The sequence below is a fragment of the Burkholderia sp. JP2-270 genome (assembly GCF_003233675.1).
GTDB classification, from domain to species: Bacteria; Pseudomonadota; Gammaproteobacteria; order Burkholderiales; family Burkholderiaceae; genus Burkholderia; species Burkholderia pyrrocinia_C.
On the sequence record NZ_CP029824.1, the window covers coordinates 3480028 to 3536305 of the forward strand.

General features: G+C 67.3%; 53 protein-coding genes, 5 tRNA genes, 2 pseudogenes and 1 riboswitch (2 of these 61 running past the window's edge). Of the genes and pseudogenes, 37 read left to right on the forward strand and 23 right to left on the reverse strand.

Annotation, left to right across the window (positions count from 1 at the left end; translation table 11 throughout):
* The 3 genes from DM992_RS16435 to DM992_RS16445 form a co-directional block, all read right to left on the reverse strand.
* A protein-coding gene (locus DM992_RS16435; RefSeq protein WP_111017580.1) for a DUF4148 domain-containing protein crosses the window boundary here: on the reverse strand, positions 1–131 show its 5' portion. 223 nt of this gene lie to the left of the window's left edge; only the first 131 of its 354 coding nucleotides appear in the window; its start codon is at positions 129–131; its stop codon lies off the left edge, out of view.
* A 377-nt stretch (positions 132–508) separates the two neighbouring features.
* Entirely contained in the window at positions 509–778 is a 270-nt protein-coding gene (locus DM992_RS16440; protein ID WP_072436064.1) for a hypothetical protein, read from the reverse strand.
* A gap of 101 nt (positions 779–879) precedes the next feature.
* The gene (locus tag DM992_RS16445) at positions 880–1986 is read right to left on the reverse strand and encodes a substrate-binding domain-containing protein (protein ID WP_111017581.1); all 1107 of its coding nucleotides are present in this window, start codon (positions 1984–1986) and stop codon (positions 880–882) included.
* A 131-nt stretch (positions 1987–2117) separates the two neighbouring features.
* On the opposite strand from DM992_RS16445, the gene DM992_RS16450 reads away from it, so the two are divergent.
* Genes DM992_RS16450 through DM992_RS16465 form a run of 4 tightly spaced genes read left to right on the forward strand, consistent with a single transcriptional unit; the run spans position 2118 to position 7420 of the window.
* A complete protein-coding gene (locus DM992_RS16450) occupies positions 2118–2618 on the forward strand; it encodes an NAD(P)H-dependent oxidoreductase subunit E (protein WP_111017582.1) in 501 nt (166 codons plus the stop codon).
* The gene (locus tag DM992_RS16455) at positions 2615–4192 is read left to right on the forward strand and encodes a formate dehydrogenase beta subunit (protein ID WP_111017583.1); all 1578 of its coding nucleotides are present in this window, start codon (positions 2615–2617) and stop codon (positions 4190–4192) included. Before DM992_RS16450 ends, DM992_RS16455 begins: the two co-directional genes overlap by 4 nt.
* A 17-nt stretch (positions 4193–4209) precedes the next feature.
* Positions 4210–7161: a formate dehydrogenase subunit alpha gene (gene fdhF, locus DM992_RS16460; RefSeq protein WP_111017584.1), complete on the forward strand. Its 2952-nt coding sequence runs from the start codon at positions 4210–4212 to the stop codon at positions 7159–7161.
* 7 nt (positions 7162–7168) lie between these two features.
* On the forward strand, positions 7169–7420 hold the full coding sequence (locus DM992_RS16465; protein ID WP_111017585.1) for a formate dehydrogenase subunit delta: 252 nt from the start codon (positions 7169–7171) through the stop codon (positions 7418–7420).
* An 8-nt stretch (positions 7421–7428) separates the two neighbouring features.
* On the opposite strand, the gene DM992_RS16470 is transcribed toward DM992_RS16465, so the two are convergent.
* The gene (locus DM992_RS16470; protein ID WP_111017586.1) at positions 7429–9075 is read right to left on the reverse strand and encodes an FAD-dependent monooxygenase; all 1647 of its coding nucleotides are present in this window, start codon (positions 9073–9075) and stop codon (positions 7429–7431) included.
* Positions 9076–9133: 58 nt separating this feature from the next.
* On the opposite strand from DM992_RS16470, the gene DM992_RS16475 reads away from it, so the two are divergent.
* Positions 9134–11044, forward strand: coding sequence for a tetratricopeptide repeat protein (locus tag DM992_RS16475; RefSeq protein WP_111017587.1), 1911 nt, complete (start codon positions 9134–9136; stop codon positions 11042–11044).
* Between the two features lie 90 nt (positions 11045–11134).
* Here DM992_RS16475 and DM992_RS16480 read toward each other — a convergent pair whose 3' ends face one another.
* Positions 11135–12430 (reverse strand): MFS transporter, encoded by a 1296-nt coding sequence (locus DM992_RS16480; RefSeq protein ID WP_111017588.1) that lies wholly within the window; start codon positions 12428–12430, stop codon positions 11135–11137.
* A 329-nt stretch (positions 12431–12759) separates the two neighbouring features.
* Here DM992_RS16480 and DM992_RS16485 point away from each other — a divergent pair, with 329 nt between their 5' ends.
* The gene (locus DM992_RS16485) at positions 12760–13713 is read left to right on the forward strand and encodes a hypothetical protein (protein ID WP_204356092.1); all 954 of its coding nucleotides are present in this window, start codon (positions 12760–12762) and stop codon (positions 13711–13713) included.
* Positions 13714–13792: 79 nt separating this feature from the next.
* On the opposite strand, the gene DM992_RS16490 is transcribed toward DM992_RS16485, so the two are convergent.
* Positions 13793–14482, reverse strand: a complete 690-nt coding sequence (locus DM992_RS16490; RefSeq protein WP_111017590.1) for a DUF2968 domain-containing protein — start codon at positions 14480–14482, stop codon at positions 13793–13795.
* Between the two features lie 116 nt (positions 14483–14598).
* Entirely contained in the window at positions 14599–15774 is a 1176-nt protein-coding gene (locus DM992_RS16495) for a type 1 glutamine amidotransferase (protein ID WP_111017591.1), read from the reverse strand.
* Between the two features lie 276 nt (positions 15775–16050).
* On the opposite strand from DM992_RS16495, the gene DM992_RS16505 reads away from it, so the two are divergent.
* The 8 genes from DM992_RS16505 (at position 16051) to DM992_RS16545 (ending at position 24092) form a co-directional block, all read left to right on the forward strand.
* On the forward strand, positions 16051–16731 hold the full coding sequence (locus DM992_RS16505; protein ID WP_111017592.1) for a GntR family transcriptional regulator: 681 nt from the start codon (positions 16051–16053) through the stop codon (positions 16729–16731).
* Positions 16732–16738: 7 nt separating this feature from the next.
* Positions 16739–18115, forward strand: a complete 1377-nt coding sequence (locus DM992_RS16510) for an amidase (RefSeq protein ID WP_111017593.1) — start codon at positions 16739–16741, stop codon at positions 18113–18115.
* A 138-nt stretch (positions 18116–18253) separates the two neighbouring features.
* On the forward strand, positions 18254–18766 hold the full coding sequence (locus tag DM992_RS16515) for a disulfide bond formation protein B (RefSeq protein ID WP_111017594.1): 513 nt from the start codon (positions 18254–18256) through the stop codon (positions 18764–18766).
* Between the two features lie 628 nt (positions 18767–19394).
* Complete coding sequence (gene xdhC / locus DM992_RS16520; RefSeq protein ID WP_111017595.1) at positions 19395–20399, forward strand: xanthine dehydrogenase accessory protein XdhC; 1005 nt, start codon at positions 19395–19397, stop codon at positions 20397–20399.
* An 18-nt stretch (positions 20400–20417) separates the two neighbouring features.
* The gene (locus DM992_RS16525) at positions 20418–21443 is read left to right on the forward strand and encodes an adenosine deaminase (protein WP_111017596.1); all 1026 of its coding nucleotides are present in this window, start codon (positions 20418–20420) and stop codon (positions 21441–21443) included.
* Between the two features lie 27 nt (positions 21444–21470).
* Entirely contained in the window at positions 21471–21818 is a 348-nt protein-coding gene (locus DM992_RS16530) for a hypothetical protein (protein WP_239511295.1), read from the forward strand.
* Between the two features lie 16 nt (positions 21819–21834).
* Positions 21835–23154: a guanine deaminase gene (gene guaD, locus DM992_RS16535; protein ID WP_111017597.1), complete on the forward strand. Its 1320-nt coding sequence runs from the start codon at positions 21835–21837 to the stop codon at positions 23152–23154.
* A 149-nt stretch (positions 23155–23303) separates the two neighbouring features.
* Positions 23304–23441, forward strand: a riboswitch (yybP-ykoY riboswitch).
* 78 nt (positions 23442–23519) lie between these two features.
* On the forward strand, positions 23520–24092 hold the full coding sequence (locus tag DM992_RS16545; RefSeq protein ID WP_021163944.1) for a TMEM165/GDT1 family protein: 573 nt from the start codon (positions 23520–23522) through the stop codon (positions 24090–24092).
* A gap of 52 nt (positions 24093–24144) precedes the next feature.
* Here the strand turns inward: DM992_RS16545 and DM992_RS16550 are convergent, their stop codons facing one another.
* The gene (locus DM992_RS16550; RefSeq protein WP_111017598.1) at positions 24145–24846 is read right to left on the reverse strand and encodes a DUF4136 domain-containing protein; all 702 of its coding nucleotides are present in this window, start codon (positions 24844–24846) and stop codon (positions 24145–24147) included.
* A 186-nt stretch (positions 24847–25032) separates the two neighbouring features.
* Here DM992_RS16550 and pepN point away from each other — a divergent pair, with 186 nt between their 5' ends.
* From pepN to DM992_RS16585, 6 genes and pseudogenes are all read left to right on the forward strand, one after another.
* Complete coding sequence (pepN, locus tag DM992_RS16560; protein ID WP_111017600.1) at positions 25033–27726, forward strand: aminopeptidase N; 2694 nt, start codon at positions 25033–25035, stop codon at positions 27724–27726.
* 281 nt (positions 27727–28007) lie between these two features.
* Positions 28008–29021, forward strand: coding sequence for a class 1 fructose-bisphosphatase (locus tag DM992_RS16565; protein ID WP_111017601.1), 1014 nt, complete (start codon positions 28008–28010; stop codon positions 29019–29021).
* A 209-nt stretch (positions 29022–29230) separates the two neighbouring features.
* Positions 29231–29306, forward strand: a tRNA-Thr gene (locus tag DM992_RS16570).
* Between the two features lie 232 nt (positions 29307–29538).
* Positions 29539–29823, forward strand: a complete 285-nt coding sequence (locus DM992_RS16575) for a hypothetical protein (RefSeq protein WP_239511296.1) — start codon at positions 29539–29541, stop codon at positions 29821–29823.
* 8 nt (positions 29824–29831) lie between these two features.
* Positions 29832–30032: pseudogene (locus DM992_RS42725) on the forward strand (hypothetical protein).
* Positions 30033–30285: 253 nt separating this feature from the next.
* Positions 30286–30540: a GlsB/YeaQ/YmgE family stress response membrane protein gene (locus DM992_RS16585; RefSeq protein ID WP_111017602.1), complete on the forward strand. Its 255-nt coding sequence runs from the start codon at positions 30286–30288 to the stop codon at positions 30538–30540.
* Positions 30541–30603: 63 nt separating this feature from the next.
* Here the strand turns inward: DM992_RS16585 and DM992_RS42730 are convergent.
* From DM992_RS42730 to DM992_RS16600, 3 genes and pseudogenes are all read right to left on the reverse strand, one after another.
* Positions 30604–30736, reverse strand: a pseudogene (locus tag DM992_RS42730) (TlpA family protein disulfide reductase); the annotation flags it as partial.
* Between the two features lie 32 nt (positions 30737–30768).
* Complete coding sequence (locus DM992_RS16595; protein ID WP_111017603.1) at positions 30769–33129, reverse strand: TonB-dependent receptor; 2361 nt, start codon at positions 33127–33129, stop codon at positions 30769–30771.
* 128 nt (positions 33130–33257) lie between these two features.
* Positions 33258–33647: a DUF2946 domain-containing protein gene (locus DM992_RS16600; RefSeq protein ID WP_111017604.1), complete on the reverse strand. Its 390-nt coding sequence runs from the start codon at positions 33645–33647 to the stop codon at positions 33258–33260.
* A 186-nt stretch (positions 33648–33833) separates the two neighbouring features.
* On the opposite strand from DM992_RS16600, the gene DM992_RS42315 reads away from it, so the two are divergent.
* Positions 33834–33980 carry a hypothetical protein gene (locus DM992_RS42315; RefSeq protein ID WP_009690993.1) on the forward strand — a complete coding sequence of 49 codons (147 nt, stop codon included), beginning with the start codon at positions 33834–33836 and terminating at the stop codon, positions 33978–33980.
* Between the two features lie 223 nt (positions 33981–34203).
* A complete protein-coding gene (locus tag DM992_RS16605; RefSeq protein ID WP_111017605.1) occupies positions 34204–34797 on the forward strand; it encodes a chorismate mutase in 594 nt (197 codons plus the stop codon).
* A gap of 38 nt (positions 34798–34835) precedes the next feature.
* On the opposite strand, the gene DM992_RS16610 is transcribed toward DM992_RS16605, so the two are convergent.
* A complete protein-coding gene (locus DM992_RS16610) occupies positions 34836–35963 on the reverse strand; it encodes an exonuclease domain-containing protein (RefSeq protein WP_111017606.1) in 1128 nt (375 codons plus the stop codon).
* A gap of 141 nt (positions 35964–36104) precedes the next feature.
* Complete coding sequence (locus DM992_RS16615; RefSeq protein WP_006476615.1) at positions 36105–36308, reverse strand: cold-shock protein; 204 nt, start codon at positions 36306–36308, stop codon at positions 36105–36107.
* Positions 36309–36700: 392 nt separating this feature from the next.
* On the opposite strand from DM992_RS16615, the gene DM992_RS16620 reads away from it, so the two are divergent.
* Both DM992_RS16620 and DM992_RS16625 read left to right on the forward strand, forming a co-directional pair.
* Positions 36701–36970, forward strand: coding sequence for a hypothetical protein (locus DM992_RS16620; protein ID WP_111017607.1), 270 nt, complete (start codon positions 36701–36703; stop codon positions 36968–36970).
* A 500-nt stretch (positions 36971–37470) separates the two neighbouring features.
* On the forward strand, positions 37471–38613 hold the full coding sequence (locus DM992_RS16625; protein ID WP_111017608.1) for a porin: 1143 nt from the start codon (positions 37471–37473) through the stop codon (positions 38611–38613).
* Between the two features lie 83 nt (positions 38614–38696).
* Here the strand turns inward: DM992_RS16625 and greB are convergent, their stop codons facing one another.
* Complete coding sequence (gene greB, locus DM992_RS16630) at positions 38697–39257, reverse strand: transcription elongation factor GreB (protein WP_072436094.1); 561 nt, start codon at positions 39255–39257, stop codon at positions 38697–38699.
* A 131-nt stretch (positions 39258–39388) separates the two neighbouring features.
* Between greB and DM992_RS16635 the strand changes: the two genes are divergently transcribed.
* The 3 genes from DM992_RS16635 to DM992_RS16645 all read left to right on the forward strand — a co-directional run bounded on the left by DM992_RS16635 (position 39389) and on the right by DM992_RS16645 (position 39741).
* Positions 39389–39465 (forward strand) — tRNA-Arg (locus DM992_RS16635).
* A gap of 61 nt (positions 39466–39526) precedes the next feature.
* Positions 39527–39603: transfer RNA gene (locus tag DM992_RS16640), tRNA-Arg, on the forward strand.
* A gap of 61 nt (positions 39604–39664) precedes the next feature.
* Positions 39665–39741 (forward strand) — tRNA-Arg (locus DM992_RS16645).
* 188 nt (positions 39742–39929) lie between these two features.
* On the opposite strand, the gene DM992_RS16650 is transcribed toward DM992_RS16645, so the two are convergent.
* The 4 genes from DM992_RS16650 to DM992_RS16665 all read right to left on the reverse strand — a co-directional run bounded on the left by DM992_RS16650 (position 39930) and on the right by DM992_RS16665 (position 44235).
* Positions 39930–42296 carry a bifunctional (p)ppGpp synthetase/guanosine-3',5'-bis(diphosphate) 3'-pyrophosphohydrolase gene (locus DM992_RS16650; RefSeq protein WP_111017609.1) on the reverse strand — a complete coding sequence of 789 codons (2367 nt, stop codon included), beginning with the start codon at positions 42294–42296 and terminating at the stop codon, positions 39930–39932.
* Positions 42297–42359: 63 nt separating this feature from the next.
* Positions 42360–42563 carry a DNA-directed RNA polymerase subunit omega gene (gene rpoZ / locus DM992_RS16655; RefSeq protein ID WP_006025620.1) on the reverse strand — a complete coding sequence of 68 codons (204 nt, stop codon included), beginning with the start codon at positions 42561–42563 and terminating at the stop codon, positions 42360–42362.
* Between the two features lie 58 nt (positions 42564–42621).
* Positions 42622–43305 carry a guanylate kinase gene (gene gmk, locus DM992_RS16660; protein ID WP_111017610.1) on the reverse strand — a complete coding sequence of 228 codons (684 nt, stop codon included), beginning with the start codon at positions 43303–43305 and terminating at the stop codon, positions 42622–42624.
* A gap of 6 nt (positions 43306–43311) precedes the next feature.
* Positions 43312–44235 (reverse strand): YicC/YloC family endoribonuclease, encoded by a 924-nt coding sequence (locus DM992_RS16665; RefSeq protein ID WP_111017611.1) that lies wholly within the window; start codon positions 44233–44235, stop codon positions 43312–43314.
* 174 nt (positions 44236–44409) lie between these two features.
* Between DM992_RS16665 and rph the strand changes: the two genes are divergently transcribed.
* The 9 genes from rph (at position 44410) to DM992_RS16715 (ending at position 50984) form a co-directional block, all read left to right on the forward strand.
* On the forward strand, positions 44410–45150 hold the full coding sequence (gene rph / locus DM992_RS16670; RefSeq protein ID WP_072436097.1) for a ribonuclease PH: 741 nt from the start codon (positions 44410–44412) through the stop codon (positions 45148–45150).
* Positions 45143–45769 carry an RdgB/HAM1 family non-canonical purine NTP pyrophosphatase gene (gene rdgB, locus DM992_RS16675; protein ID WP_111017612.1) on the forward strand — a complete coding sequence of 209 codons (627 nt, stop codon included), beginning with the start codon at positions 45143–45145 and terminating at the stop codon, positions 45767–45769. Before rph ends, rdgB begins: the two co-directional genes overlap by 8 nt.
* A gap of 34 nt (positions 45770–45803) precedes the next feature.
* Positions 45804–47018, forward strand: a complete 1215-nt coding sequence (hemW, locus tag DM992_RS16680) for a radical SAM family heme chaperone HemW (RefSeq protein ID WP_111017613.1) — start codon at positions 45804–45806, stop codon at positions 47016–47018.
* A gap of 106 nt (positions 47019–47124) precedes the next feature.
* Positions 47125–47212: transfer RNA gene (locus tag DM992_RS16685), tRNA-Ser, on the forward strand.
* A gap of 139 nt (positions 47213–47351) precedes the next feature.
* Entirely contained in the window at positions 47352–47747 is a 396-nt protein-coding gene (locus tag DM992_RS16690; RefSeq protein ID WP_111017614.1) for a hypothetical protein, read from the forward strand.
* Positions 47748–47960: 213 nt separating this feature from the next.
* The gene (locus DM992_RS16695) at positions 47961–48254 is read left to right on the forward strand and encodes a hypothetical protein (RefSeq protein WP_072436100.1); all 294 of its coding nucleotides are present in this window, start codon (positions 47961–47963) and stop codon (positions 48252–48254) included.
* Between the two features lie 349 nt (positions 48255–48603).
* Positions 48604–49095, forward strand: coding sequence for an energy transducer TonB (locus tag DM992_RS16700; protein WP_204356093.1), 492 nt, complete (start codon positions 48604–48606; stop codon positions 49093–49095).
* Positions 49096–49389: 294 nt separating this feature from the next.
* Positions 49390–50700, forward strand: a complete 1311-nt coding sequence (locus tag DM992_RS16710) for an MFS transporter (RefSeq protein WP_111017616.1) — start codon at positions 49390–49392, stop codon at positions 50698–50700.
* Positions 50701–50804: 104 nt separating this feature from the next.
* Complete coding sequence (locus DM992_RS16715; protein ID WP_034182977.1) at positions 50805–50984, forward strand: hypothetical protein; 180 nt, start codon at positions 50805–50807, stop codon at positions 50982–50984.
* Between the two features lie 18 nt (positions 50985–51002).
* Here the strand turns inward: DM992_RS16715 and waaC are convergent, their stop codons facing one another.
* Positions 51003–52001: a lipopolysaccharide heptosyltransferase I gene (waaC, locus tag DM992_RS16720; protein ID WP_111017617.1), complete on the reverse strand. Its 999-nt coding sequence runs from the start codon at positions 51999–52001 to the stop codon at positions 51003–51005.
* Between the two features lie 170 nt (positions 52002–52171).
* Between waaC and DM992_RS16725 the strand changes: the two genes are divergently transcribed.
* Positions 52172–53731, forward strand: coding sequence for a chloride channel protein (locus DM992_RS16725; RefSeq protein WP_111017618.1), 1560 nt, complete (start codon positions 52172–52174; stop codon positions 53729–53731).
* Between the two features lie 116 nt (positions 53732–53847).
* On the opposite strand, the gene DM992_RS43405 is transcribed toward DM992_RS16725, so the two are convergent.
* The 4 genes from DM992_RS43405 to minC all read right to left on the reverse strand — a co-directional run.
* Positions 53848–54249: a YXWGXW repeat-containing protein gene (locus DM992_RS43405; protein ID WP_111017960.1), complete on the reverse strand. Its 402-nt coding sequence runs from the start codon at positions 54247–54249 to the stop codon at positions 53848–53850.
* Positions 54250–54405: 156 nt separating this feature from the next.
* Complete coding sequence (gene minE / locus DM992_RS16735) at positions 54406–54660, reverse strand: cell division topological specificity factor MinE (RefSeq protein WP_006476634.1); 255 nt, start codon at positions 54658–54660, stop codon at positions 54406–54408.
* A 12-nt stretch (positions 54661–54672) separates the two neighbouring features.
* Positions 54673–55488 carry a septum site-determining protein MinD gene (minD, locus tag DM992_RS16740; RefSeq protein ID WP_034182973.1) on the reverse strand — a complete coding sequence of 272 codons (816 nt, stop codon included), beginning with the start codon at positions 55486–55488 and terminating at the stop codon, positions 54673–54675.
* 59 nt (positions 55489–55547) lie between these two features.
* Positions 55548–56278, reverse strand: partial view of a septum site-determining protein MinC gene (gene minC, locus DM992_RS16745; RefSeq protein WP_111017619.1) — the 3' portion only. 49 nt of this gene lie beyond the right edge of the window; the window shows 731 of its 780 coding nt (coding positions 50–780); its start codon lies off the right edge, out of view; its stop codon occupies positions 55548–55550.

Below are 56278 nucleotides of genomic sequence, written 5' to 3' on the forward strand. Positions count from 1 at the left end.
CCGGCTTGCTGGAGCTGGACCAGCTCGGCACGGACCTGCGCGCGGGTGATCGTCGAACCCGACTGGGCAAACGACACGACCGGGGCAACGAGAGCGGCAGCAACGACAACAGCTTGAACGAGCGACTTCATGATGACCTACCTCCAGATTTGTCTGTTTTCCGCGGTGAACACCTTGTTCAGCGCCGACAAACCGAAGTTTATGTAGGCGGATGCTTAAGAATAAGGCAGATTTCTGGAAGACATCCTTACTGATTTACGGGTTAACCCTAGATCACCTGCCGGGCCGGCGATTCGCGAACGCTGCTTCATCCGGCATCGCGTCGCATGACGACTCGCCTGAAAGCACGAGCCCCGCGAAGCAACAACGCTTCGCGGGGCTCGAATGGTATTGCACGGGATTCGGGCATTCGCGCCGGTCAGACGATCAAGCCGATATGCGCGTGCACATCCACCCGCCTGCCGAATCGACACCGCACGACGACGGCGCAAACACGCCTGTCCGCGCGTTACTGGCTATCCATCGGGCATTTCAGGTTGCAGCCGTTCGGGTCACCCAGGTCGCCCTTGCGACGCAATGCCGACTTCTTGCTGCCCTGGTATTTCTGCGACGGCGCCGACGCCGCGAACGGCATCTGCGGATGCTCGTTCAGGCGAAACTGTTCGCTCAGGATGCCTCCCGGCACGCCAGGAGAATTCTGCGCAAGTGCAAACGGCGAAGCCGCGACCAGAAGCCCCGCGGTCAACGCTGCCGCGGCGAGGGAAACGGAAAATTTCATGGCGGGATGACGCCTGAACGGCGTGCTTGTTGGAACGTTGATCAAGCGCCAAGCGTAGCGCAAATCCCTCGCTGCTGCAGCGCGGTCCGACCGCGTGCCTGTCACCGGGAATGGCCGTCCGGCGCGCTCGTGCCGTCGCTGCCGGCCAGCCCCGTCGCGATGCTCGTCAGCGTCCCGCATGCGGCCGGATCGTAGCCGTCGAGATGTGCGACGCGCTCGACGAAGCGCGCGTCGCACAGCAGCGCCAGCACGCCGGCGAGCGGCCGCGCGTCGAGCCGCGCGCGTTCGCACGCGAAGTAATAGTCCTCGTCGACAACCGGAATGAAATCGAGCCCGAAATGACGGGCGGCCGGCTCGACGCCGAAGCCGAGATCGGCCATCCCGCTCGCGACGAACGCGGCGATCGCCGAATGCGTGAGTTCGGCCGACGCATAACCGTCGATGCGCTCGGGATCGATGCCGATCGCGCGCAGCGCGAGATCCAGCAGCATGCGCGTACCCGACCCCGGCTGCCGGTTGACGAAGCGGATGTCGCTGCGCGCGAGGTCTGCGAGCCCGCAGACCTGCTTCGGGTTGCCGCGAGACACGAACAGCCCCTGCTGGCGGCGCGTCAGGTGAATCAGCGCGTGGCGCGTGTCGTCGAGCCACGGCCGGTAGATCTGCGCGCACTGCGCGCGAAACGCGCCGCGCGGCAAATGGAAGCCGGCCAGGTCGCATTCGCCGCGCGCGAGCGCCTGCACGGCCTCGACGCTCTCGCGATACTTGATGTCGACGGCTGCCTGCGCATCGACGAGCGCGGACACGAGCGTCGCGACCGCGTAACCGTGCGACGCGTGGATACGCACGACGCCGTCGTGCTGCGCAAGCCGCCGGTTCAGGTCGCTGGCCACCTCGGCTGCCAGCGTGCGCAGGTTCCCGTCGAGCCGGCTGCGCGCGAGGCGCTGCGCGTCGACGACTGCCCGCCCAAGCTCCGACAGCGTCGACCCCTTGCCCCGCGCGGTTTCGATCAACTCCCCGCCGATGCACGCTTCCAGCGCGCGCAGCATGCCCCACGCGTGCCGGTACGACAGCCCCTTTGCGTGGGCAGCCTGCGCAATGCTGCCCGTATCGGCCACGAGTTCCAGCAAGGGCGCGACGTCCGACAGGCTGGCCGTGCGACCTTCCGTGTCGCGTACGGTCAGATACGCGTCGCATTCGATTCGAACCACTTATGTACTCCGATTTCCTATTGCGACTGCGAAATCTTCCGCTTATCGTTGACGAAAATCAATCTTAACGAAGTCGCGATGCACGCTATATGAATAGTGAGCGCATATGAGACTTTGGAGGAGCATAACCGATGTCCCCGAATTCCCATGCGCCCGACGCGCTCGTCGAGCGCCATGCGCGCGCCGGCCGGTCGCTGGTCGCGATCCTGCATGCGATCCAGGACGACGCGGGCTACGTGCCGCCGGGCTGCGTCGCGCCGCTCGCCAGGGCGCTGAACCTGTCGCGCGCAGAAGTGCACGGCGTACTGACCTACTATCACCACTTCCGTACCACGCCGCCCGCGCGCGTGACGATCCAGATGTGCCGCGCCGAAGCGTGCCGCAGCATGGGCTGCGAAACGCTCGCCGCGCACGCTGAAGCCCGCACGGGCTGCCGGTTCGACGCAGCGCATGGCGATGCCGCGGATGCGCACGCGCCGGACGCCGTCGCGCTCGAATCGGTCTACTGTCTCGGACTGTGCGCGCAGTCGCCGTCGCTGACGGTCAACGGCGTGCTGCATGCGAAGGTCACGCCGGAGAAATTCGACGCACTGCTCGCCGATGCTCTCGCCCACACGCCGGAGGCCGCATGACGGCCCGCATCTACGTCCCCCGCGATTCGTCCGCGCTGGCCCTCGGCGCCGACGCGCTCGCCGCCGCGATCGTCACGGAAGCCGAACGCCGCGGCATCGCGATCGAACTGATCCGCAACGGCTCGCGCGGGCTGCTGTGGCTCGAGCCGCTCGTCGAGGTCGGCACGGCCGCCGGGCGCGTCGGCTATGCGAACCTGTCGGCCGCCGACGTGCCGGCCCTGTTCGACGCAAACTGGCTCGAAGGCGGTGCGCATCCGAGCGGCGTCGGCCTCGTCGACGCGCACCCCTATCTCGCGCGCCAGCAGCGCCTCACGTTCGCGCGCATCGGCCTGACCGATCCGCTGTCGATCGACGACTACCTGCAGCATGAAGGTCTGGCCGGCCTGAAGAACGCACTCGCGCTCGACGGCGATGCCGCGTGCGAAACGCTGATCGAATCGGGGCTGCGCGGCCGCGGCGGCGCGGCGTTCCCGGCCGGCATCAAGTGGCGCACGGTCCGGCACGCGAGCGCCACGCAGAAGTACATCGTCTGCAATGCGGACGAAGGCGATTCGGGCACGTTCTCCGACCGCCTGATGATGGAATGCGATCCGTACTGCCTGATCGAAGGGATGATCATTGCGGGCATCGCGACAGGCGCGACGGTCGGCTACATCTACGTGCGCAGCGAATACCCGCATGCGATCGCCACGCTCGAAGCCGCGATTGTCCGCGCACGCGACGCCGGCTGGCTCGGCGCACGCGTGCTCGGCTCCGCGCATGCATTCGAGCTGCACGTCGCGAAAGGCGCGGGCTCGTACGTGTGCGGCGAGGAAACGGCGCTGCTCGAATCGCTCGAGGGCAAGCGCGGCGTCGTGCGCGCGAAGCCGCCGCTGCCCGCGCTCGCCGGTCTGTTCGGCCAGCCGACCGTAATCAACAACGTGATCACGCTCGCGACGGCACCCGTGATCTTCGCGCGCGGCGCCGCGTTCTACCGCGATTTCGGCATGGGCCGCTCGCGCGGCACGCTGCCGTTCCAGCTGGCCGGCAACATCCGTCACGGCGGCCTCGTGGAACTCGCGTTCGGCGTCACGCTGCGCGAGCTGCTGTTCGACTTCGGCGGCGGCACGGCAAGCGGCCGGCCCGCACGCGCCGCGCAGGTCGGCGGCCCGCTCGGCACCTACCTGCCCGACCATCAGTGGGACGTGCCGCTCGACTACGAGGCGTACACGGCGATCGGCGCGGTGGTCGGCCACGGCGGCATCGTGCTGCACGACGACACGTCGAACCTCGCCGAGCTTGCCGAATATGCGATGAAGTTCTGTGCGATCGAATCGTGCGGCAAGTGCACGCCGTGCCGGATCGGTTCGACGCGCGGCGTCGAGACGATCGCGCGCATCCGCCGCGGCGACACGTCGGAGCGGCAGGTCACGCTGCTGCGCGACCTGTGCGACACGATGCTGGCCGGTTCGCTGTGCGCGATGGGCGGGATGACGCCCTACCCGGTGCTGTCCGCGCTCGACCATTTCCCCGAAGATTTCGGGCTCGCTGGCGGCAAGGATGCCGCGTCGAGCCCGGTCAAGGTTGCGGCCTGACCCAGAAGGAGCCCTGCATGTCCCTCGACACGAACAACGTCCGCCAAGGCGGCTGCGGCTCGGGCCAATGCGCGTGCAAGAGCGCCGCACAGGCGCGCGCCCGCGACCCGTTCGACGATACCGACTACGGCACGCCGCAACGCCATGCCGATACCGACGTCACGCTCGAAATCGACGGCCAGCCGGTGACGGTACCGGCCGGTACGTCGGTAATGCGCGCGGCGATCGAAGCCGGCGTCAACGTCCCGAAGCTCTGCGCGACCGATTCGCTCGAGCCGTTCGGCTCGTGCCGGCTGTGCCTCGTCGAGATCGAAGGCCGGCGCGGTTATCCGGCGTCGTGCACGACGCCGGCCGAAGCGGGCATGAAGGTGCGCACGCAGTCGGACCGGCTGCAGTCGCTGCGCCGCAACGTGATGGAGCTGTACATCTCCGACCATCCGCTCGACTGCCTCACCTGCCCCGCCAACGGCGACTGCGAGCTGCAGGACATGGCGGGCGTCGTCGGGCTGCGCGAAGTGCGCTACGGCTTCGATGGCGCGAATCACCTCGACGACCGCAAGGACGAATCGAACCCGTACTTCACGTACGACCCGTCGAAGTGCATCGTCTGCAACCGCTGCGTGCGCGCGTGCGAGGAAACGCAGGGCACGTTCGCGCTGACGATCGCCGCGCGCGGCTTCGAATCGCGCGTCGCTGCGGGCGAAAGCGAATCGTTCATGGCATCGGAATGCGTTTCGTGCGGCGCCTGTGTCGCCGCATGCCCGACGGCCACGCTGCAGGAGAAATCCGTCGTGCAGCTCGGGCAGGCCGAACACTCGGTCGTCACGACCTGCGCGTACTGCGGCGTCGGCTGCTCGTTCAAGGCGGAGATGAAGGGCACGCAGGTCGTGCGCATGACGCCGAACAAGAACGGCCTCGCGAACGAGGGGCACGCGTGCGTGAAGGGACGCTTCGCGTGGGGCTACGCGACCCACAAGGACCGCATCACGAAGCCGATGATCCGCGAGAAGATCACCGACCCGTGGCGCGAAGTGAGCTGGGACGAAGCGCTCACCTACGCGGCGACGCAATTCCGCAAGCTGCAGCAGAAGTACGGCCGCGATTCGATCGGCGGCATCACGTCGTCGCGCTGCACGAACGAGGAAACCTACCTCGTGCAGAAGCTCGTGCGTGCCGCGTTCGGCAACAACAACGTCGACACCTGCGCGCGCGTGTGCCATTCGCCGACCGGCTATGGCCTCAAGACGACGCTCGGCGAATCGGCCGGCACGCAGACGTTCGCATCGGTCGACCAGGCCGACGTGATCGTCGTAATGGGTGCGAACCCGACCGACGGCCACCCGGTGTTCGGCTCGCGGCTGAAGCGGCGCGTTCGCGAAGGCGCGAAGCTGATCGTGATCGACCCGCGCCGCATCGATGTCGTCGACGGCCCGCACGTGAAGGCCACGCATCACCTGCAACTGCGCCCCGGCACCAACGTCGCGATCGTCAACGCGCTCGCGCACGTGATCGTCACCGAAGGGCTTGTTGCCGACGCGTTCGTCGCCGAGCGCTGCGAGACGCGCGCGTTCGAGCAATGGCGAGACTTCGTGTCGCGCGCCGACAATTCACCCGAGGCAACCGCCGACGTGACGGGCGTGCCGGCCGAGCTGGTACGTGCCGCCGCGCGCCTCTACGCAACGGGCGGCAATGCCGCGATCTATTACGGGCTGGGCGTGACCGAACACGCGCAGGGCTCGACGACGGTGATGGGCATCGCGAACCTCGCGATGGCGACCGGCAACATCGGCCGCGAAGGCGTCGGCGTCAATCCGCTGCGCGGCCAGAACAACGTGCAGGGTTCGTGCGACATGGGCTCATTCCCGCACGAACTGCCCGGCTACCGGCACATCAGTGACGAGATCGTGCGCACGCAGTTCGAGCAGGCGTGGTCGGCCAAGCTGCAGCCGGAACCGGGGCTGCGCATCCCGAACATGTTCGACGCGGCGCTCGACGGCAGTTTCAAGGGGCTCTATTGCCAGGGCGAGGACATCGTCCAGTCGGACCCGAACACGCAGCACGTGTCGGCCGCGCTGTCGGCGATGGAGTGCATCGTCGTACAGGACATCTTCCTGAACGAGACCGCGAAATATGCGCACGTGCTGCTGCCGGGCTCGACGTTCCTCGAGAAGGACGGCACGTTCACGAACGCGGAGCGCCGCATCTCGCGCGTGCGCAAGGTGATGCCGCCGCTCGCGGGCTACGCGGACTGGGAAGTGACGCTGCAGCTGTCGCAGGCGCTCGGTTACGACATGCACTACACGCATCCGTCGGAAATCATGGACGAGATCGCGCGGCTCACGCCGACCTTCTCCGGCGTATCGTACGAGAAGCTCGACGCGCTCGGCAGCATCCAGTGGCCGTGCAACGAGCACGCGCCGGAAGGTACGCCGACGATGCACATAGACGAGTTCGTGCGCGGCAAGGGCCGGTTCGTGATCACCAAGTTCATTCCGACGCCGGAAAAGGTCACGCAGCGCTATCCGCTGATCCTGACGACGGGCCGCATCCTGTCGCAATACAACGTCGGCGCGCAGACGCGCCGGACCGAAAACGTCCGGTGGCATGAAGAGGATCGCCTTGAGATCCATCCGCACGACGCGCAGGATCGCGGCATCCGGACCGGCGACTGGGTCGGCATCGAATCGCGTGCCGGGCAGACGGTGCTGCGCGCGCTCGTGACGGAACGCATGCAGCCGGGCGTCGTGTACACGACGTTCCACTTCCCCGAATCGGGCGCGAACGTGATTACGACGGAAAGCTCCGACTGGGCGACGAACTGCCCTGAATACAAGGTGACGGCCGTGCAGGTGCTGCCGGTTGCGCAGCCGTCCGAATGGCAGCGCTCGTACGCGCGCTTCAATGCGGAGCAGATCGACCTGCTCGAGCGCCGCGCAAGCACGCCCGACACCGTGACGACAGGCAAGTGAGGCTGCGATGGACAACGACCACCTGATCGACATGGCCAACCAGATCGGCGCATTCTTCGAATCGATGCCCGATCGCGACGAAGCGCTGACCGGTATCGCCGAGCATATCCGGCGCTTCTGGGAGCCGCGGATGCGCCGCGCGTTGCTCGCTGCGCTCGACGATCCGTCGGGCGAAGCCGCGCAACGCGCGGCGCCGATCGTGCGCGATGCGATCGCCGCGCACCGCGCGTCGCTCGTTCCTGCTCCCGCGACCGCCTGAGCGCACTGCTACCCGGACACCGACATGCCCGCGAACCAGTTTTCGCAATGGCGCAGCAGCCCGTTCGCGTCGGTCGCCGTGCGCCCGCGCGCGGCGACATACCCGTCGGGCCGCAGCAGGTAGAACGACGGCCGCGAGCGGCCGTACTCCTGTGCCAGCCCGGCGGCACCGTCGCCTTCGATATCGGTGATCCGCCACACGCGCACAGCGCCCGGCATGATCCGTTCGAGCCCCTGCACGAGCGCCTGCGCATCGGCCGCCATCGGCGGCGCAGCGCCGGTGTCGGCATTCACCGGCTCCTCGAGCAGCAGCAGCGTGAAGCTCGCCGGATCGTGCAGATCGTATAGCCGCGCCGTTCCGGGCGCCTGACCGAGCGGGCCGTCGAGCACGCGCACGAGTGCGTCGGGTGCCCGCTCGCCCGCGCGCGGACCGCCGTCGAGCACACGCTCCAGCGTGAGCGGACTCTTCCGGTACTGCACGCCGAGTTCGCTGACCGTGCGCCGCACCGCGTCGCGCATCGGCCCGAACGACACCAGCAGCGGCACGACATGATCGCGCAGCAGCTTCATCGCGCCGCGATCCGCCTCGACGATCTGCGTAATGAAACCGGTCTGCCGCAACACGTCGCGCTCGATCGGATGGCGCTCGGCGTGATACGTGTCGAGCAGCCGTTCTGGCGTGCCCGCACCGAGCACGCGCGCAAGCTTCCAGCCGAGATTGAACGCTTCCTGGATGCCGGTATTCATGCCCTGCGCGCCGGCCGGGCTGTGGACGTGCGCGGCGTCGCCCGCGAAGAATACGCGGCCGTGACGCAGTCGGTCGACCATCCGGCTATGCAGGTGGAAATAGGACGACCACGTGAGATCGCTCGGCGAGATCGACGCGCCCACGCGTGCGCGCACGATCGCCTCGCATTCCGCGAGCGACGGGGTTGGCGCATCGGGCGACGCATCGCTGCCGGGCGGCCGGTCGGCAACGAGCCGGTAACGGCCGCCGCCCATCGGAAACAGGCCCGCCATGCCTTCGGGCGTCGTGAACAGGTGGATCTCGTCGTCCGGCCAGTCGGGTATCGCCGCGAAATCGGCGAGCAGGAAAGTCTGTTCGAACGCCTGCCCGGCGAAGCCCAGGCCGAGCAGATGCCTGACCGTGCTGTGCGCACCGTCGGCAGCGATCAGGTACGACGGCGCGAACGATTCGTCGCGGCCGTCGGCACAGCGGATCGTCACGTCGAGCGACGTGCCGCCTGCATCGCACGCGGTCAGCGTCGCGCCGCGCTCGACCGTCACGCCGAACCCGGCCAGGTGCTCGGCGAGCAGCCGCTCGGTAATGCTCTGGTCGAGAAACAGCAGATACGGGTAGCGCGTTTGCAGCGGATCGAAATCGAGCCGCGCGATCACGCGGCCGTCGGCATGCAGCGCGGCCGCATGCGCGCGATGGCCGAGCGCGAGAAACGGCTCGACCGCGCGATGCTGCTCCAAAAGTTCGAGCGTGCGCGCCTGGATGCCGATCGCGCGCGAATACGGCGCGGGCGCGGCGAGGCGGTCGATGATGCGCACCGGCACGCGGGCCCGCGCGAGGCTCATCGCCGCGGCAAGGCCGGTCGGCCCCGCGCCGACGATCAGCACGGGCGGGATATCGGGCAGTGTGTCAGCCATGAGAACCTCGATGACACGCGACCCTGCAAGTCTACGCCGCTCCGCGTGACGGGGCCATATGCCGACCGGTCGACGCGCGGCACCCGTGCACGGTGTGGGAAAATACGCGCTTTCCGTCAGTTTTCGCGTCATGGATTCCGCATTCGACCGAGCGTATGCAGCACACCGCGCGGGCCGCCTCGCCGAGGCTGAGCACGGCTATCGCGCCGCGCTCGCCACCAACCCCGCCGACGCAGACGCGCTGCATCTGTTCGGCGTGCTGCGGCACCAGCAGGGCCAGCACGCCGAGGCGGCCGATCTCGTCGGCCGCGCCGTCGCGCTGCGTCCGGACGATGCCGCGCTGCAGCTCAATCTCGGCAACGCGCTGAAAGCGCTCGGCCGGCTCGACGAAGCGATCGACCGCTTTCGCAACGCGCTGACGCTCGCGCCCGAATTTCCGCTCGCGCACTACAACCTCGGCAACGCGTATGCGGCGCTGCAGCGCCACGAGGATGCGATCGACGCATTCGGCCGCGCGCTCCGGCTCACGCCCGACGACGCATCGATCCACAACAATCTCGGCAACGCGCTGAACGCGCTCGGCCGCCACGACGACGCGCTCGCCGCGTTCCGGCGCGCGCTCGAACTGCGGCCCGGGCATGCGGGCGCGCACAACAACCTCGCGATGGCGCTGAACGCGATGGGCCGCGCCGACGACGCGATCGCGCACTTCCAGGCCGCGATCGCCGCGCAGCCGCGCTTCGTCGCCGCACATTTCAATCTCGGCAACACGTTCGATGCGGTCGGCCGGCATGCCGAGGCGGCCGCCGCGTTCGAAGCCGCGCTCGCGCTGCATCCGCCGTTTCCGCTCGCGCTGTTCGGGCTCGCGAACGCACTGTGCGCGCAGGCACGCCACCGCGACGCACTGCCCTACTACGAGCGCGCCGTCGGTCTCGATCCGTCGTTCGGCCTGGCGTGGCTGAACCTCGGCAACGCGCATCACGCGCTCTGCGCGCACGAGATGGCGCTGCGCGCATTCGACCAGGCGTTGCGCGTCGAACCCGATCTCACGCTTGCGCGGCTGCACCGCGCAGTCACGCTGCTGACGCTCGGCGACTTCACGCGCGGGCTGCCCGCGTACGAAGCGCGCCACGAGACGCCGGGCGCGACACCGCTCGGCACGCTGCCGCGCTGGCAGGGCGAGCCGATTGCGTCGCGCACGCTGCTGATCCGCGCGGAACAGGGGTTCGGCGACACGCTGCAGTTCGTCCGCTTCGTGCCGCTTGCCCGCGCACGCTGCGCGCGCGTCGTGCTCGAAGTCCAGCCGGAACTCGTGCCGCTGCTGGCGCCCGCCGCATCGCGCTGGCGCGTGACGCTCGTCGCGCAGGGCGCCGCGAAGCCGCCTGCGGCGGACGTCGCCTGCACGCTGATGAGCCTGCCGTTCCTGCTCGGGCTTCAACCGGCGGACATCGTCGGCGGCTCGCGCTACCTCGACGCGCCCGACGGCGCTCGCCGGCGCTTTCGCGGCTCGCTCGGCGGGCAGTCGAAACGCAAGTTCGGCCTCGCGTGGTCGGGGCGCCGGCAGGCACAGGAAAACCGTTCGATGCCGTTCGACGCGCTCGCGCCGCTGCTCGCGCTGCCGGACATCGACTGGATCGTGCTGCAGCCCGCACTCGACGACGACGAACGTGCGCGCGTCGACGCGCATCCGCGCGTGCATCGCCTCGACGGCCGGCTGAACGACTTCGCCGATACGGCCGCGCTGATCGAGCGGCTCGACGGCGTCGTCACGATCGATACGGCAGTCGCGCACCTCGCGGGCGCGCTCGGCAAGCCGCTGTGGGTCATGTTGCCGTTCGCGCCCGACTGGCGCTGGTTCACCGGCGACGACTGTCCGTGGTATCCGCAGGCCAGGATCGCCCGCCAGCCCGCGCCGGGAGCGTGGCTCGACGTGGCGGCCATGGTCGCCGACAGGCTGCGCGACGCCTGAACGCAGACAAAAAAAGGAGCGCGCTGCGCTCCTTTTTTTGATGCAACGCATGCGGCCGGCGCCGTGCGATGTGCAATGTACGAGCGCCTGTCAGGCCGTCTTGTACTGGTTGCGCGCGTCGGGCGTGCGATACAGCACGAGCGTCGCGATCAGCCCGCAAATCGCGGCCACGCTCAGCCACAGCCCCGGCGCCGCCTTGTTGCCCGTCTGGTGGATCAGCAGCGTCGAGATCGCCGGCGTGAAGCCGCCGATCGTCGTCGCCAGGCTGTACGCGAGCGAGAATCCGGCCGTGCGCACGTCGGCCGGCATCACTTCGGTCAGCGCGACGACCATCGCCCCGTTGTACGACGCGTACAGGAACGACAGCCACAGCTCGACCGCGAGCAGCCGCAGGAACGACGGATCGCCGACGAGCCACAGCACGGCCGGGTAAGCCGACAGCAGCGTCAGCACCGTGAACGCGATCAGCACCGGGCGGCGGCCGATGCGATCGGACAGCGCGCCGGACAGCGGCAACCACACGAGGTTGGAAATGCCGACGCAGACGGTCACGACGAGCGCATCGAGCGACGACAGGTGCAGCACTTCCTTGCCGAACGTCGGCGTGTACGCGGTGATCATGTAGAACGACACCGTCGTCATGATCACCATTCCCATGCCGGCAACCACGATGCCCCAGTTGTCGAGCATCGAGCGCATGATCTCGCCCATCGACGGGCGGTGGCGCTTCGCGAGGAACTCGTCCGTTTCCTTCAGCGAACGACGGATCAGGAACAGGAACGGCACGATCAGGCAGCCGATCAGGAACGGAATGCGCCAGCCCCACGCGGTCATCTCCTCGACCGGCAGCGCGCGGTTCAGCAGCACGCCGACGAACGCGGCGAACACGACGGCCACCTGCTGGCTGCCCGACTGCCACGACGTATAGAACCCCTTGTGGCCCTTCGTCGCGATCTCCGACAGGTAGACCGACACGCCGCCGAGTTCGACGCCCGCCGAGAAACCCTGCAGCAGCCGGCCAAGCAGCACGAGCACCGGCGCGAGCAGGCCGATCGTCGCGTAGCCGGGTATCGAGGCCACTGTGAGCGTGCCGAGCGCCATCAGCCCGAGCGTCAGGATCAGCCCCTTGCGGCGGCCGTGATGGTCGATGTACGCGCCGAGCACGATCGCACCGACCGGCCGCATCAGGAAGCCCGCGCCGAACACCGACAGCGACAACATCAGCGACGCGAATGCGTTGCCGCTCGGGAAGTAGGTTTTCGCGATGGCCGACGCGTAATACCCGTAGACCATGAAGTCGTACATTTCCAGGAAGTTGCCGCTGACGACCCGGAATACGGTGCGGAATTTCGATTCCTGCGCGATGGCGTGTGACGCTGTGGACATGTTTTTCTCGCTCAGATCGGAAGGCGCGAATCCGCGCCGCATGGATCAGACGACGCCCGCGGCGCCGGGCCGGCACCCACGGGCATCGCCGGCCGCCGGCGGCGCGCCACGCGACGACGCGCGCACCGGCATGGTCCGCGAATGATGCCACGCCAAGCCGATATTTGCGTTGTGTCGCCCCTGCCGCCGCCGTCGCAACCTTCGACTCGCGAAAATCAGATTGATCTGATCGACCGGCTCTCGCCGGCCGACCACAATGTCACGATTTGCGACGAGATTTCCGCGCTGCGGCCGGCACGGTTGCCTGTGTCGCACGGCGCACCGCCCTCATGACTCCATCGCCCCTCGTCCCCGTCGAAGGCGCGCTCGCCCGCCCTCGCGTCGCCCCGCTCGATCACGTACCGCCGTTCGGTCGCGAATGGACCTTTCGCGGCGCGCCCGGTGCACGGCCCGGCAAGCACTGCCTCGCCACACTGACGACATCCTGCATCGACGTCGACCGGCCGCACCGCGCGTGTCGCTGGCAGCCATGGCCCACGGCGTCAGCGCCACAATCGGCAGGGCTGCCGGTCGCGCCGGCTGCCGTTGCCGGCACGATCTCCCGACGTACCGTCCAAGGCGCTCGCGACCGACGTGCGATGTACGCAATCTGCTGGAGCATCGGCGCGTTCGGCATCATCGGCTGGCTGATCGCCGCGCACGAACCGCCCACGGGCTTCGAGTCTTCGCATACGATCCAGATGGGCGGCATTGCGCCGGATCACGCCACGTCATCGACCGGTACCGTGCGGGTTGCCGCGGTTCAGTCCGGTACGTCGACACACCCTGCATCGCAGCGCACGGTGGCAACACCTGTCGCGAAAACTGCAGAATCTCCACCGGCCACGCACCACGCCGCGCCTCGTCCGGCGTCGCTTCGCCCGAAGGCAACGTCCGACGTGCAGCGCACCGCCACTGCATTGCCACGTCGAACAAGCATCACGCGCACGACGACAGCACCGCCCCGGTCACCGACCGTGCGGCGGCTGGCTGCACGTCCGCCAGCCCTGAGCGATACAGCCAACGCCCACACACGCGATCGGCTCGCCTCGCCGCCGCACGCACCGGACGCACGCGATGCGCGCGACACGCTCGACGATCCGCTCACGCTGATCGCAATGGCAAACGCGCTGCGCGGCGCGCAGCCTGCCCGTCCGGCGCCTGCGCCGGCCACCGGCTTCGACTGGACGTCGCAACTGTCCCACCGCCGCTTGACCGACGCACCGGACGCGTTCGCGCGCTGACGGTCGCCCAATAAAAAACCCGGCGAAGATCGCTTCGCCGGGTTTCGCTCGTCTCTCTCGCCGTCCGTCTGACGAATCGTTACTTGTGCGAGGGCAGCCCCGTCTCGGTCTGCTTCTCGAGTTGCCGCACCTGCTCCTGCAGATCGCGCAACTGCATCTGCGCGGCCCGCTTCTCGACCTGCAGCGCCTGCGCCTGCTCCTGTGCCGACTTCTGCCGCTGCGCGACTTCGGCCTGCTGGCTGCGCGCGACGCTCAGATCGGCCTGCAACTGCTGCGCACGATTCGCCTGCAGCGCGATCACGCGTTCGAGAAACGTCTTCTGCGCCTGCAGCTCGGTACGGCGGATCTCGATATCCGCGAGCTGCACGGTCTGCTGGACGAAATTCGCATACACCATCTCCGCGCGGTTCTTCTCCTGCGACCGGATCACGCGCCACAGATGCTTGTCCTGGAACAGCGCGACGTAATACGTCATCTCGCGCGGATCGAACATCAGGCTCGCGCCATAGCTGCCGTTGTATGTCGTGCGCATCTCGACGATCCGGCCGTCGTGCAGCATCTGCGTCAATTCGGCGACGTTGCCTTGCGTGCTTGCGTCCGATTCGGATGCCGCCGGCACCGTATCGCCGCTCAGGCTCGTGACCGCAGGACGCGTACCGGCGACCGGCGCGGTCGCGTCGGCGGACCAGGCCGCGCCCGCTTGCGTGCAGGCGGCCAGTGCAACGATCCACGTTGCGCATCGTGCAGGGAAAAAGTTTCGGAAAACCAACGTCAGACTCCGGCGAACGAATCGGAACTCGCGATTATCGTTCAAAACGAAACGGCCGCATCTCGAATTTATCGGGATGCGGCCGGGCCTTCGTGCGACACGAAAAATGCGGCTTGCTACAGGCGGGTTTCGCGCGCCGCGCGCAGGAACGCATCGAGCAGCGGCGTGCAGTCGAGCAGCTCCGAACCGCCCGCACGATGGAACTCGGGGTGCCATTGCACGCCGACGACGAACGGCGAACGCCGATGGCGGATGCCCTCGATGATCCCATCGCCGGCCGACACCGCCTCGATGTTCAGATCGCGGCCGAGATCGCGGATCGCCTGGTGGTGGATCGAGTTGACGATCGCTTCGCTGCGCCCGGGGAACATGCTCGCGAGCGTCGACGAGTCGGGGAAGCGGATGGCGTGGCGATGCTGGTCGTAATGCTCGCTTACGTGCGCATTCGCGGTCGGGACATCGGTGGCGATGTCCTGGTACAGCGAACCGCCGAACGCGACGTTGATCAGCTGGCAGCCGCGACAGACGCCGAGCACGGGTTTGCCGGATTCGACGAACTCGTGCAGCAGCTCGAGTTCGTACATGTCGCGCACGCGGTCGCCCGGCCATTCGGGGCGGGCGTCCGACGCCGCGTAGGTTTGCGGCGACACGTCGGCGCCGCCTTGCAGCAGCAGGCCGTCGAGATGCTTCGCGTAGTCGCGCAGGCGGATGTTGCTCGGGTGAATCATGCCCTGGTGGCCGACGGTCGGAATCATGAACACGAGCACGTCGCGCGACATCACCCAGTGTGCGATCGATTCCTCCAGATACTGCAGCGTCTTGCCCCGCAGCCCCTTCGCGCCCGGTTCCGGATGGAAGATCCGCGCCGACACGCCGATGCGCAGCGTGCGCTGCGTGATGCGCTGGCCGGCGCGGTCGAACAGCCGGCGCGCGCGCGCCGCGATGATCCGGCCGAACACCGACCACGGCGTGTCACTCTGCTTCAGGTAGGCCGGCGGCGCATTCTGCGCGCTCGCGGGCGGCGGCCGCGGCGTATCGAAATCGGGCGGCGCGCCGAACCCGGGCGGCGGCGAGCCGGGCTTCGGCGGCGCGGCGACACCATCGGCCGCGGCACCCGCCGCGCCCGGCTCGGATGCGGCCGTGACGGGCGACGCGCCGTCCACGGCGACGTTTTGCGCGGTGGCCTGCGCTGCCGGCGCATCGGGCGTTTTCGCCGGATCGGGACGGGGAGAATCGGAAGAAGCGGAAGAGGTGCCGGGCAGACCGGCCGGGGAAAGCGTGTTTTCGCTCATGACGATGGTCTGGTACGTCGCTCACGCGTATGGATAAACGAGGATTCATTATGCTTCAGTGCACGATCGCGCGGTAAACCTGCAACATCCTGTCGACATTGTTGCAAGTCGGTGGCAAGCCGCCGGGGGCGCCCCCGTTCGCGTGCCGGCGACGTCACCCCGTGCCGCGTGCACTGGACACCAGTGATATATCACAATAATATCCACGGATTGTCCACGCTTCCCGATCGCCCGCGCCATGATCGCGCCCCGTCCGGCCGCCGCGCCGCATCCCGCATGAATGCCCTGCCCGACGTCCCCCGCGACCGGCCCGTCGCGTCGGCGATCAGTCTCGCCGACCGCGCCTACGCGCTGATCCAGCGCGACATCATCACGATGCGCCTGAAGCCGGGCGCCGCGCTCAACGAGGCCGATCTCGTCGCGCGCACGGGGATCGGCCGCACGCCGGTGCACCAGGCCGTGCACCGGCTCGTGCTCGAAGGGCTGCTGTCCGTGATGCCGCGCAAGGGGTTGATGGTGCAGCCGCTGTCGCTCGACGACATCGTCGCGGTAATCGACGTGCGGCACATCAACGAAGCGCACTGCGCCGAACTCGCCGCGCGCCACGCGACGCCCGACGATCTCGCGCGTATGGCCGCGCTGCTCGACGACGGGCAGGCCTGCGTCGCCACGCACGACGTCGAAGGCATGATGGAACTCGACCGCGCGTTTCATCAGGCGATCGCCGCGGCCGCGCGCAATGCGGTCCTCGCCGAGATCCTGCGCGCGCTGCACGAGCGCTCGCTGCGCTTCTGGTTCGTCACGCTGTCCGAACCTCACCATCTCGCCGACGTCCAGCACGAGCATCGCGAACTGTTCGAACGGCTGTCCGCGCGCGACGCCGCCGGCGCGCGTGCAGCCGTCGAACGCCATATCGATTCGTTTCGCTCCACGCTTCTTCAACATCTTCGCCCCTGAGCCGCCCATGACCACGTTCACGCCCTTCCCCCCGCTCGCCCAGCTCGCCGCCGACCTCGCCGCCGGCCGGACCACGAGCCGCGCGCTCGTCGACGCCGCGCTCGACCGGATCGCCGATCCGTCGGGCCAGGGCGCCGTCGTCTTCACCGAAGTCGATGCCGACAACGCGCGCGCGGCCGCCGACGCGCACGACCAGCTGCGCGCCGCCGGCACCGTGCTGTCGCCGCTCGCGGGTATTCCCGTGTCGGTGAAGGACCTGTTCGACGTCGCGGGCCAGGTGACGCGCGCAGGCTCGCGCGTGCTCGACGGCGCGCCGGCCGCGCGCACCGATGCAGTCGCCGTCGCGCGGCTCAAGCGCGCGGGCGCCGTGCTGGTCGGCCGCACCAACATGAGCGAATTCGCGTTCTCCGGGCTCGGGCTGAATCCGCACTTCGGCAATCCGCGCTCGCCGTACCACCGCGACGTGCCGGGCGATGCGCGGATTTCCGGCGGCTCGTCGTCGGGCGCGGCCGCGTCCGTCGCCGACGGGATGGCCGCCGTCGCGCTCGGCACCGACACGGGCGGCTCGATCCGCATTCCGGCCGCCCTGTGCGGGCTGACGGGCTTCAAGCCGACCGCGAGCCGGATCCCGACGCAAGGCGGCGTGCCGCTGTCGACGACGCTCGACTCGTTCGGCCCGATCGGCCTGACAGTCGCCTGCTGCGCGCTCGTCGACCGGATGCTCGCGGGCCTCGAACCGCACGTGCCGGCCGCGCGGCCGCTGGAAGGCGTGCGGCTCGGCGTGCTGACGAACTACGTGACGGACGGCGTCGATGCCGACGTCGCGGCCGCGCTCGACGCCGCGCTCAAGCATCTCGAAGCCGCCGGTGCGATCGTCACGGAAGTGCGCTTCTCCGCGCTCGACCGGCTGCCCGACATCAACCGCTTCGGCTTCTCGCCGATCGAGGCGTACGCATGGCATCGCCCGCTGCTCGCACAGCACCGCGACCAGTACGACCCGCGCGTGCTGACGCGGATCCTGAAGGGCGAGCCCGCGAGCGCGGCCGACTATCTCGACCTGCTCGCCGCGCGCGCCGCGATGCTCGACGAAGCCGCGCACACGGTCTGGTCGCGCTTCGATGCGCTCGTCGCGCCGACGGTGCCGGTCGTGCCGCCGCGCATCGCGGAACTCGAAGCGGACGACGCCGCGTTCACGCGCACCAATGCGCTGATCCTGCGCAACCCGAGCGCGTTCAACTTCCTCGATGCGTGCGCGCTGTCGCTGCCGTGCCATCCGCGCGACGCGGCGCCGGTCGGCCTGATGCTCGCAGCGGCGCCGCATCGCGACGACGCGCTGCTCGCGATCGGCCAGGCGGTCGAAGCCGTGCTGAACACGATCCGCTGACCGCGCCAGCCGATCGACGGCGGGCGATGCGCGCGGTGCGGCAGGGTGCCGCACGCGCGCTGTCAGTTTCGTGCCAGACCGTTCGCGCTAAAATCGCGCGATTGTTTTCCGGACCGACCCACGAGGAACCCCGCCGACATGAACGACTACACGCTTGCGCTACGCCGCGAACGCCGCCTGCTGATGCTGCTCGGATGGGTGTGCATCGCCCTGCTGGCCGGTGCGCTGTACCTGCAGTACGTGAAGAACGAAGATCCGTGCCCGCTGTGCATCATCCAGCGCTACTTCTTCACCGCGATCGGAATCTTCGCGTTCCTGGCCGCCGGGATCCGCAACTGGCGCGGCATCTGGGTGCTCGAGCTGCTGATCGCGATCGCCGCGGCCGGCGGCGTCGGTACCGCCGCGCGGCACCTGTCGATCCAGATGAATCCGGGCTTCAGCTGCGGCTTCGACACGCTGCAGCCGATCGTAGACAGCCTGCCGCCCGCGCAGTGGTTCCCCGGCATGTTCAAGGTCGCCGGGCTGTGCGAGACCGTCTACCCGCCGATCCTCGGCATCCTGCTGCCCGGCTGGGCGCTGATCGGCTTCGCCGCGATCCTGATTGCGGTCGTCGCGAGCCTCTGGCGCCATCGCCGCAAGCTCGCGGCCTGACCGGCCAGCCGCTTTAGCGACGCCCTGCGCGCGCGGCCCGCTCAGTCGGGCCGCGCCGCCGCTCCGTCGCCTTCCGGCCGTGCCGGACGCCTTCGCAAGCCGCACCCGGCCGGCCGCACGTAAACCCCTACCCCGCCGCTACCCGGATTTCCGGGCGAACGCGCGTCGCGCGACTGTCGCACCCGCGCCCCGCCGCGCCTGCGTTTCGGCCCGATGTGCACGCACCGGCGCCCCGATATCGCGCGGCGGGCCTATGATCGACATGATCGCCGCCTGATAGCCCGGATCACCGCCCGACAATGTTCCCGTCGCCTCGCGGTGCTATCTTCGGGACTGGATGGCGATCTACGTGCGCGAGGCCAGGCGGTCTCACCGCCCACTGCGTAACGCGCGCCCGATCCGCAATGTCGACTGGATTCATCATGACAACGCAAACCATCCGCATCCGTCACCCTCATGGCGTCCGCGTGTCCGGCGGCGGCGCCGTTCGCACGCGCGTTCAGCGCGCTGCCGCCGCACTGCATCGGCCGTGCGGCCGGCCTGCCCCGCTCCCGTCCGTCCTCGCTGCCGCCGCGCCCGCCAGCCCGCGCCGCGTGTCGTGCTGCGTCGTCCCGAACGGAGCGTGCTGATGGAAGCCTGGCTCGGCGATCTGCAGCAACTGCTCGCGCACGGCGAAGCGGCCGTGCTCGTGACGGTCGCGCACACCGACGGCTCCGCGCCGCGCGAAGCCGGCACCAAGATGCTCGTCACGCGCGACACGGCCCGCCATACGATCGGCGGCGGTCATCTGGAATGGAAGGCGATCGAGATCGCGCGGCATCTGCTGAAGGATGGCGCGCACGTGCCCCACGCGCGCAGGCTCGAACGGCTCGCGCTCGGCCCGAGCCTCGGCCAGTGCTGCGGCGGCGCGGTCGTGCTCGCGTTCGAGCGGCTCGACGTCGGCGATCTCGGCTGGATCATGTCGCTCGCGAAGCGCGTCGCGGCCGGCGCCGCGACCGTGCGTAGCGTATCATTCGGCCCCTCGCCGGGCGCGCCGCTGTTGAGCGAACCGGAATCGGAAGCCGCGCGCGCCGACTGCCTGCTGTGGGAAACCGGCGGCGTGTCGCTGATGACCGAAACGATCGCGCCGTATGCGTTCCCCGTCGTGCTGTTCGGCGCCGGGCACATCGGCACCGCGCTCGTGAAGGTGCTGGCGACGCTGCCGTGCCAGGTGCGCTGGATCGACGGGCCCGATGCGGTGTTCCCGCCGGCCGACGTGCTCGCCGGCATCGGCAATCTCGCGATCGAGGCGGCCGCCGCCCCGGCAGACGCCGTCGACACGGCACCGCCGCAGTCCTACTTCGTCGTGATGACGCACGACCACGCACTCGATTTCGTGCTGGCCGAGCGCATCCTGCGACGCGGCGACTATGCGTACTTCGGGATGACCGGCTCGCACGCGAAGCGCGTGCAGTTCGATCATCGCCTTGCGGCCATCGGCATCGACCCGGCCCAGGTCGCGCGGATGCGCTGCCCGATCGGTGTCGAAGGCATCATCGACAAGGCACCCGAAGTGATCGCGATCTCGGTGGCCGCGCAGTTGCTGCAGGCCGTCGAGGCGAACGCAAACGCGCAGGCTTCCCCAACATACTGACCGACCAAGAACGACGCCATGACCCCGACATTCAAGGACAAGATCGCCCGCGCACCGAAAGCGGAGCTGCACATCCATATCGAAGGCTCGCTCGAGCCCGAACTGATTTTCGCTCTCGCGCAACGCAACGGCGTGAAGCTCGCGTACGACTCGATCGACGCGCTGCGCGCCGCGTACGCGTTCACCGACCTGCAGTCGTTCCTCGACATCTATTACGCAGGCGCGAGCGTGCTGCTGACCGAGCAGGATTTCTACGACATGACGGCCGCGTACTGCGAACGCGCGCTCGCCGACAACGTCGTCCATACCGAACTGTTCTTCGACCCGCAGACGCACACCGAACGCGGCGTGCCGATCGAGACGGTCGTCGCGGGCATCGAGCGCGCGCTCGCCGATGCCGAGCCGCGCGGGCTGTCGAGCAAGCTGATTCTGTGCTTCCTGCGCCACCTGTCCGAAGAGGACGCGCTCGCGACGTTCGAATCCGCACTGCCGCTGTTCGAGCGCTATCGCCATCGCCTGATCGGCGTGGGCCTCGACTCGTCCGAGCTCGGCCATCCGCCGACGAAGTTCGCGCGCGTGTTCGACAAGGCGCGCTCGCTCGGGCTGAAGCTCGTCGCGCACGCGGGCGAGGAAGGCCCGCCGGCATACATCTACGAAGCGCTCGACGTGCTGAAGGTCGACCGGATCGACCACGGCGTGCGCAGCATCGAGGACGCGGCGCTCGTCGAACGCCTCGCGCGCACGCGCACGGCGCTCACCGTCTGCCCGCTGTCGAACCTGAAGCTGTGCGTGTTCGACGACATGGCGAAGCACACGCTGAAGGCGCTGCTCGACCGCGGCGTCGCGGTAACGATCAACTCCGACGATCCGGCCTATTTCGGCGGCTACGTCAATGAAAACTACTTCGCGACGGCCGAAGGGCTGCGCCTCACCGATGCCGAAGTCCATGCGGTAATCCGCAACGGCTTCGAGGCGTCGTTCGTCGACACTGCGCAGCGCGACGCACTGATCGCGCGCCTCGACGCGTACTGGCAGGCCGCGTGACGGCCCGCATCGAGGTGCGCTAGACAGATGAAACACGGCAACGGCATCCGCTTCGCGACTCCCGGTCCGGCCTTGCGCAGAGCCGAACGCATGAATGCGCCCGGCGCGAACGCGTTCAACGCGTTCGTCGCCCGCGTGGCGGCGGCGCTGTCCGTCGCCGCCGCATCGGTCGCGATCGCCAACGCTGCGAGATTCGCCGGCAATCACGCGATGGCGGCCGCGGCCGCCACGAACGCCTGCGCAATCGCATCCCGCCGCGCCGCACGCAGTATGTCGCGGCGGCTCGCGAAGCGCCGCCCCGCAGCCGCGCGGGCGGTGCCATCCATGCCGTCGCCCGCGCGGCATCGATCGCTTCTTCTGTTCGCCTTACCTTGATGCAGGACCATTCGTCATGACGCAAACCGCTTTTCGTTCCCAACTGCTGACCTTCAACGGCGACCCGGCGCAATCGAGCCAGGCCGCGAACTACGAGACCGACGGCCTCCTGATCGTCGACGACGGCAAGGTCGTCGCGGCCGGTCCGTATGCGCGGCTCGCCGCGACGCTCGCGCGCGACGCGATCGTCCATGACCTGCGCGACAAGCTGATCGTTCCCGGCTTCATCGACACGCACATCCACTATCCGCAGACGGACATGATCGCGTCGCCGGCGCCCGGCCTGCTGCCGTGGCTCGACAAGTACACGTTCCCGACCGAGCGCCAGTTCGGCGATCCCGAGCATGCGCGCGAAGTCGCCGACTTCTTCGTCGACGAACTGCTCGCCTGCGGCACGACGAGCGCGCTCGTCTACTGCACGGTGCACAAGCAGTCGGCCGACGCGCTGTTCGCGGCGAGCGACGCGCGCGACCTGCGGATGATCGCGGGCAAGGTGCTGATGGACCGCAACTGCCCCGAATTCCTGCGCGACACCGCGCAATCGGGTTACGACGACAGCGCCGAGCTGATCGGCCGCTGGCACGGCAAGGGCCGCCAGATGTACGCGATCACGCCGCGCTTCGCGCCGACGTCGACCGAGGCGCAGCTCGAAGCGTGCGGCGAACTCGCGCGCCGCCATCCGGACGTGTTCGTGCAGAGCCACGTCGCGGAAAACGTCGACGAGGTGAAATGGGTGGCCGAGCTGTTCCCCGGCCATCGCAGCTATCTCGACATCTACGACCGCTACGGGCTGCTGCGTCCGCGCGCGGTGTACGGTCACTGCATCCACCTCGACGACGAGGACCGGCGCCGGATGGCCGAGACGCGCACCGTCGTCGCGCACTGCCCGACGTCGAACTTCTTCCTCGGCAGCGGGCTGTTCGATTTCGACAAGGCCGGCGAATACGACGTGCCCGTCACGCTCGCCACCGACGTCGGCGGCGGCACGTCGTTCTCGATGCTGCAGACGATGAACGAAGCGCACAAGGTCGCGCGGCTGTCGGGCCACCACCTGACCGCGACACGGATGTTCTGGCTCGCGACGGCCGGCGCCGCGCAGGCGCTCGATCTCGCCGACACGGTCGGCACGCTCGCGCCGCGCACCGAGGCCGACTTCGTCGTGCTCGATCCGCAGGCCACGCCGCTGCTCGCGCGCCGCACGAAGCGCGCGGATTCGCTCGAGGAGCTGCTGTTCGCGTTCGCGCTGCTCGGCGACGACCGCGCGGTGTACCGCACTTATGCGGCCGGCAAACTCGTCCACGAACGCGGCGCGGCCTGCCGCGCGGCCGCGGCGTAACGGCCCGCCGGACTCCCGTCCCGGCATGCGCGGCGCATCCGCCGTCGCGCATGCCGGACAATCGAAGGTTGCCACGCGCCGACCGCGCCCCGACGCCCTTCGTTGCCCCACCCGACGGCTTTCCCGCCCGCGACACGTCGTGCTAGAATTCGCCGCTCATTGGGGAGTAGCCGCTCCGCTCGATGCCTCGCGCCCCCGGCGCGCATCGTGACGGAGGCGTCCGTCAACAGACTTGGCCGTTCGGCCATGGCGGACGCAGCCACCTAGGCCTGGCGAGACCGATGGTTCACAGTGCGCCGCATCAGGGCCCGGCGCGCCGTGGATCGTCGCTCGCACGCACAACATCGGCCCGCGGAACCCCATACGTGTCCCAAGCCTTCCTGATTTCCACCGGCGCCGTCGCCCTCGCTGAAATCGGCGACAAGACCCAACTGCTTTCCCTCGTGCTGGCCGCGCGCTATCGCAAGCCGGTACCGATCATCCTCGGCGTGCTCGTCGCGACGCTCGTGAACCACGGTTTCGCCGGCGCGCTCGGCGAATGGCTCGGCGCACTCGTCACGCCGTCGATCATGCGCTGGGCGCTCGCGTTCTCGTTCATCGCGATGGGGTTGTGGATCCTCGTGCCGGACAAGCTCGATGCCGACGAAGCCAATGCCAACCGTTCGCGGCTCGGCGTGTTCGGCGCAACCCTGGTCGCGTTCTTCCTCGCGGAAATGGGCGACAAGACGCAGATCGCGACCGTCGCGCTGGCCGCGCGTTTCCAGGACTACATCGGTGTCGTGGCCGGCACGACGTTCGGGATGATGCTCGCGAACGTGCCGGCGATCCTGCTCGGCGACCGCTTCGCGCACCGTCTGCCGACGAAGCTCGTGCACGGGATCGCTGCCGTGCTGTTCGTCGTGCTCGGCGCGCTCGCGCTGCTGGGCGTCGGGGTCTGACGCACGGAGGTGGCCGGCGCGGCCGGGCGGCCACGCCGTTGCTGACCCAGCGTTACTTCGCGACCGCCGCGGCCGAAGCCGGCGCAGCCGGCACTGCACGCTCGTTGGTGGCCGGCGCCGCCGGCCCGCCGCGCTTGTCGACCGGCAGCCGGACCGAGCGGACCGCGCCGTTCGACAGCGGGAAATCGGCAAGCGCGCTGCGCGCAAGGAACGGCATCGCGAACAGCAGCGTGCCGTTGTCGCCGGTCGTGCGCGCGGACACGTTGTAGACCTCCTTGCCCGTCGCGCGCTCGGTGATGCGGATGCCGAGCATATAGTCGAACACCTGGTACGTCTGCGCGACGTAGCCGGCCGGCATCGGCCCCCAGGGCCCCCACGGGCCCCACGGCCCGCGCCGCCAGTACGGCCCCGGCCCGACGAACCAGGGATCGTAGTAGACGGGTTGCGGCACCGTCACGAGATCGCTGCCGACTGCATAGGTCAGCCCGACGAGATACCGCGCCTGCGCCTGCGGCACCTGCCGGAACGCATACGCGGACAGCTCGCTCGCGACGATCGGCTCGTAGGTCGATTGCTCGATGCTGTTCTTCTGCGCCTCGGTGCGCGTAAACGCATAGGTGCGTGTCGCATCGCTGCCGCTCCAGTCGGAGAAAGCCGTGACCTGGGTCGTCACATAGCTGGTGCAGCCCGTCAGCAGCGCCACGCACAGCGCCACCGCCCAGCCCGCACCGCGAGAAATCCATTCGCGTTTCATGTTGATCCTCGTCGATCCGTCACCCGTTCGTCGCACCGCGCGAACCGGACGGGATGCCGATAATACGCGGACTGCCGGACCCGGTAAAAAGTTCGCGCGGCACGCAGCCGCAAGCCTTTGTACAATGGCCCGGTTCGCCCGGCCCGTGCCGCGGGCCCGTCCCCCACTCCACCGATCTCGACGACCATGTCCGACAACGCCTCCTCCACCGTGATCCGCCGCGCCGACTACACGCCGCCGGCCTTCCTCATCGATTCCGTCGCGCTCGAATTCGATCTCGCGCCGGCCCGCACGATCGTCAGGAATACGATGCGCGTGCGCCGCAATCCGGACGCCGCGCCCGCGCCGCACCTGGAGTTGATGGGCGAAGCGCTCGAATTCCTCGGCGCACGGCTGGATGGTGCGCCGCACGGCGCCGTGCGCGCGCACGAGCACGGGCTGACCGTCGAGAACGTCCCCGAGGCTTTCGAGCTGACGCTCGAAAGCGCATGCGCGCCCGACCAGAATACGACGTTGTCGGGCCTGTACGTGTCGAGCGGCAACTTCTTCACGCAATGCGAAGCCGAAGGCTTCCGCCGCATCACCTACTTCCTCGACCGCCCCGACGTGATGGCGTCGTACACGGTCACGCTGCGCGCCGACAAGGCCGCGTACCCGGTGCTGCTGTCGAACGGCAACCTCGTCGATTCGGGCGACCTGCCCAACGGCCGCCACTTCGCGAAATGGGAAGACCCGTTCCGCAAGCCCAGCTACCTGTTCGCGCTCGTCGCGGGCAAGCTCGTCGCGATCGAGGAAAAGATCACGACCGGCTCGGGCAAGGAGAAACTGCTGCAGGTGTGGGTCGAGCCGGCCGATCTCGACAAGACGCGTCACGCAATGGATTCGCTGATCCACTCGATCCGCTGGGACGAAAAGCGCTTCGGCCTCGAGCTCGATCTCGACCGCTTCATGATCGTCGCGGTCGGCGACTTCAACATGGGCGCGATGGAAAACAAGGGGCTCAACATCTTCAACACGAAGTACGTGCTGGCGAACCCAGAGACCGCGACCGACACCGACTTCGCGAACATCGAATCGGTGGTCGGCCACGAGTACTTCCACAACTGGACGGGCAACCGCGTGACCTGCCGCGACTGGTTCCAGTTGAGCCTGAAGGAAGGCCTGACGGTGTTCCGCGACCAGGAATTCTCGGCCGACATGGCCGCGGGCGACGACGTCGAATCGGCGGCCCGCGCGGTCAAGCGCATCGAGGACGTGCGCGTGCTGCGCCAGTTGCAGTTCGCCGAGGACGCGGGCCCGATGGCGCATCCGGTGCGCCCGGAGAGCTACGTCGAGATCAACAACTTCTACACGATGACCGTCTACGAGAAAGGCTCGGAAGTCGTGCGGATGTACCAGACGCTGTTCGGCCGCGACGGCTTCCGCAAGGGGATGGACCTTTACTTCAAGCGCCACGACGGCCATGCAGTGACCTGCGACGACTTCCGTCACGCGATGGCCGACGCGAACGGGCGCGACCTCGCGCAGTTCGAGCGCTGGTACAGCCAGGCCGGCACGCCGCGCGTGTCGGTGCGCACCGCGTACGATGCGACCGCGCGCCGCTATACGGTCACGCTCGCGCAGGGCTACGGCGACGCGTCGCCGGCCGCGCGCGAAACGCAGCAGGGGCCGCTCCTGATTCCGTTCGCGATCGGCCTGATCGGCCGCGACGGGCGCGACCTGCCGCTGCGCCTCGACGGCGAAGCCGCCGCATCGGGCACGACGCGCGTGCTCGACTTCACCGGCACCGAGCAGACCTTCACGTTCGTCGATGTGCCCGAAGCACCGCTGCCGTCGCTGCTGCGCAATTTCTCGTCGCCGGTGATCGTCGAGTACGACTACAGCGACGACGACCTTGCCTTCCTGCTCGCGCACGACAGCGATCCGTTCAACCGCTGGGAAGCCGGCCAGCGCCTCGCGACGCGCGCGCTGCTGACGCTCGCCGCACGTGCCGCCGCGAACGAGCCGCTCACGCTCGGCGAGAACTTCGTCGCCGCGTTCCGCCGCGTGCTGACCGATGAGACGCTGTCACCGGCGTTCCGCGAACTCGCGCTGACGCTGCCGTCGGAAACCTATCTCGCCGACCAGATGGCCGAGGCCGATCCGGCCGCCGTGCATCGCGCGCGCCTGTTCGTGCGCCGCCAGCTCGCGACCGCGCTGCGCGCCGACTGGCTCGCCGCGTACCAGCAGCACCAGACGCCCGGCGCATACGAGCCGACGCCGGAGGCCTCCGGCCGCCGCGCGCTGAAGAACCTCGCGCTCGCGTATCTGGCCGAGCTCGACGACCCGGCCGACGCCGTGCGCCTTGCGACCGCACAGTACGACGCGGCAAACAACATGACCGATCGCGCGGCTGCGCTCGGCGCGCTGCTGTCCGCCGCGGCAGCCGGCGCGAACGAGCCGGCCGAGCGTGCGCTCGACGACTTCTACCGTCGCTTCGAGAAGGAAGCGCTCGTGATCGACAAGTGGTTCGCGATGCAGGCGGCGCAACGCGGCACGCCCGCGCAGCCGACGCTCGCGAAGGTTCGCAAGCTGCTCGCGCACCCCGCGTTCAACCTGAAGAATCCGAACCGCGCGCGCTCGCTGATCTTCAGCTTCTGCGCGGCCAACCCCGCGCAGTTCCATGCGGCGGACGGCTCGGGTTACGCGTTCTGGGCCGAACAGGTGCTCGCGCTCGACGCGATCAACCCGCAGGTTGCGGCGCGCCTCGCGCGCTCGCTCGAACTGTGGCGCCGCTTCACGCCCGCGCTGCGCGACCGGATGCGCTCGGCGCTCGAGCAGGTTGCCGCCGGTGCGAAATCGCGCGACGTGCGCGAGATCGTCGAGAAAGCGCTCGCCTGACGCAAGCGACCGCATCGCGCTCGCGCGATAAAGCCGGTACCGCCTGATGCGGCGCCGGCTTTTTTATTTTGCGCGAGTACGACTGGAACCGGGCGGAATCGCGGGGTCTGATCGAGCAATCTGCAGCCGCTGCGATGCGCACTCCGCCCGCCGCCAATGCCGGGAACCGGGCCGATCCGGCCGCCCGGCCTTGTAACCGGACGAAAAAAGCCGGCGGCACGCGAGGCGCGACGGGTAAAATTGCGGCAATTCAAGGATTCTTTGGCCTTTCGGAGTCTGTCATGTCCATTGCCCGCCGCACCACGCTGTCGAAGTTCCTGATCGAACAGCAACGTGAGACCAACAACCTCCCCGCCGACCTGCGCCTGCTGATCGAAGTCGTCGCCCGCGCGTGCAAGGCGATCAGCTACAACGTGTCGAAGGGCGCGCTCGGCGAAGCGCTCGGTACCGCCGGCAGCGAGAATGTCCAGGGCGAAGTGCAGAAGAAGCTCGACATCCTGTCGAACGAGATCCTGCTCGACGCGAACGAATGGGGCGGCAATCTCGCCGCGATGGCGTCGGAAGAAATGGAAACGTTCTTCCCGATCCCCGCGAACTACCCGCGCGGCGAATACCTGCTCGTGTTCGATCCGCTCGACGGTTCGTCGAACATCGACGTGAACGTGTCGATCGGCACGATCTTCTCGGTGCTGCGCTGCCCGGACGGCAAGCAGGCCACCGAGGAATCGTTCCTGCAGCCCGGCACCGAGCAGGTCGCGGCCGGCTACGCCGTCTACGGCCCGCAATCGGTATTCGTGCTGACGACCGGCAACGGCGTGAACTGCTTCACGCTCGACCGCGAAGTCGGCTCGTGGGTGCTCACGCAGAGCAACATGCAGATCCCGGCCGACACGCGCGAATACGCGATCAACGCATCGAACGCGCGCCACTGGTACGACCCGGTCAAGCGCTATGTCGACGAGCTGAACGCCGGCAAGGACGGCCCGCGCGGCGACAACTTCAACATGCGCTGGATCGCATCGATGGTCGCCGACGTGCACCGGATCCTGAACCGCGGCGGCATCTTCATGTACCCGGCCGACAAGCGCACGCCCGATCGCCCGGGCAAGCTGCGCCTGATGTACGAAGCGAACCCGATGTCGTTCATCGTCGAACAGGCGGGCGGCGCCGCGACGACCGGCACGCAGCGCATCATGGAAGTGCAGCCGACGGGCCTGCACCAGCGCGTGCCCGTGTTCCTCGGTTCGAAGAACGAAGTCGAGCGCGTCACCGGCTATCACGACGAAGCAGAATAATTTGCACTGCAGCACTGGACGGAGGTGCGAGACGCAAGTACAATCGCGCCTCGCGATGTGGCCCTGACCGGTCGCATCGCAGTGAAGTGAAAGCGGGAAGTCCGCCGGATCGATGGTTTCGCGAAGCAGCAGCAGTAGCAAGCTGAAAAAAATTCGCAAAACCTATTGCCAAGATCTCGGATTTGACCATATAATTTCATTTCTCTGCTGCCGGTGTAGCTCAGTTGGTAGAGCAGCGCATTCGTAATGCGAAGGTCGTAGGTTCGACTCCTATCTCCGGCACCAAGACATAAAGGCCTGACAAGCATCGCTTGTCAGGCCTTTTCTCTTTTCCGGCGCCGAAATCGCGCGCGCCTTCTTCTCGCGCCACGTCCGCTTGCGCGGCATCTCCCGCGCGCTCCGGCGATTGCAATCGCCGGACCCCTCTGCCCTCTCCCGCAACACGGCAACCACACTCCGCGCGCCAACCTGACCGATCTCGTCGCACCGCGCTTCACCGCGTTCTGCTTCATGCTCGATGGCGTGTCCGATCCGGGCACTGGCCGATCTCGAACGACGCCTGCACGATGCGCGGATACCGTTCGCACTCGTCGCGCTCGCACGGCATGCGGCGCCGCGGCACCCGGCCTGTGTCGGCCATGACGACGGCCGGCTGTTCGACATGTACGGTGCGCGCGACGGCACCGTCTACCTGGGGCGTCCGGCCGAACATGTATGCGGCCGCTGGCAAGACGCTCGCACCGACGACGTGGCCGCCGCGCTCGAACGCGCGCTCCGTCTGCACGCATCGACCGATCTTTAGGAGACCGCATGATGACCGATGCCGAACCCTTCCGCACGACGCCCCGTATCGGCAAAGCCGACGCATCGCTCTTTCCCGCCCGTTGAGCACTGCTGCCGATCGAGGAGATCGGCGATACCGCGACCGTCGCGCGGCTGATCGCCGTAGCAGGCGACAGACTACCCGATGCGGGTATGCAAGCATCGACGCACGAAGGGCACGATTCCTGACCGACGGACTTTATCGACGACCATTTCTTACGGATTCATTGCACCATCCATCATCCGCGCGCGAGCCACGCCGTAGGCAGACGAATTCCCTGGAAAATCCGCTTGAGGGTGCATAACATTACTTAACGATTCTGACCCGCCTATCGCGTTACATTGCGCGGGCGGCGCGGCGGTCGCAACGCCGCCATCACCCAGCTCGCGGCGCGACGGCCGAAGTCCGGTCATTTCGACTCAACACAAGGAGAGGACCACCATGACTCATGGCTTGATTATGTGGCTCATCATCGGCGCGATCGCCGGCTGGCTTGCCGGCGTGCTCGTCAAGGGCGGCGGCTTCGGGCTGATCGTCGACATCATCGTCGGGATCGTCGGCGCGGTGATCGGCGGCTGGCTCGCCGGACTCCTCGGCATCAGCATCGGCAGCGGCTTCATCGGCTCGGTGATCGTCGCGGTCATCGGCGCGGTGATCCTGCTGTTCGTGATCCGGCTATTCAAGCGAGCGACCTGACGCCTCTCTCCACGCGCCTTCGGGCGCGTTTTCGCATCAGGCCGGCGCGCGCCATCGGCTCGTTCAGCGCTTCGCGCACCGCAACCAGCCGTCGAGCACGTCGGCCGTCAGCAATCCGCTGCACGCTTCACGTACGCCGTCGCGCCCTATCCAAACGGTGCGTGCATTCCCCCCTCCATCCCGCATCGAGCGCCGCGAACCACAGCGCACCGCCGGTCGCGAACGATTTCACAGCGACCACTTCAGTTCTCCATAGAACGTTCGGCCCGGATACGGATGGAACACGTAGTAGCGGCGATCCGTCAGGTTGTCGATGCCGACCGACGCTGTCCAGTGACGGGCGAAGCGGTAGCGCGCCTTCAGGTCGACGACCGTGAACGAGCTCGTGCCGCCGTAGACGTCCGGATTCACGTCGCTGTTGTCGAGCGTGTTGAACTGGCGCCCCGAGTAGCGCACGCCGACGCTCGCGAGCCAGTGCTCGTCGAAGCGATACGACGCGAGCAGGTTCGCGCGCATGCGCGGAATACGCGGAAAGCGCGAGCCGACATACGCGGGATTCGCAGCATCGGTGAGGATCTGCGCGTTGCTCGCCGACACGTTCGCGTCGATCGCGAGCCCCTTCAGCCCGACATTCTCGCCGCTGAACGCGAGTTCGACGCCGCGGACGCGCACGCGGTCGACGTTCGAGATGTTGGTGACGGTCGACGCGCCCGACACGGTGGTCTGGCTGTAGATCGAATCGCGCAGGTCGCTCTGGAACACGCTGGCGCGCACGACGCCGACGCCCACGTCGCGTTCGGCCGTGAAGTCCCAGTCGATCGCCTTTTCCGGCCGCAGGTTCGGGTTGTTGTTGACGATCGCGTTGTTCGAGATCGTGCCCTGGAACATCTCGCCGACCGTCGGGAATCGCGTGCCGGTCGCGAACGACAGCCGGAAGCGCCAGACGTCCGTCGCGTCCCATTGCAGCGCGACCTTCGGCGACAGCGCGTTCGCGCCGCGGTCCGCATAGCCGAGCGTGCCGGTCGCGTTGCCGAGCGCGCCGCCATACGCATCCCAGCGCTCGTAACGCAGCCCCAGCGTCGCAAGCCAGCCCGGCGCGAAGCGCCAAGCGTCCTGCGCGAACAGCGCCTGCGTGCGCGTATCGCCGCGATAGACGCTCGAGAGCGACGTGGTCGGCCCGGCCAGCCAGTCGGCCGTGTTGTACGTGACGTTGCGCAGGAAGTAATGGTCGTAGTGATAGCCGAACGTGAACGTGTGGCCCCTCACTTCCGGCGCCTCGGCCTTCAGGTCGAGCGTGCGCCAGCCCGTGCCGTCGCCCTGGAACAGCGTGCCCGTGCCGCCCTGCACGGTCGACGCCGCGCGCAGCACGTCGCGCGACACGTCGTACGCGGACACGACGCCCGACAGCCGCCAGCCGGAATCGAGCCGGCCGTTCAGGCCGAGCGCATACAGCCAGTTCTCCTGGTCGCCGCGCTGCGGCGCGAACGCATTCGGCGCGACGGTCATGTTCTTGCCGCCGATCGACACGTTGCCGCCGTAGACCGGATTGCCGGCCGCATCACGCAGGAAGGTCTCGCCGTGCTGCCGGTAATGGTTCTCCCAATGCCCGAGCGTGAGCGTCGCGTCGACGTGGTCGGTGAACGCATAGCCCATCCGGACCGTCTCGTTGAGCTGCTCGGTCCGCTCGATCGTCTGCGCGCCGACGATCGTCCGCGGCTTGCCGTTGGGTCCGATGTCGGTCGCCGCGCCGGTCACGGGTACGGCGCCGCCCAGCTTCGGGTTGTAGGCCGGATTCGGACTCGCGTACTGCATCGGCTGACCGTCGTTCTCCAGCCGGTCGAGCGACAGCGCGAACCAGAACCGGCCGACGCGGTTTGCGATCCGCGCGGTCTGGTGATTGCCGCCGAAGCTGTCCGCGAATCCGTAGCCGTCGTGGTAGCGCTGCGTAAAGAACTGCGTCGACAGCGACGTCTCGAGTTTTTCCGGGCGGCGCGTCGTGAGCAGCACGGTCGAGCCGATCGAGTTGCCGGGATACAGCGCGGAAAAGGGGCCATAGAGCACGTCGACGCGCGCGATGTCGTCAGGCGGAATCAGCGACCAGCGCGGCGGGTACGCATAGCTCGAGCCGAGCAGGTTCGACAACAGCACGCCGTCGGCGTAGACGAGCCCGCGCGCGCTCTGCAGTTCGTTGAAGTCGCGGCCCGCGAACACGCTGTTGCGGTCGCCGGTATAGCGCTTGCGAACCATCAGGTTCGGTGCGTACTTCAGCGCGTCCTCGGTGGTGACGTTGGTATGCGTATCGATCTGCTCGCGCGTGATCGACTCGACGACGGCCGGCGTATCCGGATCGACGGGTTGCCGCTGCGCGGTCACGCTGACGGCGGTCAGCGTATCGCCGGCCGGTGCACCCGACGCGGCTGCGACAGCAGAGGCCGGCGCGGCACCGGCGGAGCGATCGATACCGCTGCGGGCCGGATCGACGCGTGCCTCATCCGGCGAGGCCGCGTGGGCGGCCGGCCACGCGAAAGCGGCCGCGCACGCGAGCGCGAGCCGGCCGCGCGGCGACCGCGCGGCGAAGGTAGACGACATGAGTGAATTCCTGAAAACGTGATCGGACGCCGCCGGACACAAGCGAACGCGCCGCGCACGAACGGCGCGGCGCGCGGACCCCGGCCGCGAGCAGCACGCACGCCACCGGGGCGCGCGAACGACATCAATCAGATCGGGGCGTTTTCAGGCGGGGCGCGCGGCTGCGCGAGACGGATGCCCTTGCGGGGGAAATCGGGAACGGCCGGGGTGGCCGCGCGGTAGGCGAACGTCCGTATGAAGCCCGGCATCGCGGGCAGGCTCGCGCCGAGTGCGACGTTCGCCGCGAAGCCCGGGCAGTACACGCAGTGCGGCACGCCGGCATGATCGAACGACGATGTGCCGCGGTCGTCGCCCGACTGCGCGAGCACGACCTGGCGAGCGCCCGCCGCACTGCACAACTCGAGCGTGAGCTCGCCGGAGCCGCTCGATGCAAGACGCGCATAGCCGATGACGGGCGACAGTACGTTCAGTACCAGCGCCAGCCATACCAGGCCGATCCATCGCGTCGTCCGTTTCATCGCGGTCCAGGAAAAAGTGCGCGCAAGTATATCAAGCGGCCCGATCGTTGCCGATTGCTCAGGACGCGATAGTCGGCATCGCAGCGCATGTGCCGTTAATACAACAGAGACAAAATCTAACGATTCGCCTCTGGCACAAATCCAAGCACGAGGTTGATAATCATCGAACCTGCTGGAGAAACAACCATGGACGAAAGACCAACTCGCATGCCACCGCCCGAGCAAGTGATGAGCCCGGATCCGGAACCCGTCGGCGTGGAATTCCTCGCCGAATTGCCCGAGCACGTCCGGGCATTCTTCGACGAGCAGCACAAGCTGTACTCGCCGAAGTGAACGCCTGTTCGGTTCTGTAACCGCCACGTGTCGATCATCGCTATCGTGCGGTTCATCGCTGCGCATCGCGCGCAATTCGCGTCGCACCCGGGCCGCAACAGCCTGACGGTGCCGGATCAGCTCGCCTGCTGATTCTCCTGTCGCGTCGCTACGCCGCGCGACTGTCTTCGTCTATTCTTCTGGTTTTCCACGTCCGGCCCGCCCGGCTCTCCCGATCATTCCGATGAAGCAAGCCATTCGTGCCAGCGTCGCTGCCGCCGCGCTCGGCGTCGCCCTCTTTTCATCGCCGCGCATCGCCAGCGCAGACGGCGATGACACCGCCCTCACCAACGTCGTCGCGCTCGCATCACAGCGCCTCGCGCTCGCCGAACCGGTCGCGCGATGGAAATGGGCGAATCACAAGGCGATCGAGGACCAGCCGCGCGAAGCGGCACTGCTCACGTCGGTCGAGAAGCGCGCGGCACAGGCCGGCGTCGATCCTGCGTTCGCACGGACGTTCTTCGAGGATCAGATCGCCGCGAGCAAGGACGTACAGAACGCACTGTTCGCGACCTGGCGCGCGACGCGGCCGCCCGAGGGCACGCCGCCCGATCTCGCGACCAGCACGCGCCCGGCGCTCGACCGGCTGACGCAGAAAATGCTCGCAGGTCTCGCGCAAGTCGCGCCGCTGCGCGATGCGCCCGATTGCCAGGCGCGGCTTGCTCGCAGCATCGCGAACTGGAAGACGCTCACGCGCTACGACTCGACGCAGACGCGGGCGCTCGACACTGCGCTGTCGCATGTCTGTTCGGCCGGCGGCGCAAGCGCAATCGGCTGACACGGCAGGCACCGCAGGCGCGGATTGCGCCGCTGGGCTCACCCCGCGGGCGTCAGCGCAGCAAGCGGAATCAGTTGAAGCCCGCGCGCGAGATGCGTCTGCAGCAGGCGATGAGTAAAGGGTTCGAACGTGCCGTCCGCCGCGTCGGCCACGAGCCGCGCCGCCGCATCGAGCGATTCGGCCGAACCGAGGTAGCGCCAGCCGTCGATCACATGAAACAGGCGTCGCTCGCCGTTCGCCTCGAACGCAACGGCACCCTCGAACGGCCAGGGCGCACCGCCTGCACGGGCCGTATCGGCCGCCGGACGCCGGTTGTACCACGGACGCAGCCGGGCGATCCATTGCGCTTCGGCCAGCATCGCGCCCAGTTCATTACCGGTCTCGTGCCATTCGACGCGCCGCACCTGCTGCGCGAGCCGCATTTCCTTCGACGAGCGCCGTTCGCCCGTCAGCAGCGCGCGCAGCCGCTGCCGCACGCGCACGCTGCGACCGACATACAGCGCTGCGTCACCCTCCCCGAACAACGCGTATGCACCGCACCCGGCCGGCGCAGTGTCGAGCCAGGCTTCGGTCAGATCGCCGGCCAGACGGAAGTGGCGCGTCGTACGCGCGATCTGGTCGCGCAACCGCTCAAGCGGCACGATGTCGTGCAGTTGACGCCAGAACTGCCAGAGCAGATCGGCATCCGCGAGCGCCCGGTGGCGCGCAGCCGGAACGAGACCATGCCGTTCGATCAACGCATCGAGCCCGTGCCGAGATTCGCGCGGGAACAGCGCGCGTGACAGCCGCACCGTACACAGCACATCAGGATTGAACGCGAAGCCGGCACGCTCGAATTCGGCGCGCAGGAAACCGCGGTCGAAACTCGCGTTGTGCGCAACGAACAGCTTGCCGTCGAGCCGCTCGAACAGCTCCGGCGCGAGCGACGCGAACGACGGCGCGTCGCGCACCATCGCGTCCGAAATGCCCGTCAGTTGCTGAATGAACGGCGGAATCGACTGGCCCGGATTGACGAGCGTGGTCCACGTCGACACGCCGAGCGGGCCGATTTCGACCACGCCGATTTCGGTGATGCGATGCTCGGCGGACGAGCCACCGGTGGTTTCAAGGTCGACGAAGACGAGCGGTTGTTCGCTGGCGGGATCGGACAGACGGGAATCGGACATGAAAAGACACGGAAACGATGCTTCCGTGAGTATGCACCGGCACGCGTGTTCGCCGCCAGCACGGACGGGAACGATCCGCCCCCGGAAAACAAAAAGCCCCCGCCATGCGGGGGCCGGACGTGATCGGCAATGCGTGGCGCGTCAGACCGCCTGGATATTCGCTGCCTGCTTGCCTTTCGGCCCGACTTTCACGTCGAATGAAACACGCTGATTTTCCTTCAGCGTCTTGAAGCCGTCCATCCGGATTTCGGAAAAGTGCGCAAACAAATCTTCGCCGCCATTGTCCGACGTAATAAAGCCAAAACCTTTAGCATCGTTAAACCATTTCACGATACCGGTATCCATGTCTTCGTTCCCCACTCGTTTAGATCAAAAAAGCTATTTTTATAGCCGTTTCCCGAAATCCCGAAACATTGCGCCAGCACCCGCACCAGCACGCCGCCCGAGGACGGAGTGCTGACTTTATAAATTGGACAATCCGGGTGCGTCAAGAAAATTTTTGACGACCTCTTTATCAAAAAAGCGCTAATGCCATTGGAATCGGTACACCGTCGCCTTTGATTAATTGATTCGCATCAAAAACCTGTCAATGTTACCGGGATCGGATCATCAATAATCTCGACCGCGAAAATCCTACCGGGGACAAATCGACTCGGTAAAATCCTCGGGTTTTTTCGGGTTGCGGAAATCCGGGGACGTTGCGATGCTGGTGTAACGCCGAAAGGAAGGAGAAGGTCATGTGGCTGGACGGAATCAAGCGCTTCGCGAGCCGGCTCGGACGCGTACGTCGCAAGTCCCGCGCCCTGGCCGAGTCCGCTCGCGAAGCGCCGTGCGACACCGAGTTCGATACGACGTGGCACGGCGATCATTGGCAGAACCTGCTCGCATCGCCGCTGGACGCGCGCCACTACGTGATGGAAGACTGGACCTATACGCCGCCGTACACCGAAACCGAGGAAGTTGCGCCGGCGGGCAAGCGCAAGAAGCGACGCTCGTACGCGCAATAGCAAACGGAAAGCGGGCAAAAAAAAAGCGCGACTGGGAAGTCGCGCCGACAAAGGTTTGGAGATCTTTTCCGTCAACGAAAAAGTCTGCTTCGGAAAGCAGAGATCGCAGTATAGCGAGATAACAACCTTTCATTAGCCGTGCTCCACACAAACCTCTATTGCCGAAGCGTCAATAATCACGCTAATACCTCCGAGGTCCTTCGCTGAGCGTCTGTCGCGATCGCGCAACGCCCGCCACGCACTCCTGATTGTCTCCTCCGTTCGCTGCGCTGCCGCAAAACCTTGATGGACATGGGTTTCAGCCCGCCCATCCATTCTTGCGTATTCCAGAATACTGTATTGCTTAAAGCAGTTTTCCCTCGCGCCCGGCCCGCTCCGTACACTGCAAGTGGATTTCCGACAAGGGTTCCCATGCCCACTAAATTCGGCGCCGCAACGATTTGCCGCCGCCGATGCCAGCAGCAGGTTCGATCGATATCATCCTGTTTGGAGACAAATCCATGAAAAAGACCCTGATCGTCGCCGCCTTGTCGGGCGCGTTCGCGACCGTCGCCCATGCGCAAAGCAGCGTCACGCTATACGGACTGATCGACGCCGGCATCACCTACACGAACAACCAGCACGGCCACAGCGCCTGGCAGGAAACGAGCGGCTCGATCAACGGCAGCCGCTGGGGCCTGCGCGGCACCGAGGATCTCGGCGGCGGCCTGAAAGCGATCTTCACATTGGAAAACGGCTTCGGCATCAACAACGGCACACTGAAGCAGAACGGCCGCGAATTCGGCCGGCAAGCGTTCGTCGGCCTCGCGCACGACAGCTACGGTTCGCTCACCTTGGGCCGGCAATACGACAGCGTCGTCGACTATCTCGGGCCGCTGTCGCTGACCGGCACGCAGTACGGCGGCACTCAGTTCGCGCATCCGTTCGACAACGACAACCTGAACAACTCGTTCCGGATCAACAACTCGGTCAAGTACCAGAGCGCGAACTACAACGGGCTAAAGTTCGGCGCGTTGTACGGCTTCTCGAATTCGTCCAGCTTCTCGAACAACCGCGCGTACAGCGTCGGCGCGTCGTACAGCTTCATGGGCTTCAACGTGGCGGCCGCGTACATGCAGCTGAACAACAACATCAATTCGCTGGCACTCGCGGCAACCGATCCGGGCGCGGTCGCCGGCGACTGGACCTTCGCGGCCAGCCGCCAGCGCACCTGGGGCGGCGGCCTCAACTACACGTTCGGGCCGGCGACCGCGGGCTTCGTGTTCACGCAGACGCGTCTGACCAATTCGGCCAGCATCAGCGCGGGCCAATCCGGCGTGTCGGGCGGCATTCCGCTGGCGGGCGGCACCCGCTTCAACAACTACGAACTGAATGGCCGCTATGCGCTCACGCCGGCGCTGTCGCTCGCGGGCTCGTACACGTATACCGACGGCCGTCTCGACGGCCAGAAGCCGAGCTGGCACCAGTTCAACCTGCAGGCCGACTATGCGCTGTCGAAGCGCACCGACGTGTACCTGCAGGGCGAATACCAGCGGGTGCTGGCGGACGGCCTGCCGATCGGCGCCAACATCAACGGGCTGGGTGCCGCATCGTCGACCAACAAGCAGATCGCGGTCACGGGTGGCCTGCGCCATCGCTTCTAAGGAACCGGCGCGTCCGCTTCACGCCGGATGACGAAGCGCCCCGCCGGGGCGCTTTTTCTTTGCCCGAATACGTGAGCCGCCGCTCAGGCGCCCGGTGCCGGATAGCGGACGTCGAGTATGTCGATCGGCTGCGGGCCGGCCGGCGTCATCAGCGTAACGGTATCGCCGATCTTCGCCTTGATCAGCGCACGCGCAACAGGCGAAATCCAGCTGACGCAGCCGCGGTCGAGATCGACCTCGTCGATCCCGACGATCGTGACCGTGTGGTCCTCGCCGTCCGGCGTCTCGTAATCGACCGTGGCGCCGAAGAACACCTGGTCGACATTCTCCTGACGGCTCGCGTCGACGACTTCGGCGAGATCGAGCCGCTTCGTCAGGAAGCGGATGCGGCGATCGATCTCGCGAAGCCGCCGCTTGCCGTAGATGTAGTCGCCGTTCTCCGACCGGTCGCCATTCGACGCGGCCCACGACACGAGCCGCACGACCTCGGGGCGCTCGACGTCGATCAGGTTCAGCAGCTCGTCCCTCAGCCGCTTGTGGCCGGCCGGCGTGATGTAGTTCTTCGCGCCCGCGGGAATCGCGGGTTGAGCCTGGTCGAGATCGTCGTCGTCACCGTCCGACTCTTTGACAAACGCCTTGTTCATGATGCAGATTCAACATGTGGATGACTGATGCTTCAAGGGTACACGAAGGGCGCCCCGACAAGGTCGCGCCGCGAAATTCGCGAATAAGGCTTCCCTTTTTATACAACCCTGCTATAATTTCGCTTCTGCGTGCGGCTGTAGCTCAGTTGGATAGAGTACTTGGCTACGAACCAAGGGGTCGTGGGTTCGAATCCTGCCAGCCGCGCCACCTTTTCGAGGGCCTTCCAAACCGAAGGCCCTTTCAGTTCGAAGTAGTAGTGTTTTTGCGTGCGGCTGTAGCTCAGTTGGATAGAGTACTTGGCTACGAACCAAGGGGTCGTGGGTTCGAATCCTGCCAGCCGCGCCACTTTTTTGGGGGCCTTCCCATCGCAGAAGGTTCCGACAGTTGAAGCAGTACCGTTTTGCGTGCGGCTGTAGCTCAGTTGGATAGAGTACTTGGCTACGAACCAAGGGGTCGTGGGTTCGAATCCTGCCAGCCGCGCCACCTTAAAAGGGCTTTCCTCCGGGAAAGCCCTTTTTCTTTTCTGCCCCCCCCTCTCGCTCGCGTCACGATATGCATGCGCCCGACCGGCTTCGGCCGGATGCCGGCAATGCCGCACTTCCGGTTCCGCAACACACATGAAAACGGCGGCCATCAGCCGCCGTTGAACGATCGCCCTCGAGGCGTACGCGTCAATAATCCTGCCGCTCGCGCTCGATGCGCATGCCGCCGTCGTGGCGCGCATGCGCGCCGTCGTCGGTCGAGCGCTCGCGCATGATCCGCATCACGTCCGGATTGGTTCGCACGCGTCGCATCACGTTCGCGAGATGCACGCGATCGCTGACCTGGATCACGAAACGCAGCACCGTCGATTCGTGCGTCAGATCCTCGTCCATCGCGATATGGACAATGTTCGCGTCGGCCGACGTGATGTCCGCCGCGACGCGCGCAAAGATTCCCTTCGCGTTCTTCACGAGCGCCTTCACCGCGACATCGAACAGCCGGCCCGGCTGCGGCGCCCATTCGACGTCGATCCAGCGGCCCGGATCGCGGCGATGGATGCGCTGCGCGACGCGGCAATCGGTCGTATGAATCGCCATCCCCAGGCCGATGCCGATGTAGCCCATGATCGCGTCGCCCGGAATCGGCCGGCAGCATGCCGACAACTGCACGGACATCCCTTCGGTACCGGTAATCACGACCGGCGGCGCATGATGCGCCGGATGCCGCTCGGACTTCGGCAGGTCGTCGTCCGCGTCGCGGCCGCTCATCAGCACCTCGATGCGCTTGGCCATCACCGCGGCGACGCGGCGGCCGAGGCCGATGTCCGCGAAAATTTCCTGACGGCTCTTGTTGCCAGTCCACTGCACGAGCTTTTCCCACACTTCCGGCGCAACGTCGGCCAGCGCGAGACCATAGCCCTTCAGGCTCTGGTCGACGAGCCGCTCGCCAAGCTGCACGGATTCGTTCAGGCGCATCGTCTTCAGATAGTGACGAATCGCCGAGCGCGCCTTGCCGGTACGCACGAAGCCGAGCCATGCCGGGTTCGGCTTCGAGTACGGCGCGGTGATCACCTCGACGATGTCGCCGCTCTTCAGCTCGGTGCGCAGCGGCAGCAGCTCATTGTTGATCTTCACGGCCACGCACTGGTTGCCGAGATCACTGTGGATCGAATAGGCGAAATCGAGCGCCGTCGCGCCGCGCGGCAGCGCCATGATCTTCGACTTCGGCGTGAACACGTAGACCGCATCGGGGAACAGGTCGATCTTCACGTGCTCGAGGAATTCGCTCGAATCGCCGGCTTCGCTCTGGATGTCGAGCAACGACTTCAGCCACTGGTGCGCGCGCTTCTGCACGTCGCTGAGATCCGCACTGCCGTTCTTGTACAGCCAGTGCGCGGCGACCCCCGCCTCGGCAATCTCGTGCATCTTGCGCGTGCGCACCTGGAACTCGATCGGTGCGCCGAACGGGCCGACGAGCGTCGTGTGCAGCGACTGATAGCCGTTGATCTTCGGGATCGCGATGTAGTCCTTGAACTTGCCGGGCACCGGCTTGTACAGCGAGTGCAGCGCGCCGATGCATGTGTAGCAGTCGAGCGGGCTGTCGACGACGACACGAAAGCCGTACACGTCGAGTACCTGCGAGAACGACAGCTGCTTGTCGCGCATCTTGCGGTAGACGCTGTAGATCGTCTTTTCGCGGCCGGTGATCTCGGCGTCGATCTTCGCGTCGGCCATCGCGCGCTGCGCGGCCTCGAGGATCTTGCTGATCACTTCGCGGCGGTTGCCGCGCGCGGCCTTCACGGCCTTCTCGAGCGTCGCGTAGCGATGCGGATTGAAGTTCGCGAAGCTCATGTCCTGCAGTTCGCGATACGTGTTGTTCAACCCGAGCCGGTGCGCGATCGGCGCGTAGATGTCGAGCGTTTCCCGCGCGACGCGGCGGCGCTTTTCCATCGGCACCGCGCCGAGCGTGCGCATGTTGTGCAGGCGGTCGGCGAGCTTGACGAGAATGACCCGCACGTCGCGCGCCATCGCGAGCAGCATCTTGCGGAAGTTTTCCGCCTGCGCTTCCTCGCGGCTGCGAAATTCCATCTTGTCGAGCTTCGACAGGCCGTCGACCAGTTCGGCGACCTTCGGGCCGAACCGTTCGGCCAGCTCGTTCTTGGTCACGCCCTGGTCTTCCATCACGTCGTGCAGCAGCGCGGCCATCACGGCCTGCGCGTCGAGCTTCCAGCCGGCGCAGATTTCCGCGACGGCGACGGGATGGGTGATGTAGGGTTCGCCGCTCTGGCGATATTGACCGAGGTGGGCTTCGTCGCTGAAGTGGAACGCCGCCTTGACCTCTTTGATTTCGTCCGGAGCGAGATACTCGGCAAGCGCGGCCGTCAGTTTCGCGATCGAAACGACGCCGTGCTTGCGCGGCTGCTCCGGGGTGGCGGTCGGCCCGAACAGATGCCGGAAGGACTGTTCGAGGACCGCGTCGATGTACTGGCGCGCAGGCGACTGGGCCGTGGTTTCGGTGGTCGAATCCGCGGAGGCGGACGATGGGGTGGTGCTCATATTCGCCTCCAGGTCGAGTCGTTGCGCGCGTGGACTACATGGCTGAAACGGGCCGGATGCGCGTTACACCGGCACCTTCTTCAGCATCTCGACGCCGACCTGGCCGGCAGCGATCTCGCGCAGCGCGACGACGGTCGGCTTGTCGCGGCTTTCGATCTTCGGCGTATGGCCTTGCGCGAGCTGCCGCGCGCGATAGGTGGCGGCGAGCGCCAGTTCGAAGCGATTCGGGATTTGCTTCAGGCAGTCTTCGACGGTAATGCGAGCCATGTTGGTAATTCCTTCTGAATATAGTGCTTATTCTACCTTATGTCCCTCGTGCCCCGCGTCATTCAGCATGGGGCAGATGGATGCCGAGCTCGATGAACAGCTCGGCGTGTCGCGCGTACTGCGAAGCAAAGCGCAGGCGCGTCGCCGCGACGATGCATTCGAGCTCCGCGAGCGCGCGCTCGAAATTCTCGTTGATCACCACGTATTCCGCTTCCGATGCGTGCGCGATCTCGCTGCCGGCGGCCAGCAGGCGCCGCGTGATCACGTTCGGTTCGTCCTGGCCGCGCTTCTTCAGACGCTCCTCGAGCGCGTCGAGCGACGGCGGCAGGATGAAGATGCCGACCGCGTTGCGGAACTGCTTCTTCACCTGCAATGCGCCCTGCCAGTCGATCTCGAGCAGCACGTCGTGGCCGTTCTTCATCTGCTCTTCGATCCAGACGCGCGACGTGCCGTAGTAGTTGCCGTGCACTTCCGCGCTCTCGAGGAACTCGTGCGCCGCGTGACGCGTGCGGAAATCGTCGACGGTCGTGAAGTGGTAATGCTGGCCGTCCTGTTCGCCCGGGCGCGGCTTGCGCGTCGTGTACGAGATCGACAGGCAGATGTCGCTGTCCTTCGACAGCAGCGCATTCACCAGCGTCGACTTGCCGGCGCCCGACGGCGCGACGACCATGAACAGGTTGCCGGGATAGACGCCGCCGTGCAGCGAATGCGCGGCGTGGCCGTCGTGAGTAGGTTGGGTCATGTTGCGTTACTCCAGGTTTTGCACTTGCTCGCGCATCTGCTCGATCAACAGCTTGAGCGCCATCGACGCGTCGGCGAGTTCCTTCGCCGCCGCCTTCGAGCCGAGCGTGTTCGCTTCGCGATTCAGCTCCTGCATCATGAAGTCGAGACGCTTGCCGACGCGGCCGCCCTTCTCGATCACATGACGCGTTTCGTTCAGGTGCGCGGTGAGCCGCGACAGCTCTTCCGCGATGTCGATCCGGATCCCGTACATCGTCACTTCCTGACGAATGCGCTCCGCGGCTTCCTCGCGCGTCACGATCGGCGCACTGCCTTCGGGCGCCGCGATGCCGAGCGCTTCCTGCAGCCGTTCGACGATCTTCTGCTGATGCTTCGCGATCAGCTCCGGCACGAGCGGCGTGATGCGCGCGACGATCGCCTCCATCTCGGCGACGTTCGACAGCAGCATCGCCGCCAGTTGCGCGCCTTCGCGCGAACGCACGACGACGAGCTCGCCGATCGCTTCCTTGCCGCATGCGAGCACCGCGTCGCGGATCGCGTCGGCCGACACGCCGCTTTCAGCGATCACGCCGGGCCAGCGCAGGATCTCGCCCGCGCGCAGGCGGCCGACGCCCGGAAACGAGTCGAGCACCGCGCGCTCGAGATCGGCAAGCTGGCCGAGCGCCGACTGGTTCAGCGCGCCCGCGCCGATGCTCTGTTCGCCGCGCTGCAGGTTGATGCGCACGTCGACCTTGCCGCGCGACAGCTTGTTCATCAGCATTTCGCGCAGCGCGGGTTCGCATGCGCGCACGTCGTCCGGCATCCGGAAATTCAGGTCGAGGAAGCGCGAATTCACGGTGCGCAGTTCGACCGACACGCTGGTGCCGCCGTTGCCGGTGGCCGTTGCGAGTTCGCGCGTCGCGCTCGCGTAGCCCGTCATGCTGTAGATCATGGTTCGTCTCGCCGTCTGGGTGCCCTCGCGGGCGGGGATATGTCGAGGCGCCCGGCGCATCGGATAAGCGCGGGGCGGGAAGCGCGCATTATCCCATTTTTGCGGACCACCCCGCCGGGCAAGCCCGCCGTTCGGCGCTAAAATCGGGGTTTCCTCTCCTTCCGCGATTCCCACATGACGTCCTCCCTTTCCCGCCCGAGCGGCCGCCGCGCCGACGAACTGCGCAAGGTCGCCCTCACGCGCCACTACACGAAACATGCGGAAGGCTCCGTGCTGGTCGAATTCGGCGACACCAAGGTGCTCTGCACCGCGAGCGTCGCCGAGCGCGTGCCCGAATTCCTGCGCGATCGCGGGCAAGGCTGGCTGACCGCCGAGTACGGGATGCTGCCGCGTGCGACGCACACGCGCAGCGACCGCGAAGCCGCGCGCGGCAAGCAGACGGGCCGCACGCAGGAAATTCAGCGCCTGATCGGCCGCGCGCTGCGCGCGGTGTTCGATCTCGAGGCGCTCGGCCCGCGCACGATCCACATCGACTGCGACGTGATCCAGGCCGACGGCGGCACGCGCACGGCGAGCATTACCGGCGCATTCGTCGCCGCGCACGACGCCGTGTCGAAGCTGATCGCGGCCGGCAAGCTCACGCGCTCGCCGCTCACCGATCACGTCGCCGCGATCTCGGTCGGCGTGTACGAAGGCGCACCGGTGCTCGACCTCGACTACGCGGAAGATTCGCGCTGCGATACCGACATGAACGTCGTGATGACGGGCGCCGGCGGCTTCGTCGAAGTCCAGGGCACGGCCGAAGGCGTGCCGTTCTCGCGCGCCGAGATGAACGCGCTGCTCGATCTCGCGCAGGGCGGGATCGCCGAGCTCGTGCAACTGCAGAAGGACGTCCTGGGCGCCGGCCATGCCTGACGATCGCACCATCGCGCCGCTGTCGCGCATCGTTCTCGCGTCGAACAACCCCGGCAAGCTGCGCGAATTCACCGCGCTGTTCTCGACGGTCGGCATCGAGATCGTCCCGCAGGGCGACCTTGCGGTGCCCGAGGCGGACGAGCCGTTCGGCACGTTCATCGAGAATGCGCTGACGAAGGCGCGGCACGCGTCGCGGCTCACCGGGCTGCCGGCGATCGCCGACGATTCGGGCCTGTGCGTGCGCGTGCTGCGCGGCGCGCCGGGCGTCTATTCGGCGCGCTACGCGCAGCGCGCGGGCCGCGACAATGGCGACGCGGCGAACAACGCGTATCTCGTCGAACAGTTGCGCGGCGTCGACGACCGGCGCGCATACTATTGCTGCGTGCTCGCGCTCGTGCGCCATGCGGACGATCCCGAGCCGCTGTTCGCCGAAGGGCGCTGGGCCGGCGAGATCGTCGACGCGCCGCGCGGCGAGCACGGATTCGGCTACGACCCGTATTTCTACCTGCCGTCGCTCGGCGCAACGGCAGCAGAACTCGAGCCGGCCGTGAAGAACACGCACAGTCATCGCGCGCTTGCGCTGAAGGCGCTGCTTGCGCGGCTCGCGGAGGAAGCATGAGCGTGCCCGATACCCATCCGCTGCGGGAGGCCGCATGAGCCAGGCCGCGGAAACCGGCGCGCGCGTCGTTGCGACGTTCGCGTCGCCCGGACAGGTGCGGCTCACGTCGCTGCCGCCGCTCGCGCTGTACGTGCATTTTCCGTGGTGCGTGCGCAAGTGCCCGTACTGCGATTTCAACTCGCACGAGTGGAAAGGCGAACGGTTCCCGGAAACCGAGTATCTCGACGCGCTGCGCGCCGACCTCGAGCAGGCGCTGCCGCTCGTGTGGGGACGGCAGGTGCATACCGTGTTCATCGGCGGCGGCACGCCGAGCCTGCTGTCGGCGGCCGGCCTCGACCGGATGCTGTCCGACGTGCGCGCGCTGCTGCCGCTCGACGCCGATGCCGAGATCACGCTCGAGGCGAATCCGGGCACGTTCGAGGCCGCGAAGTTCGCGCAGTTCCGCGCGAGCGGCGTGAACCGGCTGTCGGTCGGCATCCAGAGCTTCAACGAGGCGCACCTGAAGGCGCTCGGCCGGATTCACGACACCGCGCAGGCGCGCGCGGCCGTCGAGATCGCCGCGAAGAACTTCGACAACTTCAACCTCGACCTGATGTTCGCGCTGCCGAACCAGACGCTCGACGAATGCCGCACCGACATCGAGACCGCGCTGTCGTTCGCGCCGCCGCATCTGTCGCTGTATCACCTGACGCTCGAGCCGAACACGCTGTTCGCGAAATTCCCGCCCGTCGTCCCCGACGACGACGCATCGGCCGACATGCAGGAATGGATCCACACGCGCACGGCCGAGGCCGGCTACGGGCGCTACGAAGTTTCCGCTTACGCGAAGCCGAATCATCAGTGCAAGCACAACCTCAACTACTGGCGCTTCGGCGACTATCTCGGGATCGGCGCGGGCGCGCACACGAAGCTGTCGTTCCCGAACCGGATCCTGCGGCAGGCACGCTACAAGCATCCGGCGACCTTCATCGAGCAGGCGACGGCCGGTGCGGCCGTGCAGGAAGAGCGTGAAGTCGGCGCGCGCGACCTGCCGTTCGAGTTCATGCTGAACACGCTGCGGCTCGTCGAGGGCTTCCCCGTGCACAGCTTTGCCGAACGCACGGGCCTGCCGATGAGCACGATCGAACCGGCGCTGAAGGAAGCGGAACGGCGCGGGCTGATCACGCGCGATTTCACGCAGATCGCGCCGACGCCACTGGGCCAGCGTTTCCTCAACGACCTGCAGGAATTGTTCCTGCGCGACGATTGAAGCGATGTCGACTCCGGTCGACCGCGAAGCATGGGACCGGCGTAAGCACTGAAGTGCCGACTCCGGTCGACAGCGGCGGCATTTCGGTTACAATGCCGCCTCGCGTGGAAGCGTGGCCGAGCGGTTTAAGGCACTGGTCTTGAAAACCAGCGACGGGAAACTGTCCGTGAGTTCGAATCTCACCGCTTCCGCCAGGAAATTCGTCAAACCCCGTCCATTCGCCGAATGACGGGGTTTTTGTTTGCCCGCACGCCCCTGCCCCACGTTCCGACGCACCGCGCCGGATGCCGTTACAATCCCGCGCTCCGATTTGCGAAACGGGAAACCCACGTCATGAAACCCTTCATCGCCTCGTCGCTCGTCGCCATGCTGGCTGCCGTCAGCACGCACGCCGCGGCCGATACCGCCTCCGGCAGCGGCGCGCAGGCGTCGTGCGCGATCGCGTACGTGACCGGCGTCGGCGGCTCGCCGCGCGGCCTGAGCGAATACCTCGCGAGCCCGTCGCCCTACAACTACCTGAAGGACAACGATCTCCAGTGCAAGGTGTCGGACGACGGTCGCACGTCGAACTGCACCGGCGTGACCTACCTAAGGAACGAACAGGTCAGCGTATACGACGATTCCGATCCGGCAACGCTGACCGTCGTGGCGCGCGTGGAGCTCGACCACGGCCAGAAGTACCCGGTGATCGTCGTCGTGCAGCGAAAGGACGCGCGCTGCAAACAATGACGCAGCCATGTGCCCGAGCGCACGTTCCGTCTCGACGGACGCGCTCGCGGCAGCGCACAACCGAATCCGCGTAACGGCCGCTGTCGTGCCCCCGCCGGAAGCCTCCCGGCCCGCCCCGCGATCACCTAGAATTCGTTCAACACGGCGACACGACCGCCGCCGCGTACTCGATGCCGCACGCGCCACCCCTGCGCGCGGCACACGGAGATCGCCATGACCGAACTGTCGACACCGACGGATCACGTCGATTACGAAGGCTTCGAGATCCATGTCGTACCGGCCGCCGCGCCCGGCAGCGACACGCGCTACACGTACACCGGCTATGTGTGCCATCCTGGCGCGAATCCCGCGCTGCCCGGCCACGCGGTGCCGTTCCACGCGGACGGCGAGGAAAGCTTCGCGAGCGTCGACGAGGCGGTCCACGAAGCCGTGCACATCGGCAAGAGCATCATCGACGGCACGCACCCCGACCTGTCGGTGCTGTCGCTCGTCACGCACGGCTTCTGACGCGGACGAACGACATCGCATGTGATTGTGCGGACGTCGGTCGCGGTGCCGCATTCGGCAACCGCTGCACGCAGCCGGACGAACGACGCGAGCCTGTGCGCGACTCGCGTGCCGCGCCTTTCAAACTTTCAAACCTGCAACATGGGCGCGGGCATGCGCACGCGCTGCCGCAACGCGGGCCGGTCGGGCGCGCTGTCACATGTCACGTCACGTCGCGACGCGCGGTGCGGCGTCCGGCCGTCGTCATCAGCGATCGCAACATCCGGCGTCGCGCGCTATGCGTTTCTCCCGATATCGGCTTGCGTGCGTACGCCTATCATTTTTTTATAGTCACTTCCGGCTATCTCCCATGCGCCCCGTTCTTACTCCGCGCGTCGACCGGCTGCGTGCTGCTGCGCTGGCCGTCGTCGCCATGCTTGCCGCATGCACGATCACGCCGCCGCCGTCGCTGCACTCGGTCCTGACGATTCCATCGATCACGCGCAGCGCGAGCCGCGCCCAGTATCGCGTCGAGATCGCGCAACGCGTTGCCGAACGCAATCCGTCCGGCGTCCTGCACGGCACACCGCAGGCGATGCTCCGCTCGCTCGTCGTCGTCGCATTCACCGTCGATCGCAACGGCCGCCTCGTCAACGCCTCCGTCTATCGCAGCAACGGCGACAGCGAGGCGGAAGCGCTCGCGCTCGCGTCGCTGCGCCGCTCGGCGCCGCTGCCGGCGCCGCCATCGCGACTGCTCGACGGCAACGGCCAGATCGAAATGATGGAAGGCTGGCTCTTCAACGACGACGGCCACTTCCAGTTGCAAAGCACTGCGTCCGCGCAGGCGCAATCGCTCGACTGACCGCCCGCCGCGCCGCGATTGCCGGTGTGCTGCGGCGCTGGCTATAATTTTCCGCAATCGCGCGACCATCACGCCGCGCGCGCGTTCGCGCGCCCCATCCGGCACGCGAGCCGACCACGCCGGCATCGGGCGGCGGCGACATACCCGTCTCCTTCGTCGACCGGCGGGTGACGTTCGCGCCACGGCGCGCGTCCACACCGCCACCGCATCATCCGCTCGGCTGCCCGTCGGCAGGCGTCCGCCTGCCCGGACGCACGCACGGCCGACCGCCCCAACGACAAAACGGAGACATCCATGTCCGCATCCTCCCCGACCGTTGCACTCGCAACCGGTTCGGCCGGCGCCGTCAGCCACCGGCGCATCGTGTTCGCGAGCTTCATCGGCACCGCGATCGAGTTCTACGATTTCTACGTGTACGCGACGGCCGCCGCGCTCGTGATCGGCCCCGTCTTCTTCCCGCACGGCTCCGCGACCGCGCAGGCGCTGTCCGCATTCGTCACGTTCGGCATCGCGTTCATCGCACGCCCGATCGGCTCGTTCCTGTTCGGGCATTTCGGCGACCGCATCGGCCGCAAATCGACGCTCGTCGCGTCGCTGCTCGTGATGGGCGTGTCCACCACCGCGATCGGCTTCGTGCCCGGCTACGACGCGATCGGCACGCTCGCGCCGGTGCTGCTGTGCGTGCTGCGCTTCGGCCAGGGGATCGGCCTCGGGGGCGAATGGGGCGGCGCGGCGCTGCTCGCGACCGAGCACGCGCCGCAGGGCAAGCGCGGCTGGTTCGGGATGTTCCCGCAGCTCGGGCCCTCGGTCGGCTTCCTGATGTCGAACGGGCTGTTCTTCGCGCTCGCGCTGTCGCTGTCCGACGAGCAGTTCCGCAGCTGGGGCTGGCGCATCCCGTTCCTGGTCAGCGCGGTGCTCGTCGCGCTCGGCCTGTACGTGCGGCTCAAGATCACCGAAACGCCCGCGTTCCAGGCGGCGCTCGACCGCAACGAGCGCGTGCGCGTGCCGGTCGCGACGCTCGTCACGCAACACTGGCAGCCGACGCTGCTCGGCGCGCTCGCGATGGTCGTCTGCTACACGCTGTTCTACATCTCGACGGTGTTCTCGCTGTCGTACGGCGTGTCGGCGTTGCATATTCCGCGCCAGAGCTTCCTCGGCCTGCTGTGTTTCGCGGTCGTGTTCATGGGGCTCGCGACGCCGCTTTCCGCGTGGGCGTCGGACCGTTTCGGCCGCAAGCCGGTGCTCGTCGTCGGCGCGATCGCCGCGCTGCTGTCGGGTTTCGCGATGGAACCGCTGCTCGGCAGCGGCTCGATGCCGCTCGTCGCGCTGTTCCTGACGATCGAGCTGTTCCTGATGGGCGTGACGTTCGCGCCGATGGGCGCATTGCTGCCGGAACTGTTCCCGACCAACGTCCGCTACACGGGCGCGGGCGTCGCGTACAACCTCGGCGGGATTCTCGGCGCGTCGATCGCGCCGTATATCGCGCAACTGCTGGCTGCGCGCGGCGGGCTGTCATGGGTTGGCGGCTACGTTTCGGTTGCGGCGGCGATCAGCCTGGTCGGCGTGCTGCTGATGCGCGAAACGCGCGACGCGTCGCTCGTCTGAGACCCCGGGGCGGCCCGGGTTGTGCGGCGACCAGCGCTACCTATACTCGATCCTGGGCGCGCCGCTGCGCGCCCCCCGGATCCCGCCCCGAAGGAGCCGCCGCCATGAACATCCGCCTCGGCAATGCCGATCTCGTCCTGATCCTCGCGCTCGCGCTGGGTGGCGCGCTGCTGCTCGCGCTGCGCTTCCGGCCGAAGACATGGCGCGGCCTCGTGTTCGAGGCGCTGCTGGCGAATCTGGCGGCCATCGCCGCCGTCATCACGGTCGAGGCGCTGCTCGCCTGAACCGGCTGCCCCGCTGCGTCAGGCAGTCAGCCGCGCGCGCAGCGCGCCATAGGCAGGGGCGACCGTGTCGATCGCGTCGAGCGCCTGCTCGACGGACGGAATCGTGCCCGGCTCGCCGATCGACAGTGCATTCGGTGCACCGCCGATGCCGCAATGGTGGCGTGACGTCGCGACGAAAATCATCACGGTCGGCCGCTGCAGCGCGTGCGCCATATGCACGAACCCCGTATCGACCCCCACCACGAGCGCGGCCCGGCCGAGCGCCGCACCGAGTTCGCGCACGGTCATCGCGGGCAGTACGATCGCGCCCGGCGCGCGCGCGGCGATGTCCTGCGCGTCGGCATGCTCGGCAGCCGATCCCCACGGCACCAGCACGCGCACGCCGCGCGCCATCATCTGCGTGGCGAGCGCGGCCCAGTGGTCGGCCGGCCATTTCTTGTCGGGATTGGACGTCGCATGGAACAGCAGCATGAACGGCGCGCCGTCGGTCACGGCGGCCGGCGGGCTCGCGTCCTGCGGCGCGACGATGCCGTACGTGGCGACGCCTTCGGGCACGTAGCCGAGCGCCTCGCCGGCGCTCACGCGCATCCCGTGCCACGCGTCGCAGTCCGGCCGCGGGCCGAAGCGATGCGAATACGCGAAGCGTGCGCCCGTTTCGCCGAGATCCTGCGTCTGGTAGCCGAAGCGGCGCGCGGCGCGCGCCAGCGCGGCAATGATCGCGCTCTTGTAGACGCCGTGCAGGTCGATGACGGCATCGTAGCGGTGCGCACGCAACGCGCCGATCGACGCCGAGATCGCCTTCAGGTCGCCGGCATTCCGAAGTTTCTTGAAGCGGCGCAGCGGTGCGCACAGGACGGCGCTCACGCCCGGGTGCCAGCGCACGACCTCGGCGCACGATTCGTCGACGGCCCAATCGACCGTCACGCCGGGAAAGGCGTGATGCAGGTCCGCGACGACAGGCAGCGTCTGGACGACGTCGCCGAGCGACGTCACTTTTACGATGAGGATGCGTTTCACGATATGTGGGGATTCACGACCATTTCGGCATGCTAGCGACGGTTGCCGTGCGCGAACATTACTTCGACATTACGTTTGTAACAAAATGCGTCTCCTTTGTGAATTTTTGTCGTCCCCCGCCCGCATCCGGTTCTTTTTATAATCCGGTCTTTGCCTTCCGGCCCGCGTCGATGCCCCGCCCCGCCCCTCCTGCCCGTCCCGCGCTGTTTCCCGCTCTCACCCGCCACTCGCTGCGAATCTGGCGCCAGTATGGCGTTTTCTGGCTCGGCGCGATCGTCGTCGGCCTCGCGGCCGTGCTCTACGCGCGGCTGATCGACTGGGGCTACGAGACGTTCCGCACGATGCGCGATCACGCCGCGTGGCTGCCGCTGCTGCTGACGCCGGCGATCGCCGCCCTGTCGGCGTGGATCACGCGCCGGTTCTTCCGCGGCGCAGAGGGCAGCGGCATCCCGCAGGTGATCGCGACGCTGCATGCGCGCCCGAGTGCGTTCGGCGCCCGGCTGCTGACGCTGCGCATCCTGTTCGGCAAGGTGCTGATCTCGTTCCTGGGCATCCTGGGCGGCTTCACGATCGGTCGCGAGGGGCCGACCGTGCAGGTCGGCGCGGCGCTGATGTTCAACCTGCGGCGCTTCTACCCGCGCTCGAATGCGCAGATCGAACGCCAGCTGGTGCTGGCCGGCGCGGCGGCCGGGCTGTCGGCCGCGTTCAATACGCCGCTCGCCGGGATCGTGTTCGCGATCGAGGAACTGACGCGCAGCTTCTCCGCGCGCGCCAGCGGCGTGCTGATCACCGCGATCATCCTCGCCGGCGTCGTCGCACTCGGCCTGAACGGCAACTACACGTATTTCGGCACGATCGATGCCGGCCTCCATTTTCCGAAGCTGCTGGCGCTCGCGGTGCTGGTCACCGCGATCGTGACGGGCATCGCGGGCGGCCTGTTCTGCTGGCTGCTGCTCAATACGGGGCGCTGGCTGCCCGCGCAACTGCTCGGCCTGTATCGCGAGCGGCCGATTGCGTTCGCCGCGCTGTGCGGCTTCGTGATCGCCGTCGTCGGCCTCGTGTCGGGCGGCACGACGTTCGGCAGCGGCTATGCCGAGGCGCGCGGCCTGCTCGACGGCCGCGAGCAGTTGTCGGTGTTCTATCCGTTCCTGAAAATGGTGTCGATGGTCGCGTCGTACCTGCCGGGCATCCCGGGCGGGATCTTCGCGCCGTCGCTGTCGATCGGCGCCGGGTTCGGCAACCTGCTGCACGTCGTGTTCGGCAACATGAGCCTGCCGATGCTGATCGCGCTCGCGATGGTCGGCTATCTTGCGGCCGTCACGCAGTCGCCGATCACGTCGTTCGTGATCGTGATGGAGATGATCAACGGCCACGCGCTCGTGATTTCGCTGATGGCCACCGCGCTGGTGTCGAGCCGCGTGTCGCGCTTTTTCGCGCCGCCGCTCTACGAAACGCTCGCCCAGCGCTATCTCGCGCCGCCCGCTGCGACCGCGGAACCGGCCGCGGCCACCGCAGCGGGTGCCGCGACGACGACCGGCGTCACCGAGCCGCAGGATGCGACCGCCGCGCCCGCCGATCCGCTCGACACGCTGCGCGACGAAGGCACCGACGCGCCGGCCGACGCTGCGCCGGGCGAACATGCGGCACACGCGACGGCAACGCACGACGCTGGGCCGGCGGCGCCCGGTACGCACGCCCCGGCGCAGCCCGGCTCGCGCGACGCTCAGTAAATCACGACGGGTGCCGGCCGGTAGTAGACGGGCCGCGCCGGCACGACGATGCACCCGGCCAGCGTGATCGCGACGAGCGCGATGGCGATTGCGGTTCTTTTCATCACACGCCTCCGTCACGCCCAGTGGCCGCGGGTCCAGAACCAGTTCGGACCGCGCTGATCCCAGTGGCCCGGCACCCAGTGCATGCCGACGCGCTCGGCTTCCCAGTGACCGCCGATCCACACGTAGCGCCCATGGTCCCAGTGCCAGTGGCCGCGCTCCCACACATAGCCCACCCGCGCCGTCGGCAGGACCTCGTAGCGCACGGGCGGCGGCGCATTCGGCGCGACGACGACGATTTCCTCGGTACGCACGGCGACCGGCTCGGCGACGACCACGCGGCCCTGCGGCGCGATCACGGGTGCGCCGACGAGAATCTCGTCCGCATGCGCGGCAAACGGTGCGACGACGGCTGACAGGCCCGCGGCAAACAGCGCGAGCGAAACGATACGACGGTGAACGGTAGAGACAGCCATCACAACCTCCTGGTTGAACAAGTAACGCGAGTATTCGTTCAATGCGGGAGGACCGATAACGGCCGACAGACGCCTTGTTACGGCGTGCCCGAAAGTGCAACAGGGCGTAAGACGCGCACGGCGGCGGGTGCCGCCGTGCGGAGGGACAGGCAAGCGTCAGGCTTGCGGAATCTCGATCTTCACTTCGAGGACTTCGAGATCGTCCTGGCGCTCGAGGCTCACGCGGATGTCATCGTCGGAAATATGGACGTACTTCGAGATGACCGCGACGAGCTCCTTCTGCAGAGCCGGCAGGTAGTCGGCCGGCGGCCGGCCGCCGACCCGTTCGTGCGCGATGATGAGCTGCAGGCGCTCCTTCGCGACCGATGCGGACTTCTTCTTCTCGCCGAGGAGAAACGAAAGGATGGACATGGGCGGCCTCCGTTACTTGCTGCCGAAGAGGCGCTGCAGCAGGCCCGGCTTCTGGTAATCGGTGAAGCGCAGCGGCTTGTCCTCGCCGAGGAAGCGCGCGACGACATCCTTGTACGCTTCGGCGACGTCGGTGCCGTCGATGTGCACGGCCGGCAGGCCCTGGTTCGACGCGTGCAGCACGGCTTCCGACTCGGGCACCACGCCGATCAGCTTGATGCGCAGGATCTCGCTGATGTCCTCGAGCGACAGCATCTCGCCTTCGCTCACGCGCTTCGGGCTGTAGCGCGTGATCAGCAGGTGTTCCTTGATCGGATCCTTGCCTTCGGTCGCGCGTTTCGTCTTCGACGACAGGATGCCGAGAATGCGGTCCGAGTCGCGCACCGACGACACTTCCGGGTTCGTGACGATCAGCGCTTCGTCCGCGAAGTACATCGCGTGCAGCGCGCCGGCCTCGATACCGGCCGGCGAATCGCAGACGATGTATTCGAAGTCCATCGCGACCAGGTCGTTCAGCACTTTCTCGACGCCGTCGCGCGTCAGCGCATCCTTGTCGCGCGTCTGCGACGCCGGCAGGATGAACAGGTTCTCGCACTTCTTGTCCTTGATCAGCGCCTGGTTCAGGTTCGCTTCGCCCTGGATCACGTTCACGAGGTCGTACACCACGCGCCGCTCGCAGCCCATGATGAGATCGAGGTTGCGCAGGCCGACGTCGAAGTCGATCACGGCTGTCTTGTGGCCGCGCAGCGCGATACCGGACGCAAAGCTCGCGCTCGTCGTCGTCTTGCCCACGCCGCCCTTGCCCGAGGTCACCACGATGATTTTTGCCATTTACCCAATACCCTGTGTTCGTCAATGAGAGCCGATCGATCCGGCGCGCACCGCGTGAATTACGTCAGGCGCAGCGGTTCGATCATCAGTTTTTCCTCTTCGAGCCGGATCTGCACCGCTTTGCCCAGTACTTCGGCGGGCAACGGGTTCTCGGTGGTTCGATAGATACCCGCGATCGAAATCAGTTCCGGTTCGAGACACGTGCAGAAAATGCGCGCGTCGTGATTGCCGTGCACGCCCGCGAGTGCGCGGCCGCGCAACGGCGCGTAGATGTGGATATTGCCTTCCGCGATGATTTCTGCGCCGTGACTGACCGGCGCGAGCACCACGAGGTCTCCTTTCGCGTAAATCTGCTGCCCCGAACGCAACGGCCGGTCGATCACGAGCGTCTGTCCGCCCGTCTGGTTCGACGCCGGCGCCGGCTCGGACGCCTGCTCGGGCGCCGCCGCGGCTGCTGCAGCGACGACGGCCTCGGCGACCGCCGACGCTTCCGAGCCCTCGGCCGGCTTCGCGGCCGGCGCACGGCGATCGCGCGCCTCGAGCAACGGCAGGCCGGCTTCCCCCGCCCAGCCCTGCGTTGCCGATGCGACCACGCCCACCGGACGCATCCGCACGTCGTTCAGCATCTGGCGGATATCGGCCAGCGCGACGCGCTCGCCCTCCGCCAGACGGCGGACGTCGATCACGACGACATCATCGGCAAAAAACTCGGGAGTCGCTTCGAAGCGCTTGACCAGTTCGGCACGCAACGCGTCGAGATCGGTCGTCTTCACGGTGAACAGCAACGTAT

Bases quoted from the DNA above. Each gene is read 5' to 3' on its own strand.
- DM992_RS16440 (WP_072436064.1), bottom strand. From the start codon at position 778: ATGAAATTTTCCGTTTCCCTCGCCGCGGCAGCGTTGACCGCGGGGCTT.
- DM992_RS16450 (WP_111017582.1), top strand. From the start codon at position 2,118: ATGTCCCCGAATTCCCATGCGCCCGACGCGCTCGTCGAGCGCCATGCG.
- DM992_RS16455 (WP_111017583.1), top strand. From the start codon at position 2,615: ATGACGGCCCGCATCTACGTCCCCCGCGATTCGTCCGCGCTGGCCCTC.
- fdhF (WP_111017584.1), top strand. From the start codon at position 4,210: ATGTCCCTCGACACGAACAACGTCCGCCAAGGCGGCTGCGGCTCGGGC.
- DM992_RS16465 (WP_111017585.1), top strand. From the start codon at position 7,169: ATGGACAACGACCACCTGATCGACATGGCCAACCAGATCGGCGCATTC.
- DM992_RS16470 (WP_111017586.1), bottom strand. From the start codon at position 9,075: ATGGCTGACACACTGCCCGATATCCCGCCCGTGCTGATCGTCGGCGCG.
- DM992_RS16475 (WP_111017587.1), top strand. From the start codon at position 9,134: ATGCCGACCGGTCGACGCGCGGCACCCGTGCACGGTGTGGGAAAATAC.
- DM992_RS16480 (WP_111017588.1), bottom strand. From the start codon at position 12,430: ATGTCCACAGCGTCACACGCCATCGCGCAGGAATCGAAATTCCGCACC.
- DM992_RS16485 (WP_204356092.1), top strand. From the start codon at position 12,760: ATGACTCCATCGCCCCTCGTCCCCGTCGAAGGCGCGCTCGCCCGCCCT.
- DM992_RS16495 (WP_111017591.1), bottom strand. From the start codon at position 15,774: ATGAGCGAAAACACGCTTTCCCCGGCCGGTCTGCCCGGCACCTCTTCC.
- DM992_RS16505 (WP_111017592.1), top strand. From the start codon at position 16,051: ATGAATGCCCTGCCCGACGTCCCCCGCGACCGGCCCGTCGCGTCGGCG.
- DM992_RS16510 (WP_111017593.1), top strand. From the start codon at position 16,739: ATGACCACGTTCACGCCCTTCCCCCCGCTCGCCCAGCTCGCCGCCGAC.
- DM992_RS16515 (WP_111017594.1), top strand. From the start codon at position 18,254: ATGAACGACTACACGCTTGCGCTACGCCGCGAACGCCGCCTGCTGATG.
- xdhC (WP_111017595.1), top strand. From the start codon at position 19,395: ATGGAAGCCTGGCTCGGCGATCTGCAGCAACTGCTCGCGCACGGCGAA.
- DM992_RS16525 (WP_111017596.1), top strand. From the start codon at position 20,418: ATGACCCCGACATTCAAGGACAAGATCGCCCGCGCACCGAAAGCGGAG.
- DM992_RS16530 (WP_239511295.1), top strand. From the start codon at position 21,471: ATGAAACACGGCAACGGCATCCGCTTCGCGACTCCCGGTCCGGCCTTG.
- guaD (WP_111017597.1), top strand. From the start codon at position 21,835: ATGACGCAAACCGCTTTTCGTTCCCAACTGCTGACCTTCAACGGCGAC.
- DM992_RS16550 (WP_111017598.1), bottom strand. From the start codon at position 24,846: ATGAAACGCGAATGGATTTCTCGCGGTGCGGGCTGGGCGGTGGCGCTG.
- pepN (WP_111017600.1), top strand. From the start codon at position 25,033: ATGTCCGACAACGCCTCCTCCACCGTGATCCGCCGCGCCGACTACACG.
- DM992_RS16565 (WP_111017601.1), top strand. From the start codon at position 28,008: ATGTCCATTGCCCGCCGCACCACGCTGTCGAAGTTCCTGATCGAACAG.
- DM992_RS16575 (WP_239511296.1), top strand. From the start codon at position 29,539: ATGGCGTGTCCGATCCGGGCACTGGCCGATCTCGAACGACGCCTGCAC.
- DM992_RS16585 (WP_111017602.1), top strand. From the start codon at position 30,286: ATGACTCATGGCTTGATTATGTGGCTCATCATCGGCGCGATCGCCGGC.
- DM992_RS16595 (WP_111017603.1), bottom strand. From the start codon at position 33,129: ATGTCGTCTACCTTCGCCGCGCGGTCGCCGCGCGGCCGGCTCGCGCTC.
- DM992_RS16600 (WP_111017604.1), bottom strand. From the start codon at position 33,647: ATGAAACGGACGACGCGATGGATCGGCCTGGTATGGCTGGCGCTGGTA.
- DM992_RS42315 (WP_009690993.1), top strand. From the start codon at position 33,834: ATGGACGAAAGACCAACTCGCATGCCACCGCCCGAGCAAGTGATGAGC.
- DM992_RS16605 (WP_111017605.1), top strand. From the start codon at position 34,204: ATGAAGCAAGCCATTCGTGCCAGCGTCGCTGCCGCCGCGCTCGGCGTC.
- DM992_RS16610 (WP_111017606.1), bottom strand. From the start codon at position 35,963: ATGTCCGATTCCCGTCTGTCCGATCCCGCCAGCGAACAACCGCTCGTC.
- DM992_RS16615 (WP_006476615.1), bottom strand. From the start codon at position 36,308: ATGGATACCGGTATCGTGAAATGGTTTAACGATGCTAAAGGTTTTGGC.
- DM992_RS16620 (WP_111017607.1), top strand. From the start codon at position 36,701: ATGTGGCTGGACGGAATCAAGCGCTTCGCGAGCCGGCTCGGACGCGTA.
- DM992_RS16625 (WP_111017608.1), top strand. From the start codon at position 37,471: ATGAAAAAGACCCTGATCGTCGCCGCCTTGTCGGGCGCGTTCGCGACC.
- greB (WP_072436094.1), bottom strand. From the start codon at position 39,257: ATGAACAAGGCGTTTGTCAAAGAGTCGGACGGTGACGACGACGATCTC.
- DM992_RS16650 (WP_111017609.1), bottom strand. From the start codon at position 42,296: ATGAGCACCACCCCATCGTCCGCCTCCGCGGATTCGACCACCGAAACC.
- rpoZ (WP_006025620.1), bottom strand. From the start codon at position 42,563: ATGGCTCGCATTACCGTCGAAGACTGCCTGAAGCAAATCCCGAATCGC.
- gmk (WP_111017610.1), bottom strand. From the start codon at position 43,305: ATGACCCAACCTACTCACGACGGCCACGCCGCGCATTCGCTGCACGGC.
- DM992_RS16665 (WP_111017611.1), bottom strand. From the start codon at position 44,235: ATGATCTACAGCATGACGGGCTACGCGAGCGCGACGCGCGAACTCGCA.
- rph (WP_072436097.1), top strand. From the start codon at position 44,410: ATGACGTCCTCCCTTTCCCGCCCGAGCGGCCGCCGCGCCGACGAACTG.
- rdgB (WP_111017612.1), top strand. From the start codon at position 45,143: ATGCCTGACGATCGCACCATCGCGCCGCTGTCGCGCATCGTTCTCGCG.
- hemW (WP_111017613.1), top strand. From the start codon at position 45,804: ATGAGCCAGGCCGCGGAAACCGGCGCGCGCGTCGTTGCGACGTTCGCG.
- DM992_RS16690 (WP_111017614.1), top strand. From the start codon at position 47,352: ATGAAACCCTTCATCGCCTCGTCGCTCGTCGCCATGCTGGCTGCCGTC.
- DM992_RS16695 (WP_072436100.1), top strand. From the start codon at position 47,961: ATGACCGAACTGTCGACACCGACGGATCACGTCGATTACGAAGGCTTC.
- DM992_RS16700 (WP_204356093.1), top strand. From the start codon at position 48,604: ATGCGCCCCGTTCTTACTCCGCGCGTCGACCGGCTGCGTGCTGCTGCG.
- DM992_RS16710 (WP_111017616.1), top strand. From the start codon at position 49,390: ATGTCCGCATCCTCCCCGACCGTTGCACTCGCAACCGGTTCGGCCGGC.
- DM992_RS16715 (WP_034182977.1), top strand. From the start codon at position 50,805: ATGAACATCCGCCTCGGCAATGCCGATCTCGTCCTGATCCTCGCGCTC.
- DM992_RS16725 (WP_111017618.1), top strand. From the start codon at position 52,172: ATGCCCCGCCCCGCCCCTCCTGCCCGTCCCGCGCTGTTTCCCGCTCTC.
- DM992_RS43405 (WP_111017960.1), bottom strand. From the start codon at position 54,249: ATGGCTGTCTCTACCGTTCACCGTCGTATCGTTTCGCTCGCGCTGTTT.
- minE (WP_006476634.1), bottom strand. From the start codon at position 54,660: ATGTCCATCCTTTCGTTTCTCCTCGGCGAGAAGAAGAAGTCCGCATCG.
- minD (WP_034182973.1), bottom strand. From the start codon at position 55,488: ATGGCAAAAATCATCGTGGTGACCTCGGGCAAGGGCGGCGTGGGCAAG.